Origin of the sequence: Kitasatospora sp. NPDC093806 (assembly GCF_040683335.1) — a bacterium.
Taxonomy (GTDB): Bacteria; Actinomycetota; Actinomycetes; order Streptomycetales; family Streptomycetaceae; genus Kitasatospora.
In genome coordinates, this window is the sequence record NZ_JBFBDO010000002.1 from 1 (window position 1) to 57,671 (window position 57,671).

40 protein-coding genes, 3 tRNA genes, 1 rRNA gene and 2 pseudogenes (1 of these 46 running past the window's edge) are annotated in these 57,671 nt (G+C 75.2%); 26 read left to right on the forward strand and 20 right to left on the reverse strand.

From position 1 onward, the window contains the following. The 5 genes from AB0N76_RS02315 to AB0N76_RS02335 all read right to left on the reverse strand — a co-directional run. Window positions 1–289, reverse strand: a 16S ribosomal RNA gene (locus tag AB0N76_RS02315); the annotation flags it as partial. Between the two features lie 509 nt (window positions 290–798). Continuing rightward, entirely contained in the window at window positions 799–1,533 is a 735-nt protein-coding gene (locus tag AB0N76_RS02320) for a nucleoside/nucleotide kinase family protein (RefSeq protein ID WP_363552248.1), read from the reverse strand. Between the two features lie 36 nt (window positions 1,534–1,569). After that, the gene (locus AB0N76_RS02325; protein WP_363552250.1) at window positions 1,570–2,553 is read right to left on the reverse strand and encodes an LD-carboxypeptidase; all 984 of its coding nucleotides are present in this window, start codon (window positions 2,551–2,553) and stop codon (window positions 1,570–1,572) included. A 77-nt stretch (window positions 2,554–2,630) separates the two neighbouring features. Beyond that, the gene (trpS, locus tag AB0N76_RS02330; protein WP_363552252.1) at window positions 2,631–3,707 is read right to left on the reverse strand and encodes a tryptophan--tRNA ligase; all 1,077 of its coding nucleotides are present in this window, start codon (window positions 3,705–3,707) and stop codon (window positions 2,631–2,633) included. Window positions 3,708–3,928: 221 nt separating this feature from the next. After that, window positions 3,929–5,443, reverse strand: a complete 1,515-nt coding sequence (locus tag AB0N76_RS02335) for an APC family permease (RefSeq protein WP_363552254.1) — start codon at window positions 5,441–5,443, stop codon at window positions 3,929–3,931. Between the two features lie 352 nt (window positions 5,444–5,795). On the opposite strand from AB0N76_RS02335, the gene AB0N76_RS02340 reads away from it, so the two are divergent. Together AB0N76_RS02340 and AB0N76_RS02345 are read left to right on the forward strand one after the other, a co-directional pair. Continuing rightward, a complete protein-coding gene (locus AB0N76_RS02340) occupies window positions 5,796–6,911 on the forward strand; it encodes an iron-siderophore ABC transporter substrate-binding protein (protein WP_363552256.1) in 1,116 nt (371 codons plus the stop codon). A gap of 230 nt (window positions 6,912–7,141) precedes the next feature. Beyond that, window positions 7,142–8,233 carry a hypothetical protein gene (locus tag AB0N76_RS02345; protein ID WP_363552258.1) on the forward strand — a complete coding sequence of 364 codons (1,092 nt, stop codon included), beginning with the start codon at window positions 7,142–7,144 and terminating at the stop codon, window positions 8,231–8,233. Window positions 8,234–8,330: 97 nt separating this feature from the next. Here AB0N76_RS02345 and AB0N76_RS02350 read toward each other — a convergent pair whose 3' ends face one another. Beyond that, the gene (locus tag AB0N76_RS02350; RefSeq protein ID WP_363552260.1) at window positions 8,331–8,867 is read right to left on the reverse strand and encodes an NUDIX domain-containing protein; all 537 of its coding nucleotides are present in this window, start codon (window positions 8,865–8,867) and stop codon (window positions 8,331–8,333) included. Window positions 8,868–9,057: 190 nt separating this feature from the next. Here AB0N76_RS02350 and AB0N76_RS02355 point away from each other — a divergent pair, with 190 nt between their 5' ends. After that, entirely contained in the window at window positions 9,058–10,032 is a 975-nt protein-coding gene (locus AB0N76_RS02355) for an ATP-grasp domain-containing protein (RefSeq protein WP_363552262.1), read from the forward strand. A gap of 119 nt (window positions 10,033–10,151) precedes the next feature. On the opposite strand, the gene AB0N76_RS02360 is transcribed toward AB0N76_RS02355, so the two are convergent. Together AB0N76_RS02360 and AB0N76_RS02365 are read right to left on the reverse strand one after the other, a co-directional pair. Beyond that, window positions 10,152–14,039, reverse strand: a complete 3,888-nt coding sequence (locus AB0N76_RS02360; RefSeq protein WP_363552645.1) for an ABC transporter transmembrane domain-containing protein — start codon at window positions 14,037–14,039, stop codon at window positions 10,152–10,154. Between the two features lie 542 nt (window positions 14,040–14,581). After that, window positions 14,582–15,265, reverse strand: a complete 684-nt coding sequence (locus AB0N76_RS02365; RefSeq protein ID WP_363552264.1) for a TetR/AcrR family transcriptional regulator — start codon at window positions 15,263–15,265, stop codon at window positions 14,582–14,584. Between the two features lie 134 nt (window positions 15,266–15,399). Between AB0N76_RS02365 and AB0N76_RS02370 the strand changes: the two genes are divergently transcribed. From AB0N76_RS02370 to AB0N76_RS02385, 4 genes are all read left to right on the forward strand, one after another. Further along, entirely contained in the window at window positions 15,400–17,121 is a 1,722-nt protein-coding gene (locus AB0N76_RS02370; protein ID WP_363552266.1) for a carboxyl transferase domain-containing protein, read from the forward strand. A 96-nt stretch (window positions 17,122–17,217) separates the two neighbouring features. Next, window positions 17,218–19,554 (forward strand): biotin carboxylase N-terminal domain-containing protein, encoded by a 2,337-nt coding sequence (locus tag AB0N76_RS02375; RefSeq protein ID WP_363552268.1) that lies wholly within the window; start codon window positions 17,218–17,220, stop codon window positions 19,552–19,554. Window positions 19,555–19,607: 53 nt separating this feature from the next. After that, the gene (locus tag AB0N76_RS02380; protein ID WP_363552647.1) at window positions 19,608–20,564 is read left to right on the forward strand and encodes a hydroxymethylglutaryl-CoA lyase; all 957 of its coding nucleotides are present in this window, start codon (window positions 19,608–19,610) and stop codon (window positions 20,562–20,564) included. 196 nt (window positions 20,565–20,760) lie between these two features. Continuing rightward, on the forward strand, window positions 20,761–21,951 hold the full coding sequence (locus AB0N76_RS02385; RefSeq protein WP_363552270.1) for an acyl-CoA dehydrogenase family protein: 1,191 nt from the start codon (window positions 20,761–20,763) through the stop codon (window positions 21,949–21,951). Between the two features lie 109 nt (window positions 21,952–22,060). Here the strand turns inward: AB0N76_RS02385 and AB0N76_RS02390 are convergent, their stop codons facing one another. From AB0N76_RS02390 to AB0N76_RS02400, 3 genes and pseudogenes are all read right to left on the reverse strand, one after another. Further along, complete coding sequence (locus AB0N76_RS02390) at window positions 22,061–22,852, reverse strand: hypothetical protein (RefSeq protein ID WP_363552272.1); 792 nt, start codon at window positions 22,850–22,852, stop codon at window positions 22,061–22,063. A 22-nt stretch (window positions 22,853–22,874) separates the two neighbouring features. Continuing rightward, a complete protein-coding gene (locus tag AB0N76_RS02395) occupies window positions 22,875–24,659 on the reverse strand; it encodes a hypothetical protein (RefSeq protein ID WP_363552274.1) in 1,785 nt (594 codons plus the stop codon). 225 nt (window positions 24,660–24,884) lie between these two features. Beyond that, window positions 24,885–25,310: pseudogene (locus AB0N76_RS02400) on the reverse strand (universal stress protein); the annotation flags it as partial. A gap of 826 nt (window positions 25,311–26,136) precedes the next feature. Here AB0N76_RS02400 and AB0N76_RS02405 point away from each other — a divergent pair. The 6 genes and pseudogenes from AB0N76_RS02405 (at window position 26,137) to AB0N76_RS02430 (ending at window position 33,178) form a co-directional block, all read left to right on the forward strand. Next, the gene (locus AB0N76_RS02405; protein WP_363552276.1) at window positions 26,137–27,036 is read left to right on the forward strand and encodes an HAD family hydrolase; all 900 of its coding nucleotides are present in this window, start codon (window positions 26,137–26,139) and stop codon (window positions 27,034–27,036) included. A gap of 1,726 nt (window positions 27,037–28,762) precedes the next feature. Next, window positions 28,763–29,758 (forward strand): annotated as a pseudogene (locus AB0N76_RS02410) (helix-turn-helix domain-containing protein); the annotation flags it as partial. 821 nt (window positions 29,759–30,579) lie between these two features. Further along, window positions 30,580–31,182 carry an oligoribonuclease gene (gene orn / locus AB0N76_RS02415; protein ID WP_363552278.1) on the forward strand — a complete coding sequence of 201 codons (603 nt, stop codon included), beginning with the start codon at window positions 30,580–30,582 and terminating at the stop codon, window positions 31,180–31,182. Window positions 31,183–31,317: 135 nt separating this feature from the next. Beyond that, window positions 31,318–31,393: transfer RNA gene (locus AB0N76_RS02420), tRNA-His, on the forward strand. A 214-nt stretch (window positions 31,394–31,607) separates the two neighbouring features. Further along, window positions 31,608–32,054 (forward strand): DUF4442 domain-containing protein, encoded by a 447-nt coding sequence (locus AB0N76_RS02425; RefSeq protein WP_363552280.1) that lies wholly within the window; start codon window positions 31,608–31,610, stop codon window positions 32,052–32,054. Window positions 32,055–32,167: 113 nt separating this feature from the next. After that, on the forward strand, window positions 32,168–33,178 hold the full coding sequence (locus tag AB0N76_RS02430) for a hypothetical protein (RefSeq protein WP_363552282.1): 1,011 nt from the start codon (window positions 32,168–32,170) through the stop codon (window positions 33,176–33,178). Between the two features lie 277 nt (window positions 33,179–33,455). On the opposite strand, the gene AB0N76_RS02435 is transcribed toward AB0N76_RS02430, so the two are convergent. From AB0N76_RS02435 to AB0N76_RS02445, 3 genes are all read right to left on the reverse strand, one after another. After that, the gene (locus tag AB0N76_RS02435; RefSeq protein WP_363552284.1) at window positions 33,456–33,947 is read right to left on the reverse strand and encodes a GNAT family N-acetyltransferase; all 492 of its coding nucleotides are present in this window, start codon (window positions 33,945–33,947) and stop codon (window positions 33,456–33,458) included. Window positions 33,948–34,062: 115 nt separating this feature from the next. Beyond that, complete coding sequence (locus AB0N76_RS02440; RefSeq protein ID WP_363552286.1) at window positions 34,063–35,001, reverse strand: fused MFS/spermidine synthase; 939 nt, start codon at window positions 34,999–35,001, stop codon at window positions 34,063–34,065. 71 nt (window positions 35,002–35,072) lie between these two features. Beyond that, window positions 35,073–35,561 carry a hypothetical protein gene (locus AB0N76_RS02445; protein WP_363552288.1) on the reverse strand — a complete coding sequence of 163 codons (489 nt, stop codon included), beginning with the start codon at window positions 35,559–35,561 and terminating at the stop codon, window positions 35,073–35,075. Window positions 35,562–35,933: 372 nt separating this feature from the next. Here AB0N76_RS02445 and AB0N76_RS02450 point away from each other — a divergent pair, with 372 nt between their 5' ends. Next, on the forward strand, window positions 35,934–37,589 hold the full coding sequence (locus AB0N76_RS02450) for a tetratricopeptide repeat protein (RefSeq protein WP_363552290.1): 1,656 nt from the start codon (window positions 35,934–35,936) through the stop codon (window positions 37,587–37,589). Between the two features lie 61 nt (window positions 37,590–37,650). On the opposite strand, the gene AB0N76_RS02455 is transcribed toward AB0N76_RS02450, so the two are convergent. Continuing rightward, the gene (locus tag AB0N76_RS02455) at window positions 37,651–38,301 is read right to left on the reverse strand and encodes a histidine phosphatase family protein (protein WP_363552292.1); all 651 of its coding nucleotides are present in this window, start codon (window positions 38,299–38,301) and stop codon (window positions 37,651–37,653) included. Window positions 38,302–38,480: 179 nt separating this feature from the next. On the opposite strand from AB0N76_RS02455, the gene AB0N76_RS02460 reads away from it, so the two are divergent. The 6 genes from AB0N76_RS02460 to AB0N76_RS02485 all read left to right on the forward strand — a co-directional run bounded on the left by AB0N76_RS02460 (window position 38,481) and on the right by AB0N76_RS02485 (window position 44,360). Then, entirely contained in the window at window positions 38,481–39,785 is a 1,305-nt protein-coding gene (locus tag AB0N76_RS02460) for a hypothetical protein (protein WP_363552294.1), read from the forward strand. Further along, window positions 39,782–41,467 (forward strand): hypothetical protein, encoded by a 1,686-nt coding sequence (locus AB0N76_RS02465; protein ID WP_363552296.1) that lies wholly within the window; start codon window positions 39,782–39,784, stop codon window positions 41,465–41,467. The genes AB0N76_RS02460 and AB0N76_RS02465 overlap by 4 nt, the downstream gene beginning before the upstream one ends. A gap of 8 nt (window positions 41,468–41,475) precedes the next feature. Then, on the forward strand, window positions 41,476–42,864 hold the full coding sequence (locus AB0N76_RS02470; protein WP_363552298.1) for an AAA family ATPase: 1,389 nt from the start codon (window positions 41,476–41,478) through the stop codon (window positions 42,862–42,864). A gap of 209 nt (window positions 42,865–43,073) precedes the next feature. Further along, entirely contained in the window at window positions 43,074–43,481 is a 408-nt protein-coding gene (locus AB0N76_RS02475; RefSeq protein ID WP_363552300.1) for a hypothetical protein, read from the forward strand. Window positions 43,482–43,684: 203 nt separating this feature from the next. Continuing rightward, window positions 43,685–44,218 (forward strand): bifunctional DNA primase/polymerase, encoded by a 534-nt coding sequence (locus AB0N76_RS02480; protein ID WP_363552302.1) that lies wholly within the window; start codon window positions 43,685–43,687, stop codon window positions 44,216–44,218. Window positions 44,219–44,286: 68 nt separating this feature from the next. Beyond that, window positions 44,287–44,360: transfer RNA gene (locus tag AB0N76_RS02485), tRNA-Lys, on the forward strand. Between the two features lie 114 nt (window positions 44,361–44,474). On the opposite strand, the gene pgi is transcribed toward AB0N76_RS02485, so the two are convergent. Both pgi and AB0N76_RS02495 read right to left on the reverse strand, forming a co-directional pair. Continuing rightward, a complete protein-coding gene (gene pgi / locus AB0N76_RS02490; protein WP_363552304.1) occupies window positions 44,475–46,136 on the reverse strand; it encodes a glucose-6-phosphate isomerase in 1,662 nt (553 codons plus the stop codon). Between the two features lie 269 nt (window positions 46,137–46,405). Continuing rightward, entirely contained in the window at window positions 46,406–47,989 is a 1,584-nt protein-coding gene (locus AB0N76_RS02495) for a Na+/H+ antiporter (protein ID WP_363552306.1), read from the reverse strand. Between the two features lie 201 nt (window positions 47,990–48,190). Here AB0N76_RS02495 and AB0N76_RS02500 point away from each other — a divergent pair, with 201 nt between their 5' ends. Together AB0N76_RS02500 and AB0N76_RS02505 are read left to right on the forward strand one after the other, a co-directional pair. Next, the gene (locus tag AB0N76_RS02500) at window positions 48,191–49,099 is read left to right on the forward strand and encodes an NADP-dependent oxidoreductase (protein WP_363552308.1); all 909 of its coding nucleotides are present in this window, start codon (window positions 48,191–48,193) and stop codon (window positions 49,097–49,099) included. Between the two features lie 65 nt (window positions 49,100–49,164). Next, window positions 49,165–49,238, forward strand: a tRNA-Lys gene (locus AB0N76_RS02505). 79 nt (window positions 49,239–49,317) lie between these two features. On the opposite strand, the gene hemC is transcribed toward AB0N76_RS02505, so the two are convergent. Then, complete coding sequence (gene hemC / locus AB0N76_RS02510) at window positions 49,318–50,253, reverse strand: hydroxymethylbilane synthase (RefSeq protein WP_363552310.1); 936 nt, start codon at window positions 50,251–50,253, stop codon at window positions 49,318–49,320. Between the two features lie 17 nt (window positions 50,254–50,270). Next, complete coding sequence (locus AB0N76_RS02515) at window positions 50,271–51,035, reverse strand: DUF2306 domain-containing protein (RefSeq protein ID WP_363552312.1); 765 nt, start codon at window positions 51,033–51,035, stop codon at window positions 50,271–50,273. 283 nt (window positions 51,036–51,318) lie between these two features. On the opposite strand from AB0N76_RS02515, the gene AB0N76_RS02520 reads away from it, so the two are divergent. The 3 genes from AB0N76_RS02520 to AB0N76_RS02530 all read left to right on the forward strand — a co-directional run bounded on the left by AB0N76_RS02520 (window position 51,319) and on the right by AB0N76_RS02530 (window position 53,734). Further along, entirely contained in the window at window positions 51,319–52,548 is a 1,230-nt protein-coding gene (locus AB0N76_RS02520; RefSeq protein WP_363552314.1) for a sensor histidine kinase, read from the forward strand. Next, window positions 52,545–53,273, forward strand: coding sequence for a response regulator transcription factor (locus AB0N76_RS02525; protein ID WP_363552316.1), 729 nt, complete (start codon window positions 52,545–52,547; stop codon window positions 53,271–53,273). The genes AB0N76_RS02520 and AB0N76_RS02525 overlap by 4 nt, the downstream gene beginning before the upstream one ends. Window positions 53,274–53,371: 98 nt before the next feature. After that, window positions 53,372–53,734 (forward strand): MerR family transcriptional regulator, encoded by a 363-nt coding sequence (locus tag AB0N76_RS02530; RefSeq protein WP_363552318.1) that lies wholly within the window; start codon window positions 53,372–53,374, stop codon window positions 53,732–53,734. Window positions 53,735–53,773: 39 nt separating this feature from the next. Here the strand turns inward: AB0N76_RS02530 and AB0N76_RS02535 are convergent, their stop codons facing one another. Continuing rightward, a complete protein-coding gene (locus AB0N76_RS02535) occupies window positions 53,774–55,375 on the reverse strand; it encodes a glycosyl hydrolase family 18 protein (RefSeq protein ID WP_363552649.1) in 1,602 nt (533 codons plus the stop codon). A gap of 305 nt (window positions 55,376–55,680) precedes the next feature. Here AB0N76_RS02535 and AB0N76_RS02540 point away from each other — a divergent pair, with 305 nt between their 5' ends. Further along, window positions 55,681–57,671: the 5' portion of a S41 family peptidase gene (locus AB0N76_RS02540; RefSeq protein ID WP_363552320.1), read on the forward strand. 1,255 nt of this gene lie beyond the right edge of the window; the window shows 1,991 of its 3,246 coding nt (coding positions 1–1,991); it begins with the start codon at window positions 55,681–55,683; its stop codon lies off the right edge, out of view.

Genomic DNA, 57,671 nt, shown 5'->3' on the forward strand with positions numbered 1-57,671 from the left:
CAGGCCGGCTACCCGTCGTCGCCTTGGTAGGCCATTACCCCACCAACAAGCTGATAGGCCGCGGGCTCATCCTGCACCGCCGGAGCTTTACACCCAGGACCATGCGGTCCCAGGTCATATCCGGTATTAGACCCCGTTTCCAGGGCTTGTCCCAGAGTGCAGGGCAGATTGCCCACGTGTTACTCACCCGTTCGCCACTGATCCACCCCGAAGGGCTTCACCGTTCGACTTGCATGTGTTAAGCACGCCGCCAGCGTTCGTCCTGAGCCAGGATCAAACTCTCCGTGAATGTCAACCGGTAATCCGGTCCACACCCGCGTTGAGCGGCACGGCAACCACCGGAATAGGGCGGTCCCGCGCACTGCGTCCTCGCTAGTGTTTATTTCAAAAGGAATCTCCAACCCCGAAACAAGTCCGAGGCCGGGGATGTCAACATATCTGGCGTTGACTTTTGGCACGCTGTTGAGTTCTCAAGGAACGGACGCTTCCTTCAGGCGGCTTTCACACCGGCCCTCCGGGCGCTTCGTTCTTTCGTGTTCCCAGCTTATCAGATGTTTTCCGTGCCGTTCCCGGCGCTTCCTTCATCCAACTCGCTGGTGTCTTCTGCGGCTTGACGCCCCGTCCGACGTTCCAAACTCTAGCCGAACCCCGCTCCGAAAAGCGAATCCGGCCGCAATTCCTGAAATTGGGAATACCAAATAGACCCCGGTCCGGGGCGGAGATGGTGTTTCCAAGAAGAGGATTGGCCGCCCCGGGACCGTCCGCGCAGATGCGTGTCCGGTGCTCCCAGCCGAGCGACTAGAGAACACTACGCCCATTCGGAGGTGAAGGCAAACGCCCGGGTCGGACGATGCGTGTGCAGAGGCCGCGGCCGGCCTTCACGTACTCGCCGTTGGGGTGGTCGTTGCCGGTGACCCAGTGGCGGGCGGTGGCCTCGTCGCGGCCGGCGGCGCGGTGGCGGTCGAGCAGGCGGGTCTCGCGGAGGGTGTCGTCGGCGTCCACGTACCAGAGCTCGCGGAGCAGGCGGCGAGCCTCCGACCAGGGGTGGTCCGGGGCGGCGAGGTAGTTGCCCTCGGTGATGACGAGGCGGGTGCGGGGGTGGACGACGTGGCGGGCCGCCACCGGTTCGTCGAGGTCGCGGTCGAAGTCGGGGACGTAGATGTCGTGGAAGCGCTCGGTCGCGACCCGGCGCAGCAGGGCGACGTAGCCGTGCGCGTCGAAGGTGGCGGGTGCGCCCTTGCGGTGGCCGAGGCCGAGGCGGTCGAGCTGGGCGGCGGAGAGGTGGAAGCCGTCGAGCGGGAGGTAGGCGGCGCTGCCGGGGCCCTCCCGGCGTTCGACCTCGGCGACCAGGTGGCGGGCCAGGGTGGACTTGCCGGCGCCGGGCGGGCCGGCAAGTCCGAGGATGGTGCGGGCGTTGCTGCCCGGGCCGCTCAGCAGGCCGAGAGTAAGGGTGACGAGGGCGTCGCCGTCGTCCTCCCGCTCGTCGTTCCGCTCGTCGGTGGGGTGGTCCCGGGTGGGGCGGTCCGCGTTCATGGCCGCACCCTACTCAGCGCCCGTCGGCGGGTCGCGCTAGGCGGCGGCCGGGACGGCGGGTTCGGGGCGGTCGGCGAGGGCGGGCAGTTCCAGGGTGAGGGTGGCGGCGTCGGCGTCGAGCAGGGCGGGGACGCCGAGCGGGACGGTCAGGCTCGACGGGCCGTGGCCGAAGCCCAGTTCCCAGATGATCGGTATGCCGAGCGGGCCGAGGCGGTCGAGCATGACGTCCTTGACCCGGTCGAGGGGGCCGCAGCTCGCCCAGGAGCCGAGGGCGATGCCGGTGACGCCGTCGAAAGTGCCGGAGCGCAGGAGCTGGGTGAGGATCCGGTCGAGCTGGTAGGGCTGCTCGTTGACGTCCTCCAGGACGAGGATGCCGCCGGCGTAGGAGGGCCGGGCGGCGGGGGTGCCGCGTTCGGCGGCGAGGACGTGGGTGCAGCCGCCGGCGGTGACGCCGTGGGCCCGGCCGGGGACGAGGGTGGCCGCGGTGGGCGAGGTGAGGACGGTCGTGGCGGCGGGGTCGAAGAGGGTGCGGCGCAGGTGTTCGGCGGTGCGGGCGTCCTCGATGAAGGTGGCGGTCGCGCTCATCGGCCCGTAGAGGGTGGCGAGGCCGAGGCGCTGGGCGAAGGCCTCCTGGAGGGAGGAGACGTCGCTGAAGCCGATCAGCACCTTGGGCGGGACGGCGCGCATGGCGTCCCAGTCGAGCAGGTCGACCATGCGGTGGACGCCGTAGCCGCCGCGGGCGCAGATGACGGCGTGGACGGTGGGGTCGAGCCAGGCATCCTGGAGGTCGGCGGCGCGGTCGGCGTCGGTGCCGGCGAGGTGGCCGAGGACGGGGTGGGTGTCGAGGACGTGCGGGGCGAGGGTGACGCGCAGTCCCCAGGAGCGCAGGACGTCCGCTCCGGCGGTGAGCCGCTGCGGGTCGATGGGTCCGCTGGTGGCGACCACGACGACGTGGTCCCCGGGGCGGAGGTGCGGCGGGCGGGTCAGTCCTCGGCCGTGCGTGGTCGGGTTCTGGGCCATGGCCGGCGTCCTTCCGGGGAGGGGGGGTCTCGGGGCCGGTGGTGGACCGGCCCCGAGAGGTTATGCCCGTGACGCGTTCACAGCGATCCCATGACGGAGCGCACTTCGGTGAGGGTGGCGTCGGCGACGGCGTTGGCGCGTTCGGCGCCGGCGCGCAGGACCCGGTGGAGGTGGCCCCGGTCGGCGGCGAGTTCGGCGCGGCGGGCGCGGATCGGGCGGAGGTGCTCGTTGACCGCCTCGGTGACGGTGCGCTTGAGTGCGGCGGCTCCGCCGTCGCCGATCTCCTCGGCGACCTCCTCGGGGGTGCGGTCCTGGCAGAGGGCGGCGAGCAGGACGAGGTTGGAGACCTCGGGCCGGCCGGCCGGGTCGTAGCCGATGCGGCGGTCGGTGTCGGTCCTGGCGCCCTTGATCAGGCGGGCGGTGGTGTCCGGGTCGGCGGAGATCGGGACGGAGTTGCCGCGGCTCTTGCTCATCTTGCCGCCGTCGGTGCCGAGGAGCAGTGGCGCGGCGGAGAGCAGGGCCCGGGGGTGGGGGAAGACGGTGCTGCCGTCGGCGTGCGGGTAGCGCTCGTTGAAGCGGCGGGCGATGGTGCGGGCGACTTCGAGGTGGGGCAGCTGGTCCTTGCCGACGGGGACGAGGTCGGCCTTGCAGAAGAGGATGTCGGCGGCCTGGTGGACGGGGTAGGTGAACATCAGTCCGTTGACGGCGGCCTGGCTGGAGTGGGCGATCTCGTCCTTGACGGTGGGGTTGCGGCTCAGCTCGGCGACGCTGACCAGGCTGAGGAAGGGCAGCAGCAGCTGGTTGAGGGCAGGGACGGAGCTGTGGGTGAAGATCGTGGCGCGGTCGGGGTCGAGGCCGGTGGCGAGGTAGTCGAGGACGAGGTTCTCGGTGTGCTCGGCCAGGCGGTCGGCGATGTCCCGGTCGGTGATGACCTGGTAGTCGGCGATGACGACGAACATCTCGACGCCGAGGCGCTGGAGGTGGACGCGGTTGCGGAGGCTGCCGAAGTAGTGGCCGAGGTGGAGCGGGCCGGTGGGGCGGTCGCCGGTGAGCATGCGGTGGGCGGCCGGGTCGGCGCGGACGCCCTCGTCGAGGTCGAGGTCGTCGGGGGCGAGGTCGCTGTCGAGGCCGGCGGTGGCGGCGGTGTTGGTCACGGGGTTTCTCCTCGGTACGGCGGTGGTGGCGGCCGTCCGGGGCTCGGGGCCCGTCCCGTCGGAGAAACGCAGCAGGGCCGTCCATCCCGGACGGCCCTGGTCAGGCGTGGCTGGTGGCCGTCCTAGGACGGCCACCAGCTGAGACCTGCGAAGCGCTTCATGGGTTCGAGAATAGCCCGGCCCGCCCGGGGCGGGCGGGGGTTTTCCGGGCGGGGGTTTCCTCAGTCCTCGACGACGAGGGCGGGGGTGTCCTTGCGGAGCGTCTCGCCGCGGAAGAACTCGGGGCGGAAGGCGCCGTAGCAGAACATCAGCACCGCGCCGAGCAGCAGGATGCCGACGCCGATGACGAACACCGAGCCGATGCCGAGGACGGCGCCGCTGCCGTACTCCGGGTCCCAGGCGTCGGTGAGGGTCTGCACGAAGACGCCGCTGAGCAGCACGCCGCCGAGCAGCGGGGCGAGGCCCTTGAGCGCCAGGTCGCGCAGGCTGGTGCGGAGCGCGTGGCGGAAGTACCAGACGCAGGCGAAGGCGGTCAGCGCGTAGTAGAAGCAGATCATCAGACCGAGCGCCAGGATGGTGTCCTCGACGACGTTCTCGCTGATCAGGCTCATGCCGACGTAGAAGGCGGCGGTGGCGATGCCGGCGGCGGCGGTGGCGTAGCCGGGGGTGCGGTAGCGCGGGTGGACGGTGCCGAAGCGCGGCGGCACGGCCCGGTAGGCGCTCATCGCGAGCAGGGTGCGGGCGACCGGGATGAAGGTGGTCTGCAGGCTGGCGGCGGCGCTGGCGACGACGGCCAGGAAGAGCAGGATGCTCCACGGCGAGCCGAGCACCGGGCGGGCCAGGGTGGCGAAGACGTTGTCGGCGGTGTCCGGGTTGCCGAGGCCGTTGCCGGTGCTGCCGACGCCGGCGAACATCTGGGCGGCGACGGCGACCAGCAGGTAGGAGCCGACCAGGGTGACCATCGAGATCATCGCGGCCCGGCCGGGGGTCTTGGCGCTGCCGTCGGTCTCCTCGTTCATGGTGAGGCAGGTGTCCCAGCCCCAGTACATGAAGATCGAGAGCGAGAGGCCGGCGGTGAAGGCGCTGAACGAGCTGACCTCGAGCGGGTTGAGCCAGGAGGCGGAGAACCCGATCGAATCGGGCAGGTCGCCGGCGGCCGCCTTGCCGATCGCGATCGCGGAGAAGAGCAGCAGGACGGCGAGTTGGAGGCCGACCAGGCTGTACTGGAACCACTTGGTGGCCGTCATCCCGCGGTAGCTCATCGCGGTGGCGGCGGCGATCAGCAGGACGACGGTGGTCAGGTGGACGGCCTGGTTGTCGTCGAGCGCGGCGACGGCGCTGCTGCCGGTCATCTCGCCCAGCATCAGGTAGAGGAAGTCGGTGGCCACCCCGGCGAGGTTGGAGAGCACGATGATGGTGGCGACCGTGAGGCCCCAGCCCGCCATCCAGCCGATCCGGGGGCCGAAGGCCTTCACCGTCCAGGTGAAGGAGGTCCCGCAGTCCGGGAAGTCCTTGTTCAGCTCCTTGTAGGCGAACGCGACGAGCAGCATCGGCAGGAAGCCGGCCAGGAAGACCGCGGGCATCTGGACGCCGACGGCGGTGGCGGTCGGGCCGAGTGTCGCGGTCAGGCAGTAGACCGGGGCGACCGTGGAGACGCCCAGGACCACGCTGCCCAGCAGGCCGACGGAGTTGCCCCGTAGGCCCTTGTCCCCCGCTGCCCCCGTCGCCCCCGCCACCCCCGGGTCGGGGGCTCCACCACTGGCACCACTGACCGGGGCACCCTGCGGAGCGGCGGGCGCCGTTGCCCGGCCGCTGCTTCCGTGCTCTGAGAGCTGCTGATCAAACACCAGCGCACCCTAGGTGGCATACCGAAGGTTGAGTAGGCCAACCCTTGGTGATCTGAACCACTCCCTTTGATTCACCTGGGTGGGGTGGGCTGTTGGTCGATGATGCATGGGCCGTTAAGGCGTGTACCTTGATTTCCAAGGGTCGTTACCCAATTGATTTGCTCCTTATGTCACGGTTTGAGATGGGATAGGTTTGCCTCACCTAACCCGCCCATCCAAGCTGTTTGCGAAGGAGCGCCGCGTGTCCCCCACCTCCGGCCGCCAGACCGTCCACCGCCCCACCCGCCGGACGCTGCTCACCTCGGCGCTCACCGGCGGAGCCGTCCTCGGCCTCGGCGGACTGCTCACCGCCTGCGGCGGCTCGGGCGGCGCGGACGGCTCCGGGGGCAGCGCGGCGAGCGGTGCGGCGCAGCCCTCCGGCGGCTCCTCGCCGAACCAGAAGTCGGTCAAGCAGGGCGGCGACGACTACGCCACCGTGATCGAGAAGATGAAGGGGTTCGGCACCGACGCCGCCCCCGGCGTCTACCCGCGGACCGTCCGGCACGCGATGGGCGAGACCGTCATCCCCGCCCGGCCGACCCGGGTCGTGGTCCTCGACACCGGCGAGCTCGACAACGTCGTCTCGCTCGGAATCCAGCCGGTCGGCGTGGTCCACACCGACGGCTCCAAGACCATGCCGTCCTACCTCAAGGACAAGGCCGGCAACCCCGCGAACGTCGGCACCATCAACAGCCTCAACCTGGAGGCCATCGCCGCGCTCAAGCCCGACCTGATCCTCGGCAGCCAGCTGCGCGCCCAGGACCAGTACGAGCAGCTCGCGAAGATCGCCCCGACCGTCTTCTCGCTCCGCCCCGGCTACCCGTGGAAGCAGAACTTCCTGCTCAACGCGAGCCCGTTCGGCCTGGAGGCGGAGGCCAAGGCCCAGCTGGACGCCTACCAGGCCGCCGCCGCGGCGATCGGCGCCGGGCTCGGCGACAAGCGGCCCACCATCACGCCGCTGCGCTTCATGCCCGGCAAGACCCGGCTCTACGCGGAGCTCTCCTTCATCGGCACCATCCTCGCCGACGCGCAGCTGCCGCAGCCCAAGATCGAGCAGGTCAAGGAGCTCGCGGTGGAGATCAGCCCCGAGCAGATCGACAAGGCCGACGCCGACTGGGTCTTCTACGGCGTCTACGGCTCGCCCAGCTCCACCAACCAGGACACGGTGCTCGGCGGGGCGCTCTGGAAGACGCTCGGCGCGGTCAAGTCCGGGCAGGCCCGGCCGGTCGCGGACGAGACCTGGTTCCTCGGGCTCGGCGTGGCCGCGGCCAACGTCGTCCTGGCCGACCTCAAGGGCTTCGTCGCGCCCGGCGCCTGACCCGGGCGCGGGGGCGGCCGGCCCGGGTGGGGTGGCCGAAGTGTGACCGACGTCCGGCCGGCGAGTGGAACCGAGGGGACGTCAGGAGCGTAGGACGGGTGGGACCAGTGGGGTCGGCAGGACGGGGGAGACGGAACGGTGTCATCGGGTACGGCGGGCGAAAAGGCGCTTGGAGCAGATCTCCGGGTGCGGCAGGATCGGCGGGACCGCACCCCGAAGGGCCCGTGCCAATGACCACGCTCGATCAGACCGTCACCGACCGGACCCCGACCGTCACCGACCGGCCTCCGACCGGTGCGCCCGCGCGTCCGGCCGGGGTCCGGGGCCTGACCTCGGCAGCGGCCGCTGCGGGCTCTTCCACCTCGGTCGGCTCCGCCGGTCCGGACTCCGCCGTCGTCGGTCCCGGTGCGAGCCGCTGTTCGATCGCGGCGGCGGGAGCCGAGGGGCTCACCGGCGGGACCATCGGTGCGGCGGGTGGCGCGGACGGCGTGGGCGGCCCGGTGGGCGGTGCCCTCCGCGGTGGCTCCGTGCCGCGGCCGCGCAGTGGTGACGCCGACGACGGGCCCGGGGCGGGCGTCGTCCAGGGCATTGTCCAGGGCGTTGTCCAGGGCGGCGGCCGGGGTGGTGGCCGCGGTAGTGGCGAGAGTGACGGTCAGGCCGCCCGTCAGGCCGACGGCTCGGCCGGTGGTCGGGCCGACGGGCGGGTCGGCGGCGAGGGGTTCGTCCGGCTCCAGCAGCCGCTGGTCCCCGAGGACCGGACCGTTCCGGTGCTGCGGGCGAGCCAGGAGGAGCCGCGCACCGTCCTCGCCCGGCGGCCCGCGCCGTCGCGGCGGCTGCGCCGGATGCACCCGCAGGCGGCCCCAGCGGGCGGGCGGTCGAAGACCGTCCGGGCCCAGCCGACGCCGGGGACGGACCCCGCCGCCGTTCCGCACACCGGCCCGAGCACCGGTCCGAACGCCGTCGACGACCCGGCCGGCGCCGCGCCGCCGCTGGGCATCCTGATCAGCGGCAGCCCGACCCCGCCGGAGCCCGCCCCGCACCTCGCGGAGCGGCCCGCCGTCCGGACCGCGGCCGAGCTGATCCGGCCGGGCCGCGGGACCTGCCTGGTGGTGCTGCCCGCCTGGCGTCCCGCGATCGCCGTCTCGGTGCCGACCGAGCAGCTGCTGAGCGCCACCGGCCTCGCGTTCGAGGGGCTGGCCGAGGCGCAGCTCTCCGTGGTGATCAACCCCGACGCCCTGCACGACCGCGAGCTGGAGCTGCGGGACTGGCAGGCCGGACCGGCCGGGCGGCCGGGTCGGCGCGGCGGACGCCGGGCGGGCTGAGGCCGGTCCCCGGGCGACCGGCCGGACGCGTCCGGTGTCCGGTCCGGTCGCCCAAGGGGTGGCCGACCAGACGCTCGGCGGATGGCCGACCGGTCGCTCAGGGCCTGACGGGCCGGGCGTTCGGGATGAAGCCGAGGTCGACCGGCTCGGGTTCGCGCCGGTCGGCGAGCCAGCCGTCCCGGACCGCCGCCAGCAGTTCGGGCAGCCGGGGCGGCCAGAGCGCGTCCGCGTTCTCGTCGGCGAGGTCCGCCGGGGTCCACCAGCGCCAGTCGAGGATCCGGTCGGCGGCGTGCATCGCGCTGACGTCGCCGACCGGGCCGCGGTGCGGGCCGCTGGTCAGGTAGATGTGCTCGTGCTGGCGGACCGGCGTGCCGTGCCAGGTGAAGTCGTGCTCCCAGGTGCAGAGCAGCGGACCGGGTTCGAGGTCGGTCCAGCCGGTCTCCTCCCAGAGTTCGCGGCGGGCCCCGGTCCGGGGGGTCTCCCCCGGTTCGATGCCGCCGCCGGGCATCGTCCAGTGCACGCCGACCTCGCTGTTGTCCGAGCGCAGCAGGAAGACCGAGCCCTGCTCGTCCAGGACGACCGTCCGGGCCGCCCGTCGTGGGGTCCGTCGCGCGTTTCGCCACAGGTTTCGCATCGGATCACTCTCGCAGCGGGCGGCTCCGGACGTCGAGCGGATTCCCCGGCGCCGGGCGACCGGCGGGCCGCGGCGGCGGAGCTCCCGGGCCGACGGGTGACGGGCGACGGTGTCCCGACCGGGTCATCTGGCGCGCCGCGACGGGGTTTTGACCGTCCGACGAACAGTCCGTGGCCGTACCCTGACGCCCATGCCCGCACCCGCGTTCCTCCTCCCCTCCCACCCGCTGGACCCGCGCCGGGTCGACCCGCAGTTCGTCCGGGAGGCCCGGCTGCTGCGGGACCTGGGCGGCGAGCACCACTTCGTCGACCACGACGCGCTGCTCGCCGGTGACGCCCGGGCGGCGGTCGACCGGGTGCCGGCGGGGCTGGGGGCGTTCTGGTACCGGGGGTGGATGCTCCCCTCGGCCCGCTACGCCGGCTTCGCCGCCGCCCTCGCGGAGCGCGGCGGGCAACTGCTGACCAGCCCGCCCGGGTACGCGTCGGCGCATGAACTGCCGGGCTGGTACGGCGTGTTCGAGGGGGCCACGCCGCCCAGCGTCTGGCTGCCGCTGGGCGGGGACGGGGTCGCGGCAGGGGCCGCGGACGACGGTCGCGGGGCGGGGCAGGAGCCGCCCGGTGCGGAGCGACTGGCGGCGGCCGTCGCCCGGCTCGGCGGGCAGGGGCCGGCGATCGTCAAGGACTACGTGAAGTCCCGCAAGCACGAGTGGGACGAGGCCTGCTACATCCCGGAGTTGGCGGACCTGCCGAACGTCGCGCGGGTGGTCGCCCGGTTCGTGGAACTGCAGGGCGAGTACCTGGCCGGCGGGGTGGTGCTGCGGCGGTACGAGGAGTTCGCCCGGGTGGCGTGGGACGCGGGTGACGGCACCTCGGGCGGAGACGGCGACGGTCCGCGGCGGGCGGTGGAGGCCCGGGTGTGGTGGCTGGACGGCGAGCCGGTGCTGGTCGGACCGCACCCGGACATGCCCGGCTCGCCGGCCGTGCCCGACCTGTCCGTGGTCCGGCCCCTGGTGCGGGCGCTCGGCTGCCGGTTCGTCACCACCGACCTCGCCGAACGGGCCGACGGCTCGGGCTGGCGGGTGGTCGAGGTCGGGGACGGGCAGGTGAGCGAGCTGCCCCGGGGGATCGACGCCTCCGCGCTGCTGGTGTCGCTGCTCGCGGCGTGAGCGGGGGGCGAGCGGGACGAGCGGCGTGAGCGGGGCGGCGGGCCCGTGAAGGTGCCCGCCGCCCCGCTCGTCAGCCCGTTCCTCCGGCCAAGCGGCTATCCGGCTATCCGGCTATCCGGCTATCCGATGATCGCGTCGGGCACCGGGGCGGTGCCCCGGCCGTGCCCGGTGTGCGCGTCGGCGACGAACGCCTCCCAGAGCCGGGTGTACACCCCGCCCAGGGCGAGCAGCTCGGCGTGCGTGCCGTCCTCGACCACCCGGCCGTGGTCCAGCACGACGACCCGGTCGGCGCGCTCGGCGGTGGTCAGCCGGTGCGCGATGACCAGCGTGGTGCGGCCGCCGCTGAGCCGGTCCGCGGCGTGGTTGACCGCCGCCTCGGTGGCCAGGTCGAGCGCCGCCGTGGCCTCGTCCAGCAGCAGGACGTCCGGGTCGACCAGTTCGGCCCGGGCCAGCGCGATCAGCTGGCGCTGCCCCGCCGAAAGGTTTCGCCCGCGGCCGCTGACCTCGTGGTCGTAGCCGCCCGACAGCCCCCGGATCATGTCGTGCGCCCCGACCGCGCGGGCCGCCGCCTCGACCTCGGCCGCCGAGGCGCCGGGCCGGCCGTACGCGATCGCCTCGCGCACCGTCCCGGCGAACAGGTAGGCCTCCTGCGGCACCACGCCGAGCCGGTGCCGGTACTGCGCCAGGTCGTAGCGGGTCAGGTCGACGCCGTCGACCCGCACCGTGCCGGCCGTCGCGTCGTAGAACCGGGCGACCAGCTTGACCAGGGTCGACTTGCCGGCCCCCGTCTCGCCGACCAGCGCCACCGTCTGGCCGGCGGGGATCCGCAGGCTGACGCCGGTCAGGACGTCCGGGGCGCCGTCCGCGCCGCCGTTGTAGGCGAAGCTGACGTCGTCGAACTCGATCTCCCCACGCAGCCCCGCCGGGACCGGCACCGGGTCGGCGGCCTCGGCCGTGCTGGTCGGGGTCCGCAGCAGCTCGCGGATCCGGCCCAGGCCCACCGCCGCCTGCTGGTAGCCGTCGAACACCTGGGAGAGCTGGTTGACCGGCGCGAAGAAGAGGTCGATGTAGAGCAGATACGCCACCAGCGCGCCGACGGTGAGCGTCCCGGCGTCCACCCGCGACGCGCCCACGATCAGCACCAGGGCGGCGGCCACGCTGGACAGGAACTGCACGAACGGGAAGTACAGCGAGATGTAGAGCTGCGCCCGGACCCGGGCCTCCCGGTAGGCGACGCCGCGGGCGACGAAGCGGTCCGTGTTGGCCTCCTGCCGGCGGAACGCCTGGACGATCCGCATGCCGGCCACGTTCTCCTGCAGGTCGGCGTTGACCGTGCTGATCAGGTCCCGGGAGATCTCGTACTGGGCCTTGGACTTGCGGCGGAACACCAGGGTCGCCACCACGAGCAGCGGCAGCACGGCGAAGACCGCCAGGGCGAGCCCGGCGTCGATCACCAGCAGGGCGGCGAAGATGCCGAGGAAGGTCAGCAGGCTGACCACGGCCGTGACCACGCCGGTCTGCAGGAACGAGGTGAGCGAGTCCAGGTCGGTGGTCATCCGGGTCATGATCCGGCCGGACAGCTCGCGCTCGTAGTAGTCGAGGCCGAGCCGGTTGAGGTGGGCGAAGATCTTGAGCCGGAGGGTGTAGAGCACCCGCTCGCCGGTGCGGCCGCTGACCCGGTTCTCGGCGCCCTGCACCAGCCAGTCCAGCAGGACCACCACCAGCGCGACCAGCGAGGCGACGGCGACGCCGGACATCAGGGACTTGCTGACGCCGTCGTCGATGCCGTGCCGGATCAGGATCGGCACGACCAGGGCGGCGCCCGCGTCCAGGGCGACCAGCAGCAGGGCGAGCGCGAGCGGCGCGCGGAAGGGGCGCAGCAGGCGGCGGAGGGTGAAGTCGGGGTCGCCGCGTTCGGCCTCGGCCCGGGGGATCGCCGGGGAGTCGGTGGCCGGCGGGAGTGCGGCGACCTCGGCGAGCAGGGCGGGGGCGGCGGTGCGGGCCGCCTTGGCGAGGGCCGGGGTGGGCATCGCGGGGGTGCCGGGGCCGCTCGCGGTCTCGTCCTCGGTCCCGGTCCCGGAGGCGGCGGGGGCTTCGGGGGCCTGCGGTGCTGCGGCGGTGTCGGCCGGGGTCGGGGCTATGGCCGGCGTCGGGGTGCGGCCGGCCTCGGGGTCGGATATCAGGGCCCGGTACCGGGGACATCGGGCGTCGAGTTCCTCGTGCGTGCCGATGTCGAGCAGCCGGCCGTGGTCCAGGACGGCGATCCGGTCGGCGAGCTGGAGGGTGGAGCGGCGGTGCGCGATCAGCAGCGTGGTGCGGCCGGCCATGACCGAGCGGAGCGCGTCGTGGATCTCGGCCTCGATCTGCGGGTCGACCGCCGAGGTGGCGTCGTCGAGCAGCAGGATGCGGGGGTCGGTGAGGATCGCCCGGGCGAGGGCGATGCGCTGGCGCTGGCCGCCGGAGAGGGTGAGGCCCTGTTCGCCGACCTTGGTCTCGTAGCCGTCGGGCAGGTTCCGGACGAACTCGTCCGCCTGCGCGGCGCGGGCGGCGGCCACGACCTGCTCGTCGGTGGCGTCCGGCCGCCCGTACGCGATGTTGGTGCGGACCGTCTCGGAGAACAGGAAGCTCTCCTCGGGCACGATGCCGACGGCCGCCCGGACCGAGTCGAGGGTCAGGTCGCGCAGGTCGTGGCCGTAGAGGCGGACGGCGCCGGCCGCCGGGTCGTAGAACCTCGGCACCAGCTGCGCCACGGTGGACTTGCCGGAGCCGGAGGCGCCGACCAGGGCCAGGGTCTCGCCGGGGGCGAGCCGGAGGTCCAGCCCGTGCAGGACGGGTGCCGGGTGCTCGGGGTCGTAGCGGAACTCGACCCGGTCGAACTCCAGCGCGGCCTCGGTGCTGCGCGGACCGGCCACCTGCGGGCCCGGGGTCGGGGCCTCGGTCGTGGGTGCTCCGGCCGTGGGTGCTCCGGTCGCGGGGGCTCCGGTTGCGGGGGCTCCGGTTGCGGGGGCTCCGGTTGCGGGGGCGGGTTCGGCGTCCATGGTGAGGTCGAGGGTGACCGCGTCCGGGCGCTCCTGGACCAGCGGGCGCTCGTCGACCAACTGGAGCACGCGCTCGATTCCGGCCCGGGCCTGCTGGCCGACCGTGATGATCATGGTCAGCATCCGGACCGGGCCGGTCAGCTGCGCCACGTAGGTGGAGAAGGCGACGAAGGTGCCGAGCGAGACCCGGCCGTCGACCGCCAGCCAGCCGCCGAAGGCCAGCACCGCCACCTGGGCGAGCGCCGGGATCGCCTGCATGGCGGGGTTGTAGCGGCTGTTGAAGCGGATCGAGCGCAGCCGGGCCGCGAAGAGGTGGCGCGAGGCCGCCTCCAGCTTGTCGAGTTCCTGGGCCTCCTGGCCGAAGCCCTTGACCACCCGCACGCCGCCGATCGCCTCGTCGACCACGCCGGCGACGGCCCCGGCCTCCTGCTGGGCGGCCCAGGTCGACGGGAAGAGCCGCTTGCGGCTGAGCACCGAGACCCACCACAGGGCCGGGGCCATCACCAGGGCGACCAGGGTCAGCGGCGGCGACAGCCAGAGCATCACGCCGAGCGACATGACGAACATCAGCAGGTAGCCGGTCATCATCGGCAGCATCGACAGCAGCCCGTTGACCAGCTGGAGGTCGGAGGTGGCGCGGCCGACCACCTGGCCGGTGTCCAGCCGGTCCTGGCGGTGGCCGTCGAGCCTGCCGAGCGAGCGGAACAGGTCGCTGCGCATCTCGTGCTGGACGTCGACGGCCAGCTGTCCGCCGTAATAGCGGCGGACCTGGGTGCAACCGAACACCACGGCGGCGGCCAGCAGCAGGACGGCCGCCCACGGGCCGAGCGAGCGGGTGTGGGCGGTGATGACGTCGTCGATGATCAGCTTGGTGACCAGCGGCACGAGCGCGGTGACGGCCATGCCGAGGAGCGAGGCGCCGAAGGCGAGCAGCACGCTGCGGCGCGACCGCCAGCAGTAGCCGAGCAGCCGCCGGAGCCAGCCCGCGCCATCGGCGTGATCGGCGTGGCCGGTGTGACCAGTGCGGTCGGTGTGACCGGTGCGGTCGGTGGTCGTCGTTCCCGGGGTCGGGTCCGGGTTCGGATTCGTGTCCTGGGCCGCGTCCTGGGCCGGGTCCGGGTTCGGGCCCGGCTTCGGGTTCCGATGCGGCCGAGCGCGCCCGTCCCGGGGCTCGCCCGGGGAAAGCTCCACCGTAGATCCGTGAGTCTCAGGCATATTTAGGGATGCTAACCATTCCGTCGGGTGGCCGCCATGGAGTTTCAGGCCAGGGCGAGCCGGAGGTCCCGGCCCGACGGAGGAGCCAACAGCTCGCAACCTGCGAGGATTCCCGATCGGACCGGTCCGGCGCGTCCCGCTTCCAGGGTCGCCGACGCCACCCGGAACCGCCCACCTCCCACCGGCCCAGGGAGCCGACCTCCCTTGGTCCTAGGCCGACGGGCCGAGGGGCGTCCCCCGAGCACGCCGACGACGCCCGCCCGCCCGGCCGGGCGGCGCGAGCGAGGCGGTGGGGGTCAGGCCGGCGAGCCGGTGCCGGCGGCCGCGCCGGAGGCGACGGCGTCGGCCGCGACCGCGTCGGCGGCCGCCGAGAAGGCGCCGTGCGCGAGGGTGTGCAGCAGCGCGGCCATCGCGTCGCGCTGGAGCCCGGCCCGCTCGTCCCCCTGCGCGGGGTTGGGGCCGTGGCTGTGCGGGGTCGAGTTGATCAGCCCGAAGACGGCGTGCACCGCCGCCCGGGCGACCGGCTCGGCGGCCGGGGCGGCGAGCGGCGGGTAGGCCTGGCGGACCACGTCCACCCAGAGCTCGACGTAGCCGCGCTGGAGCCGGCGGACGGTCCGGCGGTCCTCGTCCCGGAGGTTGAGCAGCTCCCGGTCGTGCAGGGTGATCAGGTCGCGGTCGTCGAGCGCGAAGTCGACGTGGCCGCCGATCAGCGCGTCCAGCGCGGCGGCCGGACCGTCACTGCCGCCGGCCCGGCGGCGCCCCTCCTCCAGGAGCCGCTCGCTGATGCCGACCAGGAGGTCGGCGAGCATCGCGTCCTTGCCGGCGAAGTGCCGGTAGAGGCCGGGACCGCTGATTCCGACGGCCTTGCCGATCTCGTCCACCCCGACGCCCAGGAAGCCCCGGGCCGCGAACAGCCGGGCGGCCTCCTTGCGGATCTGGTCGCGGCGCGGGAGCCCGGAGGCGGGTGGGACGTTCGGCATGCGGTCCATCGTAGACAGTGAGGTTATCGGTGGTTAACCTGGGCGACGGAAGTTAACGTTCATTAACGTGTGGGGGTCGCGGGCTCACCCGCCCTGCCGGCCCACCTGCCGCCGAGGGCAAGGGAGCTCTTGGGATGGTCATCTCCACCGCCGGCGTACCCACCGGCATCAACGGCAGCGCGACGGCCGGCACCCCGGTCCCCGGCGCGGCCGCCGGCTCCGTCGCGCCGGGCGCCGCCGCACCGGCCCCCCGGCTCGGGACCGCCGCCGACCCCGGTTCGGAGTCCTACCGGGCGAACACCGCCGCCCACCGGGCACTGGTCGCCGAACTCCGCGAGAAGCTCGACGAGGCGGCGCTCGGCGGCGGCGCCAAGGCCCGCGACCGGCACACCTCGCGCGGCAAGCTGCTCCCCCGCGACCGGGTGGACACCCTGCTCGACCCCGCCTCCCCCTTCCTCGAACTGGCCCCGCTGGCCGCCGACGGGATGTACGACGGCGCCGCACCGGCCGCCGGGGTGATCGCGGGCATCGGCCGGGTCGCCGGACGCGAGGTCGTCGTGGTCGCCAACGACGCCACCGTCAAGGGCGGCACCTACTACCCGATGACGGTCAAGAAGCACCTGCGCGCCCAGGAGGTCGCGCTGGAGAACCGGCTCCCCTGCGTCTACCTGGTCGACTCCGGCGGCGCCTTCCTGCCGATGCAGGACGAGGTCTTCCCGGACCGCGAGCACTTCGGCCGGATCTTCTACAACCAGGCGCGCCTCTCGGCCGCGGGCATCCCGCAGATCGCCGCCGTGCTCGGCTCCTGCACGGCCGGCGGCGCGTACGTCCCGGCGATGAGCGACCAGGCCGTCATCGTCCGCAACCAGGGCACCATCTTCCTCGGCGGGCCGCCGCTGGTGAAGGCGGCGACCGGCGAGGTGGTGACCGCCGAGGAGCTGGGCGGCGGCGACCTGCACTCCCGGACCTCCGGCGTCACCGACCACCTGGCCGAGGACGACGCCCACGCCCTGTCGATCGTCCGCACCATCGTCGCCGGGCTGGGCCCGCGCGCCGCCCGGCCGTGGCCGCTCGCCCCGGCCGAGCCGCCGGCCGTCGACCCGGCCGGCCTGTACGGGGCCGTCCCGGTCGACCCGCGCACGCCCTACGACGTGCGCGAGGTGATCGCCCGCCTGGTCGACGACAGCCGGTTCGCCGAGTTCAAGGCCGAGTACGGCGCGACCCTGGTGACCGGCTTCGCCCGGATCCACGGCCACCCCGTCGGCATCGTCGCCAACAACGGCGTGCTGTTCGCCGAGTCCGCCCTCAAGGGCGCCCACTTCATCGAGCTGTGCGACCAGCGGGGCATCCCCCTCCTCTTCCTCCAGAACATCACCGGCTTCATGGTCGGCCGGCAGTACGAGGCAGGCGGCATCGCCAAGCACGGCGCCAAGATGGTCAACGCCGTCGCCTGCACCCGCGTCCCGAAGCTGACGGTGGTGATCGGCGGCTCGTACGGAGCCGGCAACTACTCGATGTGCGGCCGGGCCTACTCACCCCGCTTCCTGTGGATGTGGCCGGGCGCCAAGATCTCCGTGATGGGCGGCGAGCAGGCCGCGTCGGTCCTGTCCACCGTCCGCCGCGACCAGCTGGAGGCGCGCGGCGAGCAGTGGCCCGCCGAGGCGGAGGAGGAGTTCAAGCGCCCCGTCCGCGAGCAGTACGAGCGTCAGGGCAACGCCTACTACGCCACCGCCCGGCTCTGGGACGACGGGGTGATCGACCCGCTGGAGACCCGGACCGTCCTCGGTCTGGCCCTCACGGCCTGCGCCAACGCCCCGCTGCCGGACCCCGGCCCGTTCGGCGTGTTCCGCATGTAGCGGTCCTCCCGGCGCGGCGGCCCGCCCGCCGCGCCGGCTCCCCGGTACCCACCACCTCCTTCGTACGGCCCCCCTCGACCCGGAGGATCGCCTCCCATGTTCGACACAGTCCTGGTCGCCAACCGCGGTGAGATCGCCGTCCGGGTGATCCGCACCCTCCGGCGGCTCGGCGTGCGCTCGGTCGCCGTGTTCAGCGACGCCGACGCCGACGCCCCGCACGTCCGCGAGGCCGACGTCGCGGTCCGGCTCGGCCCGGCCGACCGCAGCGACAGCTCCGCCGCCGAGACCTATCTGCGGACCGACCAGATCCTCGCCGCCGCCCGCCGGACCGGCGCCCAGGCCGTCCACCCCGGCTACGGCTTCCTCGCCGAGAACGCCTCCTTCGCCCGCGCCTGCGCCGACGCCGGCCTCGTCTTCATCGGTCCTCCTCCCGCCGCGGTCGAGCTGATGGGTGACAAGATCAACGCCAAGGAGGCCGTGCGGGCCGCCGGCGTTCCGGTGGTGCCCGGCAGCCAGGCCACCGCGCCCACCGACGAGCAGCTCGTCGCGGCCGCCGCCGAGATCGGCTACCCCGTCCTGCTCAAGCCGTCCGCCGGTGGCGGCGGCAAGGGCATGCGGCTGGTCCGCGACCCGGCCGAGCTGCCGACCGAGATCGCCGCCGCCCGGCGGGTCGCGCGCACCGCCTTCGGCGACGACACCCTGCTGCTGGAGCGCTGGATCGACCGGCCGCGCCACATCGAGGTGCAGGTGCTGGCCGACGCCCACGGCACCACCGTCCACCTCGGCGAGCGCGAGTGCAGCCTGCAGCGCCGCCACCAGAAGTTGATCGAAGAGGCTCCCTCCGTTCTGCTCAACGCCGAGACCCGCGCCGCGATGGGCGCCGCGGCCGTCCGCGCGGCCGAGTCCTGCGGCTACACCGGTGCCGGCACCGTGGAGTTCATCGTCCCCGGCGTCGACCCGGACTCCCCCGCCCCCGCCGAAGGGGTACGGGACTTCTTCTTCATGGAGATGAACACCCGTCTCCAGGTGGAGCACCCCGTCACCGAACTCGCCATCGCCGTGCGCCACTCCGGCCCCGGTCCCGACCGCGACCTCGGCGCCGACGGCGGCACCGGCGCCGACCTCGGTCCCGCCGCGGGCCGGCCCCAGCGGCTGGACCTGGTCGAGTGGCAGCTGCGGATCGCCGCCGGCGAGCAACTCACCTTCACCCAGCCCGACATCTCCTTCCTGGGCCACGCCATCGAGGCCCGGATCTGCGCCGAGGACCCGGAGCGGGACTTCCTGCCCACCGGCGGACGCATCCTGGTCCTCGACGAGCCGCGGGGCGAAGGCATCCGGGTGGACTCCGGGGTGGCCCCCGGCACCGTGATCACCAGCTCCTACGACCCCATGCTCGCCAAGGTCATCGCCTACGGGCCCGACCGTCCGACCGCGCTGCGGCGCCTGCGCGCCGCGCTGGCCGACACCCGGATCCTCGGCGTCACCACCAACACCGGCTTCCTGCGGCGGCTGCTCGCCCACCCCGAGGTCGCCGCCGGCCGGCTCGACACCGGCCTGGTCGAGCAGACGGCGCAGCAGCAGCCCGGGCTGCTCGCCTCGCCGTACTCCCCGGCCGCCGCGGCCACCGCCGCGTCGGACACCACCGCACCGGACCCCGAGACCTCCGGGTCCGAGTCCGTCGGCTCCCCGCCGCCGGAGGCCCCGACCTCCGCCCACCTCCTCTACTACGCCGCCGCGCTCGCGCGGCACCTGGACCTCACCCCCAGCGCCGACCCCGGCGGCTGGACCGACCCCTTCTCCCTTCCCTCCGGCTGGCGCCTGGGCGGCGCCTCGGCCTGGACCACCCACCGACTCCGTACCCCCGGCCAGGACCCGGTGTCGGTGCGCATCCGTTCGATCACTGCGGGCAACGTAGCCGAGGCCACTGACATTCCGTCCGGCGCCGGCGTCACCCTTGAGGGGGAAATCCGGCTCGACGACGGCCCGGTCCACCGGGCCCGGGCGGCCCGCTCCGGCGACCGCCTCCACCTCACCGTGGACGGCCTGCAGACCACCTTCGCGCTCACCGCCGACGCCGCCGGGTCCGGCTCCGGCTCCGGCCCGGTGACCTGGCTCGGCATCGACGGCGACGCCTGGCCGGTGCACGGCCACGACGCGGTCGGCGAGGGCGCGGCGGCCGGCGGCGCCCACCACGGCGCCCTGACCGCGCCGATGCCGGGCACCGTCACGGTCGTGAAGACCACGGCCGGCGAGTCGGTCCGCAAGGGCCAGCCCCTGCTCGTCCTGGAGGCCATGAAGATGGAACACGTGATCGCGGCGCCGCACGACGGCACGGTGAGCGAGTTGCGGGCCACCGCCGGCGCCACCGTGGCGATGGAGGAGCTGCTGGTCGTGGTCACCCCCGCCGAGGCCGAAGCGGAGGTGGCGTCGTGACCGCCGCAGACACGCCCGCCACCGACCCCGCCCACGAGCCCGACGCCCTCGACCTGGGCCTGCCCGCCCCGGTGCGCGCCCCGGGCCTGCCCGCGGCGGTCCGGATCCACGAGGTCGGGCCGCGCGACGGGCTGCAGAACGAGAGCGCCCTGGTCCCGGTCGAGGTCAAGGCCGAGTTCATCGGCCGGCTGGCGGCCGCCGGTCTGCGCACCGTCGAGGCCACCAGCTTCGTTCACCCGAAATGGGTACCCCAGCTGGCCGACGCCGAGGACCTGATGCCCCGGATCGCCGGTCTGCCGGAGCGTCACCCCGGTCTGCGCCTGCCGGTGCTGGTGCCCAACGACCGCGGGCTGGACCGCGCGCTGGCCCACCACGCCACCGACGTCGCGGTCTTCGCCAGCGCCACCGAGACCTTCGCCCGCCGCAACCTCAACCGCTCGGCGGACGAGGCGATGGAGATGTTCCGCCCCGTGGTGGAACGGGCCACGGCGGCCGGCGTCCCGGTCCGCGGCTACCTGTCGATGTGCTTCGGCGACCCGTGGGAGGGCCCGGTCCCGGTCTCCCAGGTGGTCGGCTTCGGGGTGCGGCTGCTGGAGCTGGGCTGCGCCGAGCTGAGCCTCGGCGACACCATCGGCGTGGCCACCCCCGGCCAGGTCACCGCCCTGCTCGACGGGTTCGTCGCGGCGGGGGTGCCGCTCGACCGGCTCGCGGTGCACTTCCACGACACCTACGGCCAGGCGCTCAGCAACACGCTGGCGGCGCTGACCGCCGGGGTCACCACCGTGGACGCCTCGGCCGGCGGGCTGGGCGGCTGCCCCTACGCCAAGAGCGCCACCGGCAACCTGGCCACCGAGGACCTGGTGTGGATGCTGCACGGGCTCGGCATCCAGACCGGCGTCGACCTGCGCGCCCTGGTCGCCACCAGCGGCTGGATGGCCCGCCGGCTCGGCCGGCCGAGCCCCTCCCGCGCGGTCCAGGCCCTGCTCGGCGGCGCCGGGCCGGCCGACTGACCGGCGCCCGACCGACCGCCCCGCGCGTCGGCCGGCCGGTGCCCCCGCCCGGCCGACGCCCCCGGACCCGCCGGCTCGACCGCCGTCCGGTCCGCCCCCTACCGCCCACCACACCGCGCGCCCGTCACACCCGCACGGGCGGCGGGTCGTCCCGACCACGCCCGCGCCCACCCGGCGGGGCCTCAGGAGGATCACCATGCTCGACCACCGGCTGAACACCGAGCACGAGGAACTGCGGCGCACCGTGGCCGAATTCGCCCAGGACGTGGTCGCGCCGAAGATCGGCGAGTACTACGAGCAGGGCGAGTTCCCCTACGAGATCGTCCGGGAGATGGGGCGGATGGGCCTGTTCGGCCTGCCGTTCCCGGAGGAGTACGGCGGCATGGGCGGCGACTACTTCGCGCTCTGCCTGGCGCTGGAGGAGCTGGCCCGGGTCGACTCCTCGGTCGCGATCACCCTGGAGGCGGCGGTCTCGCTCGGCGCGATGCCGATCTACCGCTTCGGGACCGAGGAGCAGAAGCGCGAGTGGCTGCCCCGGCTGACCTCGGGCGAGCTGCTCGGCGCGTTCGGCCTGACCGAGCCCGAGGGTGGCTCGGACGCCGGCGCCACCCGCACCACCGCCCGGTACGACGAGGCCACCGACGAGTGGGTGATCAACGGCACCAAGTGCTTCATCACCAACTCCGGGACCGACATCACCGGGCTGGTCACCGTCACCGCCCTCACCGAACCGATCGCTCGTTCGGGTGAAGAAGGCGAATTCTCCTCGCCCCGGCGCGAAATCTCCTCCATCATCGTGCCCACCGGGACCCCCGGGTTCCAGGTGTCGAAGAAGTACTCGAAGGTCGGATGGAACGCATCCGACACCCGCGAACTGTCCTTTACCGACTGCCGCGTCCCCGCGGCCAACCTGCTGGGCGAGCGCGGCCGCGGCTACGCCCAGTTCCTGCGGATCCTCGACGAGGGCCGCATCGCGATCGCCGCCCTGGCCACCGGCCTGGCCCAGGGCTGCGTCGACCAGTCCGTTTCCTACGCCGGTACCCGCCGCGCCTTCGGCCGGCTGATCGGCTCCAACCAGGCCATCCAGTTCAAGCTCGCCGACATGGAGATGCGCGCCCACGTCTCCCGCCTCGCCTGGCGGGACGCCGCGTCCCGGCTGCTGCACTCGGAACCGTTCAAGAAGGAGGCCGCGATCGCCAAGCTGTACTCGTCGGAGGCCGCCGTCGACAACGCCCGCGAGGCGACCCAGATCCACGGCGGGTACGGCTTCATGAACGAATTCCCCGTCGCCCGCTTCTGGCGGGACTGCAAGATCCTGGAGATCGGCGAGGGCACCTCGGAGGTCCAGCGCATGCTCATCGCGCGAGAGCTCGGCGTCACCTCCTGAGGCCATCGCCGGTCGCCGTACCGGGGAAGGACCGGGGCTCCTCCGCTCCCGTGTCCGCCGGCCCTCGCGGGTCGGCGGGCCGGGGCGGGAGGGCCATCGCCCCGGCCGATCACGAGGAGGAAGGGAGCACCACACCGGGGTCACCGGAGTCGATCTGGTCGTACCGGGTCAGCGCCAGTTCGAACGCCGTCGGAGAGATCCGCACGGCGCCGTCGAACGGACCGCTGAGCTGGAACACCAGGCTGACCGCGAACGCCACCGAGGCCCCCACGAACCCCATCAGCACCAGGTTGCGCCCGTTGGCGGTCAGCCCGATCACCGGCGGCGTCGCCAGGACCAGCACCGAACCCACCACCAGACCTCCCAGCGCCAAGGCCGGCACCTGCGCCCGGACATCGGCCAGCCGGGCGTTCCGCCGCGCGTAGACATCCGTCAGACTCCGCAACACATCGACCTTGGCCGCGAGTTCGGACGCGTCCTGACTCCGCACCGCGTCCACCGAGATCCGGACCCGGTCGGCCGCCGCCCAGACCTCGGCGCTGCCGTGCCCACGGCTCATCTGCACCCACTCGTCCGCGATCACCTGCCGGGTGTAGTCGCGCACGCGCTGCCGCACCACCGGGCGGTCCGGCGCGGGCAGCAGCCGGGCCGACCAGTACACCTCGGTCAGCGCCCGGGACTCCTCGTAGGTGTGCTGGCGAGCGGTGTTCAGCTGCTGCCACGCGCCGGCGATGGCGAAGCCGGTGAAGAGGGCGAAGAAGCCGAGCACCGCCGCGCCCGCGAAGCCGATCGCGGACGGGTTCGCCGCCCCGTCCCGGGAGCCACGGGTCCGACCGAGCACCAGACCGATCAGCAGGGCGAGCGCTGCGCCGGCCAGCGCCGCCACGACATTGACCCACATCTACCGACCACTCCCCCTGAGTTCACGCTGCACCGCCACCTCCGGGATCACCGCTCCTGCGTTGCCGCACCGTCAGCGCGGCGGCCAGGATGACGAGGACCGGGAGCATGATCGCCAGCAGCAGCATCAGCACCTCGCCGGTACCCCAGTCGTCGTCCCAGTCGAAGGGGGCGTCGTCCGGACGCTGAGCGGACGAGGCCGCATTCCCGGCCGGGTTGCCCGCCACGTTCCCCGCTGGGTTGCCCGCCTGGTTGCCTGCCGGGTTGCCCGGCTGGCTTCCGGAGGCGCCGGCTTGGCCCGAGCCGGTGGTGGAGGAGCCGGCGGCGGCACCGCCCGGTGCCGCTCCCCCGGCGGCTCCCTGCGCCGTCGTGCCGGCTGCGCCCGCCGCTGCCGCTCCGGGTGCTGCGGGTGCTGCAGCGGCTCCGGCGGTGCCGGCGGCGGCTGCCGCGCCGGCGGCCGGGACGGCCTGGAACGGGCTCGCGGGCAGCCCGAAGAGGCTGGTGCCCGGGCGGAAGGGCACCGCCGAACCTGCGGCGGCGGCTGCGGCAGCAGCGGCTTGCCCTGCGGTGGCTGCGGCGGCGGCGTTGGCGGCGGCAGCCGGGTTGGCGGCGGCTGGGTTGGCGGCGTCAGCTGCTGCGGCTGCCCCACCGGCCGCAGGGTTGGGTGCGGCATTGGCTGCGGCATTGGCCGGGGCGTTGGGGCCGGCGGCCGAACCGGCGGGCGCGGCAGCGGGGTTGGGCGCGGCCGGGTTCAGCGGTGGGGCGTTGGGCGGTGGAGCGTTGGCGCCGGTGTTGGCGGGTCCTCCGGGGGCGGTGCCCGGAGGGGCGGCCGCACCGTTGGCAGCGGTACCTGCGGCCGGTGGGCGTCCGCCCGTCGCGGGGGCCGGGCCGGTGGCCCCGCCGGGCTGGGCCGGGGCAGGGCCCTGGCCCTCGTAGTCGCCCGCGGCCTCGGCGGCGACCGGCCGGGGTGGCAGCGGGCGGCCGTCCTGGCCGACCGCGCCGTCCGCCGCGAGGCCCTCGGCCCTCGCCACGGCGGTGTGCCGACCGGGCACGGCCTCACCGGCGGCGGTGCAGTCCAGCGGACTGCCCGGCACCAGGAGTCCGCCGGCGGACTGGCCGCTGCAGCCGACCGGTCCGACCCCCGGGAGGTGGTCCACCACGCTGACCGCGCTGATCGGCGAGTCCCCGACCGCGTCCACCCGGTACCTCAGCCGGATGTCGCCGCCGACCACGGCCGGCAAAGCCCGCTGCCCGGCCCCCTCGACCGGATCATTGAAAGGAGTTGCCAGGACAGGTGATTGATCGACCGCCAGGGCTCGGCGCGGGGTGCGGCCGGCCCGGGTCAGCACGCCCGAGCCCGTCGGGGCGCCGACCCGGGTGAGCGTCAGTCCGGCGACCAGCCCCCGGTAGCCGGCTGCCGCGGTCGCCACGGCCTTCGGCAGTCCCTTGCCCTTGGGCGGGTCGGCTTCGGCCCGGACCTCGGTCCGCTGCGGTCCGGGCCGGGCGGGGAGGGTGGCCGAGCACTCGGCGGTGCCCAGCGGAGGGAGGGTGAAGGGCTGCTGACTGCCACAGACCACGGCGGCTCCGGAGACCTGGGCGTCCTTCAGGACCGAGACGGTCAGCGGGTACTCGGCCTGGTTGGTCAACCGGTAGACGCGGAGGAGCTGTTCGTCCGAGCGGACCCGGACCTCGGTGCCGGTGGCGCCGTTGGTGCGAACCTCCAGCCGTACTGCCCCGCGGGCTTCGCCGCCCGCGGGGCGGAGCGCCGACGCGCGCGGGGCGTTGGCCAGGACGAGCACGGACGGCATGGGCAGGGCGAGGAGGACGAGAAGGGTGACGGTACGACGGATGGGACGAAGGAGGGGACGGTGAGAGGGACGACAGGGGGGACGACCCGGCGGCGAAACAGTCCCATTGATCACCTTGTCATTCTTCGCCGCAGGTCCACGCCGGGCCGGGGCAACGCGGCGCGCCGTCGGCGTGGCTGACACGTTCGGCCCACACGCGGACCCCGACACGCACGGGACGGGGCGTCAGGGGATCACGATCACCGGGCGGTTGGCGCGGCGGGCGAGACGGCCGGAGACCGAGCCGAAGATCTTGCCCAGCAGGCCGTGCGTGGTGCCGACCACGATGGCGTCGGCGGCGAACTCGCGGCCGACCTCCTCGATCTCGTGGCAGATGTCGCCGCCCCGCTCGACCAGGATCCAGGGCACGCCGGCGAGGAAGTCCGCGCAGGCGAGCTCCAGGCCGAGCACCTCCGTCCGGTGGTCGGGGAGGTCGACGAAAACCGGCGGTTCGCACCCCGCCCAGACGGTGGCGGGCAGGCGGTTGGCCACGTGCACGATCACCAGGCCGCACTGGGAGCGCCGGGCCATGCCCACCGCGTAGGCGAGGGCGCGCTCGCTCGACAGCGAGCCGTCGAAGCCCACCACCACACCGTGCTGGAACACCGGGTCACGGGAACCGGCGAGTGCCTCGCGGAGCGCCGGTTCGCCGGTCGCGCCGGGCAGGCCGGAGGTGCTCGGGCGCTCGGCGCCGGGCCCCGGTCGGGCGGTCATCGGGGGCTCCGCGCGGTCGGCGCGATGACCGTCCCGCCGCTGACGGGAGCCTGATCCGAGGCGGCCGCGGCGCACCAGATTCCGGAGGGGGCGGCCGAAGCCACCACCCCGGGCGTCCGCGCCCGGCTCCACCGGTCGGGAGGGCTCAGAACCAGCCATGGCACAAGGCTCTTCGAAGGGGATGGGCCGACAGGAGAGGACAACGCTGCCCGGGCAGCAGGCCCGCCCACGGGACGACGTCGGTCTGCGCCGAACACCACCGTTTGTGACCTGTTCCTTTCAGAGTACGACGGGGCCGGAGACGCAGCCCAGCCATGACGACTCGGGGCGGCACTCTTCCCGCGAACGAGGGATGCGCGCGCCGCCTGCGGCACGCCCCCCGCCCGAGCGCGAAAGCGCCCCCTCCGGCGAAGGAGGTTCCCTGGAGCTTGACTGAGCGGACCGGGCGGCGCAACAGGGCCCAGGGACACCGTGACCGGACTGTCATGGATCGACGACGATCCGTTGCGGCCCGGTCACCGGGCAGTGAGCCGGACCGGGGCGCCGCACGGAACGGAGCGCCGGCAGGGCACCGGCGGAGCGCGGTCGGAGCCGGAACCGGCGCGGGGCGGTCGAGGCGGTGCGGGAGGGTGTCCGGCACCCGTTTCGGCCAATGCGTACGGGTTCGCGACGCCGTTTGGCATTTGCCAGATGCATAGGCGCGTCCGCTGGCACCATGCTCGGCATGCCGCTGCTCCTGCTCGACCTCGACAACACGCTGCTCCCCAGGGACGCCGCATTCCGGGCCTGGGCTCAGGAATTCCTGACCGAACGGGCGCTGCCGCCCGGCGACGTCGACTGGCTGGTCACCCTCGACGGCGGCGGCTACGTGCCGCGCAGCACCGTACTGTCCGCCGCCCGGCGCCGCTACGGACTCGACGAAACGCTCGCCGGCCTGCTCGCCCACTACCGGCGCGGCATCAACTCCCACATCCACCTCCCCGCCCGCAACGTCGAGGCGTTGCGGGCGGCGCGCGCCGCCGGCTGGACGCTCGGCATCGTCAGCAACGGCGGCACCCGCCCCCAGCTGGAGAAGATCCGGCGGACCGGGCTCGGCCCGCTGGTCGACGGCTGGGTGATCTCCGAGGAGGCCGACTGCCTCAAGCCGGACCCCCTGATCTTCGAGATCGCGGCGCAGCGGTGCGGTGTCCCGCCGACCGGGGACTGGGCCGCGCACACCTGGATGGTCGGCGACCACGCCCCCGCCGACATCGCCGGCGCCGAGCTGACCGGGCTGCGCAGCGTCTGGCTGCACCACGGCCGCCCGTGGGCCGAGCCCGGGTACCGGCCGACGCTCAAGGCGGCCGGGCTGCCGGAGGCCGTCGGTCAGGTGCTGGCCGCCCGCAATGCCCCGGCGCCCCGGCCGGGGATCCGGGCCGGGGGCGTCGGCGCGCGGCGCCGGGTGGCCGGTGTCGCGGGCGCTCCGCACGCCCAGGCGCAGCCGCGCGAGCGCGAACGCGGGCTCGCCGGTGTCCGGACGCCGGCCGCCGCGGTCGGCACGGTCACGGCGGTGGCGACGGTGGCCGCGGTCTCGTCCGCGGCGACCCGGACGACGGCCGGACCGGCCGGGGTGGGCGCGGCGTAGGGCGGGCCGGTCGCACGGCCGGGTGCGGCGGCGCGGAGCGGCGCGCGATCCGGCGTACGGCTCCGGCCGGCCGCCCCGGACGGCCGGCATGCGCCTTCTGCCGCGCACGCCGCAGGCGGCGCGTCGCCGGGTCCCGGGCCCGGATCCGCTGTCCGAAACCGGTCCGGCGGGTTTGCCGAGGTGCCGCCGCCGGCCCGCCCGCACGCCCGCCGTCCGCCCCTCCTGTGCGCCCGGCACCGCGATGACCTGCCCGGGGAGCCCCGGCGGAAACCCGGCGGCCCGCGCGGGTCGGTGGCGCTCGGACGGCGCACTCCCGCCGGTCTCGGTGCTCCTGCCGAAGGGGAGGCCTCTGCTCGCCTCAAGGGCGCGAGCGGTCATCCCACCGACCGTCAGTTCACGAGCGGTCGTCAGTTCGTCCGCGGCCACCGGAAAACCGGCGGTCCGCACCCTTCCGGGCCGACCCAAGCCCGCCCGAACCGGGCCGAACCGGGCTAGCGGGCCACCCGAGTACGGGCCCGGGCCCCCATCGCCCCGCCGCGGCCTTCGGTTCCGTCAGTTCCGCTGCCGGCGCAACCGATTCGCGGCCGGCACACGACCGGGGCGCGGCCGGAGCGCCGTTGGCCTGTTCGAGCCGGCCGAGGATCTTAGGGGCAACGGGGTGCCGGCGGGCGGCCGACCCGCGTTCTCCGGCTTCGGCACTGGCCGGATGAAGCCTGGGAGGCGCACGCCGCCGAGTCGTGCGCCCTCGCGTGCACCGCCTATTTTCGGTCAATCTCGTGCGGCTCCCCTGACCTTCGACAAATCCGCAGCCCAGGAGCACCGACCGGGCACGCCGAAGCCGGACGTCCCAGGACCCGTCCCGCGACAACCAGCCACCGTTGCACCGACCCTCTTCCCAGAGGGGTCGACGGGTGCCACGCTTCGTGATCGAATGCATCACGCCAAATTGCCATGTCGACATAGCGTCGGATGGTGAACTTGTCACAACGGCAACGGTCCACCCGATAGATTCGATCTTGGCTAGCAGTGCCGCACCACCACACCACACCACCGAGGGGGCTTGAGCGCCTTGAGCAGGGTGAGCAGGAGCGACGCGGGTCCTGACAGCGGCCAGGCGGTGGCCGGCATCGCGGGTCGTTCCGCGAGAGTCACCGGCACCCAGGGACCCGTCGGCAACACCCGCCACTCCGGCACCGCCTCCTACCCCTCCTATTCCCCTGCGGCCTCGCCCGCCCCGGGCGTCCCGTCCGCACCGGGCGGCGCCGCCGGCCCCGGTGCCTCCGCGACCCAGGGCGCCGCGTCCTTCCCGGCCGCCCCGGAGCACGGCGGACGCCCCGTCAGCCGATCCGCCGTCAGCCACGCGGGCGGGTACGGGATCGGTCCGGACGGCCGGACCGGGGCGTCGGTTCCCGGCCATTCCGCCGGTCATCCGGGCAGCGGCCACCAGAGCGGCCACGCCGGAGCGGAGAGCGGCTTCGCCGCCTTCGCCGCCGGACCGGCCGCGCCCTTCTCCGGCCCGGGGACGCCCGGCACCGGCATCGGCCCGGCCGTCCCGGGCATGTCCGTCCCCGGCCTGGCGGGCCCCGGCGGCGTCAACGGACTCCCCGCCGGACCGCTCGGCCTCGGCGTGCCCGGGCACGGCCTCACCGGCCACGGCCCGGCGGGTCACGGCCCCGGCGGGCACGGCGGATCCGCCGCCGGCCTCAACGGCGCCTCGACGCCGGTGATGGCCGCCGCGCCCCGCAAGCTCTCCGGCCGTCGCCGCCGCGAGACCGTCGCCGTCCTGATCTTCGGCGGCGCACCGATCTTCGAGAGCTCGATCCCGCTCTCGGTCTTCGGCGTCGACCGCCAGGACGCCGGGGTGCCGCGCTACCGCCTCCTGGTCTGCGCCGGCGAGGACGGACCGCTGGCCACCACCGGCGGTCTGACCCTCTCCGCGCCGTACGGGCTGGAGGCGCTCGCCCGGGCCGGCACGATCGTCGTACCGGCCTGGCGCTCGATCTCCCAGCCGCCGCCCGTCGAGGCGATCACGGCGCTCCGCAAGGCGCACCACGAGGGCGCGCGGATCATCGGCCTCTGCACCGGCGCGTTCGTCCTCGCCGCCGCCGGACTGCTGGACGGCCGCCCCGCGACCACCCACTGGATGTACGCGCCGACCCTGGCCAAGCGCTACCCGCGGGTGCACGTCGACCCGCGCGAGCTGTTCGTCGACGACGGCGACGTGCTGACCTCGGCCGGCACCGCCGCCGGGATCGACCTCTGCCTGCACGTGGTCCGTAGCGACCACGGCGCCGAGGCGGCCAACGCGCTCGCCCGCCGCCTGGTGGTGCCGAGCCGGCGCAGCGGCGGTGGACAGGCCCAGTACATCGATCAGTCTTTACCTGAGGAGATCGGCAACGACCCGCTCGCCGAGGTGGTCACCTGGGCGCTGGAGAACCTCAACCAGCAGTTCGACGTCGAGGTGCTGGCGGCCCGTGCCTACATGAGCCGCCGGACCTTCGACCGCCGGTTCCGCACGCTCACCGGCAGCGCCCCGCTGCAGTGGCTGATCACCCAGCGGGTGCTCCAGGCGCAGCGGCTGCTGGAGACCTCGGAGCTGTCGGTGGACGATGTCGCGCGCCGCTGCGGCTTCCGGTCGCCGGTGGCGCTGCGCGGGCACTTCCGGCGTCAGCTCGGGGTCTCGCCGGCCGCGTACCGGACCGGTTACCGGGCCCGGCGGCCCGGCGCGGCCGCGCCGCTGTCGGCCTCCGCGCCGGGCGGTGACCTCCGGCCGGCCGGGGTGGCGCCGACGCCTGCCGCGGCGGGCGTGGCGGGCGGCGTCCCGGGTCAGCACGGTCCGCACGGCGGCCACGGTGGCCACACCGCACTCGGTGTGCTCGGCGCGCACGGGTCGGCCTCGGCGCCGGGCTTCCCCGGCGGGGCGGGCGGCGCGCACCCGGGCCAGCACGGGCAGCCGTCCGGTCAGGGCGTGCACGCGCGGGCCGGGCAGCCGTACCCGCACCAGGCGGCCGGGCACCAGTCGCACCCCGGGCAGCCGGGGAGCGGACGCGGTCCGGTGCGCCCGCCGATGGTCCCGGCGCAGCCCGGCCCCGGCGCGGGCCGGCCGCCCCGGACGGCGGAGCACGCCGCGGCCGAGGACGGGCTCCCGCAGCCGGGCGCCCGCGGCCAGGGCCAGGGGCACCGGAGCGCGGCCGACCGGTCGTCGGACGAGGCGGTCCCGGGCGGGTCCGCCGGGCGGGTCCACGGCGCGGCCGGTGGCCGGCTGCCGGCGGTCGCGCCGGGTCCGAGCGCGGAGGCCCGGGCCCGCCAGGCCCGGGCGGCCGGCCAGGTCCGTCCGCCGGCGGCGCGGACCGCCGCCCCGGACGCCCGGGAGTCCCGCGAGGCCCGGCCCGGACGGGACGTCCGTCCGGCCCACCCCGCCGCCCACCCGGGCCGGGACGGCCGGGAACCGGACGGTCACGACCAGGACGAGCACGGCGCCGAGGCACCCCGCCCGGCTCCATCGGTGCCCGTGGGACGTGATCGCGCCGTAGGGTGAGTGGCGTGAATGACCGTTTGGTATGGATCGACTGTGAAATGACAGGCCTCGACCTCGACCGGGACGCCCTGGTCGAGGTCGCGGCGCTGGTGACGGACTCCGAGCTGAACATCCTCGGCGAGGGCGTGGACGTCATCATCCGCCCGCCGGCCGAGGCGCTGGCGAACATGCCCGAGGTGGTGCGGGCGATGCACACCTCGTCCGGGCTGCTCGACGAGCTGGAGCAGGGCGTCACCCTGGCCGAGGCGGAGGCGCTGGTGCTCGCGTACATCCGCGAGCACGTGCCGGAGGCCGGGCGCACGCCGCTGTGCGGGAACTCGGTGGCCACCGACCGCGGCTTCCTGAGCCGGGACATGCCCGCCCTGGAGAGCCACCTGCACTACCGGATCGTGGACGTGTCCTCGATCAAGGAGCTGGCCCGCCGCTGGTACCCGAAGGCGTACTACAACAGCCCGCAGAAGGGCGGGAACCACCGGGCGCTCGCCGACATCCGCGAGAGCATCGACGAACTGCGCTACTACCGCGAGGCGGTGTTCGTCCCGCAGCCCGGCCCGGACACCGACACCGCGCGCGCGATCGCCGAGAAGTACCAGCCGTCGGCCGGCTGAGCCGAGGTCCCGACGGTCCGGGAGGGTGCCCGCGCGAGCGGAACGGGAACCCTGGCGCGAGCACCCTCTCGGATCCTGTAGAGTTCTTCTTGTCGGAGCGGGAACGCCGAAAGGCGGGAACGAACCGGACAGATGGTGGGTGTAGCTCAGTTGGTAGAGCACCTGGTTGTGGTCCAGGTGGCCGCGGGTTCGAGTCCCGTCACTCACCCCATCGCCCCGAGGGGCCGATCTCGTCAAGAGATCGGCCCCTCGGGCTTTTTCGCGTTCCCTCACCTGCGGGCGCCTGCGGGGCGGTCGGCGGCGGCGGTGCGGACGGGCGGTGTGGTGCGCGTCTCACCACGGGACTGCCATCGTGGCCCGCGTCTCACCCTTTTCCCCGGCGACGGATCTGCCGCCGGAAGCTACCGGCTAGTAACCTTGCCGCCATGACCACACCTTCGATCGGCCAGCTGCTCGACTCCACCGTGCCGATGGCACGGACCCTCAAGCTGGAGTACCTGGAGACCACCCCGGAGCGCGCCGTCCTCCGGCTGCCCGACCAGCCCGAGTACCACAACCACGTGGGCGGCCCGCACGCCGGCGCGATGTTCACCCTCGCCGAGTCGGCCAGCGGCTGCATCGTGCTGGCGGCCTTCGGCGACCAGCTCTCGCGCGCCGTGCCGCTCGCGGTGAGCGCCGAGATCTCCTACAAGAAGCTCGCCATGGGTGTCGTCACGGCCACCGCCGTGCTCGGCCGCCCGGCCGCCGACATCGTCGCCGAGCTCGACAAGGGCGAGCGCCCCGAGTTCCCGGTGACCGTCGAGATCACCCGCGCCGACGGCGCCGTGACCGGCGTCATGACGGTGATCTGGACGCTGCGCCCCAACTCCTGAGCCACCGGCGGGGCGCCGTCGGGCGGTGACGGGGCCCCGCCGCCCCGGGTCGGCGATGACTGTCCGTGACGGGGGCCGTGTCCTCCCGGTCCGCCCGCTCGTTCTCGATTCACGTGCGAGCCAAACACGCGACCAACGGCCCGGAGCCCGCCCGACGAACCGTCGGCGGCACCCGGCGCACGGCCGGACGGTGGCTGCCCCGGCCGCGGGCCGTCGCGGCCGGCGGGGCACTCCTCGCGCAGCTCTGGGGGTTCGGCGCACCCGGCGCCTTCGCGGCCGGCGCCGAGCCGCTCCCGGAACCGGTCAGCCGGACCGTCGGGCGGGCCCTCACCGGAGCCCCGGCCGGTACCGGGACGGGCAGCGCGCCCGATGGTCCGTCAAGCGGTCCCTCGGGCGGGCCGGGGGCGAGCGCCGGTGCGGCGGACCGGCCGCACGCCCCGCAGGCCGGCCCGGAGCAGGAGGGCGGCCGGGGCGCCGCCGATCCGACCCCCTCCCCCGGACTGCTCGGCAGCCTCACCGGCGCCACCCCGGGACTCGGGGCCGTGCCGGGACCGGATGCCGCGACCGCCTCGGTCGGCGGCGTGCTCCAGGACCGGATCCGGGCCGGCGGCCTCCCGCTGCCGGGGCAGCGGGCCGCCGTACCGGACGCCTTCGCGATCGCCTCCGGACTGCTGGACGCCGTGCCCGCCCAGTCCCGGGCCGCCGAGTCGCGCACGTCCGGCGGCGCGGTGACCGACGGGCCGTCGGCGGCACCCGGCCGGACCGGCGGCACCGTTCCCCGCTCCGGCCGCGCGGGCGGCGAACCGCACGGGCCCGCCGCCCCGCCACCGGCTCCGGGGGTCCCGGAGCAGCCGCAGCACGCCGCCGCCGACCACCCCGGCCTCACCGGCGGCGAGGGCGCGGACGGTCGGCCCCCCGGCCGGGAACGGGCCTCCGCCGTACCGGGCACCCCGACGACCGGCGCGGCCGCTCCGGACTTCGAGACCGTACGGACGACGGCCGCCGCGACCGTCGCGAACGACGTCTCCGGCCGCGCGACCGCCGTCCTCGCACCCATCGCGGCCGGGCTGGTGTTGACCGGCGCCGCGATGTACAAGCACCGGGGGCTGCCGAAGGGCCACTGAACGCCCCCGGAGCGGCGAGGGCACCGAGGGGATCGGCCGAGAGGGCGGACCGGTCGATCGCCGGTGGGGTGTCAGACCCGAGTGGCCGCCGGGTCCGGGGTGGACGGCCGGGCGAAGTCCGGCACTGCCATGTGCGAGGACTGCGGGCTGCCGAAGGTCCACTGAGCGCCCCCCGGAGTGCGAGGGCGCCGATGGGGTCGGCGGGGCTCGGGGGCCGGCGGATCCGGGGCCGAACGACCCCCACCCCGGAGTCGGCGGACGGAACGCGGGCGGGGCTTCAGGCCTTGGTGGTGGCCGCCGGGTGCGGGGCTTCGGCTGGGGCGAAGTCCAGGGCCATCAGCGGGAGTTCGCGGCCGGGGATCGATCCGGACGGGATGGTGCCGATCCGCACGGCGCCCATCGCCAGGTAGAACGGTTCGGCGTGCGGGTCGGCCGCGATGGTGAGGCGGCGGAAGCCGAGCGCGGGGGCCTGGGCGCGCAGGTGCTCCATCAGCTGTCGGCCGATGCCGCGGCCGATCGCCTCGGGCTCGACGAAGAGCATGTCCAACTCGCCCTCCGGGGGCGCCCCGGTGAGGGTGATGAAGCCGAGCACCCGGCCGTCGGCCTCGACGACCGTCGCCCGGCCGGCCGCCAACACGTCCGGGTCCAGGGTGAGTTCGACGCGGCAGGCCTCGATGAACTCGGCGTCGTAGCCCCAGTGGGCCTTGGAGCGCAGGGCGAGGGCGCCGAGTTCGGCCGCCTCGCTCGGCCGGGCCGGTCGGATCACCATGGTGCGCACCCTCCTGGTCGGGCCCGTCCGGATTCCGGACGGGTGCGCCCATTGTCGGCCGGAAGGGGCCGGTGGCCAAGGGGATTTCGAGGCGGTGGACGGGAGGCGGGAGCGGCTACCGGAAGACGCCCGGCGGCGGCGCCGGGGACGGGGCCGCCGTGGCGTCGGTGGCCGGGGCCGCCCCGGCGGCGAAGTCGGCCAGGGCGCGGCCGTGTTCGACCCGGCCGAGGGCCGCGTCCGAGGCCACCTTGCGGGTCAGTTCGGCCAGCGGGAGCGGGGTGTGGGCGGCGGCGAGGATCAGGTTGCCGAAGCGCTTGCCGCGCAGCACCGCCGGGTCGGCGACCAGGCAGAGCTCGGGGAACACCGCGCCGAGCGTGGCCACCTGGGAGCGGGCGAACGGGAGCGCCGAGCCGTCGGCGATGTTGACGGCGTACCAGCCGCCGGGGGCCAGGGCGCGGGCCGCCAGCGCGGTGAACTCGACGGTGGTGCAGTGCGCGGGCACCCGGGCGCCGGAGAAGACGTCGGCGATCACCAGGTCGACGCTGCCCTCGGGGGTGCGTTCCAGCACGCTGCGGGCGTCCGCGCCGCGCACCTTGACCTGCCAGCCGCGCTCCAGCGGGAGTTCGGCGCGGACCAGTTCGGTGAGCGCGGTGTCGATCTCCGCGACCTGCTGGCGCGAGCGGGGCCGGGTGGCGGCGACGTAACGGGCCAGGGTGAGGGCGCCGCCGCCGAGGTGCAGCACGGTGAGCGGGCGGCCGGCCGGGGCGACCAGGTCGATGAGGTGGCCGAGCCGGCGCTGGTACTCGAAGCCCAGGTGGGTGGGGTCGGCGAGGTCGACCAGGGACTGCGGCGCGCCGTCGATCAGCAGCGACCAGGCGGCGGGGCGGTCGCGGTCGGGGTGGAGTTCGGCGAGGCCGGAGTCGACGGGGCGGCTGAGCGGGCCCTGGGCGTGCGTGCGGCCGCCGGCGCCGGTGGCGACCGGGTCGTTCTCCGGCGCGGTGCGGCTCCGGTCGGTGCCGCGGCCGGCTCGGTTGCTTCGTCCCATACCGGCCATTATCGCCGCCACCCGCGCGGGCGCCGCAGCTCAGTGGGGGTGCGGGCGGGACCGGGGGCGGGGCGGGCGGTTCAGAACGGGCCGAGGCCGCCGGCGGTGAGGGTGCAGGCCGCCTCGCAGAGGGCGGCGCGCAGGACCCAGGCGTCGGTGGGGCGGGCGGTGCAGTCGGCGCCGGCCGGGGGCATCACCCAGCGCGGGTCGGTGGGGGGCAGCAGCTGGGCGCCGGCCGTACAGGAGCTGCCGGGGAGGTGCCAGGTCGCCGAGGTGCCGGCCGGGACGAGGAAGGAGACGGTGGCGCCGTTGCGGCTCTGCACCACCGCGCCGCAGGCCCGCCGCAGGCGCAGGATGTCGACCGCCTCCAGCCCGTGCCGCAGGGTGACCGTCACGGTGTCGAAGCCGATCGCGGGCACGCCGTCCCGGTCGACCCCGGGACGGTCGACCCCCGGGCGGTCCGCGCCCGGGCGGTGGGACGGGCTCGCCCCGGGCAGCAGGGCGGGGGCGGGGGCGAGCACCCCTCCGGCGACCGGGCGGTGGTACTTCGGTACTCCGGCGGCCGTCATGGGGCCCTCCTGTCACCTCGTCGGGACGGAAGCCGCGCCGCCCGGGGGTGGGGGTGCCGCTGGGGGACGGCGGGGGGGCGGCGGCCTGGGCTTCCACGTATCAGGACAACGCCGAGGATGCCCCCGAGGCCACGGGGCGCCTTACAGCAAGGCATGGCATTTCATGGCAGATCCCGGCAACAGCGCCCGCTTTGCCCTGAATTGACAGCACATCATCCACAAACGCGCTGTGGCCGGTCGGTGACTCCCGGTACTGTCTCTGCCAACCCGGCCGCCCGTCGGGCCCCATCGGACCCACTCGTGGCCGGGCGCCCCGCCGCCCCGTCGCCACCCGACCCCCGCACCACCACCCCGCACGACCACGGAGCGCCCATGGCAGCCACCCCACCGGCCGAGCCGAACCGCCCGTCACCCAACACCGTGATGCGCGCCCTGCGCGGCGACCGCTCGCCGGGCGAGTTCGCCATGGCCGTACGCCGGGCGGCCCGCGAGATCGGCGAGCACGTCTCCTGCGACGCCCGCTACGTCGGACGGGTCGAGTCCGGCGAGATCCGCTGCCCCAACTACGCCTACGAGCGGGTGTTCCGGCACATGTGGCCGGACCGCTCGCTCGCCCAGCTCGGCTTCGCCCCCCGGGCCGCCGTCCGCCGCCGCTCAGCGGACGGCGCCCCGGGCGGCCCCGGCGGCGGCTCCGCCGGCGGGTACGCCGGCCGGTCCGGGGAGGTCGGCGGAGGCGGGTACGCTGCCTGGCCGTACGCGGAACCGCCCCCACCCGACGGGGCTCCGGTGCCGAGGTTCGCGACGGCGCCCCGGGGGCCCGACGCACCGCACCATTCCGACGAGGAGAACGACGACGTGCACCGCCGTACGTTCCTGGCCGGCGGCCCCGCCGCGCTGGCCACCGTGATCGGCATCGACCGGCCCGCCGCGGCCGCCGCCATCGCCGCCCCCGCCCCCACCCCCGCGCCCGGCCGGCCCGCCCCGGGCGCGCCCGTTCCGGGAGCGCCCGCCCAGGACCCGCTCCCCCGCGGCCCGTTCGCCCCGGGGCCGTTCCCCGAGCCCGCGCCGGGGGCCGTCCTGGTGCCCGGCCGCCCCGGCCTCGTCCCGCCGCCCCGCAAGGTCGGCGCGGCCGAGGTGCTCGGCGTCGAGCAGGCCGTCCGGGACATCCGGCTGGCCGACGACGTCCACGGCGGCGACGCCCTGTTCGAGCAGGCCGGCCGCTCGCTGCGGACGGCGTACGTGCTGCTCGACGCGTGCGAGTACTCCACCGAGACCGAGCGCAGGCTCCAGGCCGGCGCCGGTGAACTGGCCATCTCGGTGGGCTGGTTGGCGCACGACTCGAACCGGCTGGCGGACGCCCGCTCGTACTACGCGGAGGCCCTCGCCACCGCGCGGATGGCCGGGGACCCGGCGCTGGAGGCCCACGTCTTCTGCAACAGCGCCTTCCTCGCCCGGGACGCCGGCCGCCCCCGGGAGGCCCTGCGCGCCGCCCAGGCCGGTCAGTCCGCCGCCCGGCGGCTGGACTCCGACCGGCTGCTCGCCCTGCTCGCGATGCGCGAGGCGGGCGGCTGGGCCCTGATGCGGGACCGCGGCGCCTGCGAGCGGGCGATCGCCCGGGCCCACGTGCTGTTCGACCGGGGGCCCTCGGAGGCCGATCCGGAGTGGATGTCCTTCTTCGGCGAGGCCGAGCTCGCCGGGCTGCAGGCCCAGTGCTGGTCCGCCCTCGGGGAGTGGGACCGGGCCAGCGAGCAGGCCGGGCTGGCGATAGCGCTCCAGCGGCCGCGCTTCGTCCGCAACCGGGTGCTCTACACCGCCGAGCTCGCCCACGACCGGCTCGGCCGGGGCGACCTGGCCGGCGCGGCCGAGCACGGGTCGGCCGCCGTCGCGCTGTTCGGCGAGGTCCGCTCGGCCCGGATCCGCTCCATGCTGGCGGACACCGCGCAGCGGCTCGGCCGGCACCGACGGGTGCCGGAGGTGGGGCGGTTCCTGGCCGAGTACGGCGAGGCGACGGCGGCCGAGGCGGCCTGACCGGGTGCTGCCTGACCGGGTGCTGCCCGACCGCATGGTGCCCGACCGGGTGCCGCCGGGGTCAGTGCTCCAGGCGCTCCAGGTGGCCCTGGTCGTTCCACAGCTCGACCGCCGGTGCGCCGTACTCCCAGGAGAGGACGCAGAGCGCGGCGGTGCCGAGCTTGAACCGCTGGGCGTACTCGGGCGGCAGGCCGAGCCAGCGGGCGGTCAGGATGCGCAGCAGGTGGCCGTGGGCGAAGAGCACCACGTCGCGGTCGGCGCAGTGCATGACCGTGGTGTCCGCGTCCGGTACGCCGTGCTCGGCGTTGAGGTCGGCGAGGAGGGCGTCGACCCGGGCGGCGACCTCGGACAGCTTCTCGCCGCCGGGCACGCCGTCGCGCCAGATCAGCCAGCCGGGGTGGTCGGTGGCGCGGATGTCGGCGCCGGTCCGGCCCTCGTACCGGCCGTAGTCCCACTCCAGCAGTTCGGGGCGGTCCACGGCCCGGTCGCCGAGGCCGGCCAGGACGCAGGTCTCCTTGGCGCGGTCCAGCGGGCTGGTGTAGACGAGGGCGTCGGGGAGGCCGTTCCACGGGGCCTCGGCCAGCCGCGCGCCGAGCGCCCGGGCCATCGCCCGGCCCTCCTCGGTCAGCGGGATGTCGGTGCGGCCGGTGTGCTGGCCGGTGACCGACCAGGCGGTCTCACCGTGGCGGACCAGCAGGATTCGGGCGGGCATGGCAGGCTCCTCGCGATCAGGGGCGGTGTCGACGGTCGGCCTCGCCATTGAGCACCGACCTCCATGATCCCCCACTCGCGCGCGGCCCACGATCCCGGCCGCCGCCCGCCCCCAACGGCCGGTTCGGGGTGGATTGTCGGGACGGATTGTCGGAGCCGGATGCGACACTGGGCCGCACCATGAACGTCTCGACGAACGCCCCGTCCCGCGGGCCCGCGGAGCCGCTCGCCCAGCGGCTCGCCGAGCTGCGCGGACCGGCGCCGCAGCGCAGTCTGAACGCCCGTGCCCTCGCCGCCCTGGCCGCCAATCCGGGGTGCCACCGCCGCGCCGTGCTGGACGCGGCCGGGGTGGACAAGTCCGCGTTGGCCGCCCGGCTCGGCCGCCCCGCCCCGTTCGGCCAGTCGCCGTTCGCCCTGGCGCGCGGCGTCGTGTTCGAAGCCCGGCTGAAGCGGGACGACTACGCGGCGCTGCTGGAGCCGCTCCGCCGTTCGCTGGGCCTGGCGGGGGACGGCGGCCCGCTGGTCGTGCCGGACCTGCTGGCCTCCTCCGGTCCGGCGGTCCGGGCCGACCGGACGGCGGCGGTGCTGGCGGAGGCCGCCGCCGACCCCGAGGCCTGGACGCTGCTGGACCACCCGTTGCTGCGGCTGACCGTGGCCGGGTCCACCGCGTACCTGGAGCCGGACGCGGTGGTGGTGCACGGCGGCCGGTGCACGGTCGTCGAGATCAAGTCCTTCCCGGTGCTGGACGGCGCCGCCGACCCGGCCAAGGTGGGCGCCGCCGCCCGGCAGGCCGCCGTCTACGTGCTCGCGCTCCAGGAGACCGCCGCCGCGTTGGCCGGGCGGGAGGTGGACCCGGACCCGTACGCCGAGCAGCGGCTGCCGGGCGCGCCCCGGACGAGCGTGCTGCTGGTCTGCCCCAAGGACTTCGGCGACCGGCCGACCGCGGTCCCGGTGGACGTCCGCCGCGAGCTGGCCACCACCCGCCGCCAGTTGAGCCGGATGACCGGCATCGAGCGGCTGCTCGCGGTGCTGCCGCCGGGGGCGGACTTCGACCTCTCGCCGGACGCGGCCGGCGCCCCCGTCCGGTCGGTCGAGGAGCTGGCCGGTTCGGTGGAGGCGGTGCCCGCGGCGTACAGCCCGGACTGCCTCTCCACCTGTGAGCTCGGCTTCCACTGCCGGGCCCGGGCCCGCTGCGACGACCGGGTCGAGCAGCTCGGCCGGAGCGTCCGGGGCGAGCTGGGCAGCATCCGGACGGTGACCGAGGCGCTGGCCGTCGCCGGCACCGGCCCGTCCGTCGGCGCGGACGCGACCGAGGGCGCGATCGGGCACACGGCCGGGGACACGGCGGACGGCGACGGGGCGGACGAGGCCGCCGCCCGGCTGGCCTACGCCGCCGCGCTGCGCGCCGAGGCGCTCGGCCGCCCGGTGCCCCCGCCGACCCGGGCCACCGCCACCGCCGGCACCGCCGCCGGGGGCGCCCGATGAGCCTGCTCGCCACCCTGGCCCGGCTGGAGGCCGTCCGCAGTGGCCGGGCCGAGCCGCTGGCGACCGTCCGTCACCGGCACCTCTCCGACCGCCCGATGGTGCTGGTCCCGCTCGCGGCGGCCGGCGAGGACGGCGCGCCGCTGGCCGTGCTGCTCGGCACCGACCGGGACGCGCCGCGCCTGTACGTCGTCCCGCAGCCGCTCAACCGCACCCTGCGCTCGGACTTCCTGGCCGAGCTGGCCGCCGACCTGCTGCCCTACCTGGAGTCCTTCGGCGACGAGGTGGAGCAGATCGAGGGCTCCGAGAAGGACCCGGAGACCGGCGAGAAGACCCAGGTGTTCCGGGAGTTGTGCGCGGACGCGCCGCAGCTGATCGTGCCGAACGCGGGCGGCGTCCGCTACCTGGCGCTGCTCGGCCGGTCGACCCGGTTCCGCCGCACCGCCGAGGACGAGGACCCGGGCCCGTTCCCGGCGCCCGCCCGGGTGCCGCTGCTCGGCCGCTGGCTGACCCACTTCGGGGACCGCGCGATGGTGCCCGGCTCCAGCCTGCTGCTGCCGATGACCGGCCTGCTCGCCCGGCACTGGGCCACCGGCCAGAGCCACCTGGAGGACCAGCACCTGGCCGCCCGGCTGGCCTGGCACGCGCCGCCGGAGGGGCCGGCCGGCGCGGCGGCGGCCGAGCGGGCCGAGAGCGCCCGCGACGACGAGGGCCGGCTGGTCCACCCGCCGGCCGGTCCGACCACCGACCCGGTGTTCGACGCGAAGGTGCTGGCCCCGGCGATCGCCCGGTACGACGCCGCCGCGGCCGCCCTGCGCGAGGCGGCGGGCGGGACCGAGGGCGGGGCCGAGGGCGCGGCCGACGCCGGGCCCGGCGACCCGGTCGCCGCCGAGCGGGCCCGGGAGGCCGTCCGGGTCGCCGTCGAACGGCTGCGCGCCGTCCTCCACCGGGAGCTGCTGCCGACCTGGCACGACGTCTGGCACGGCCTGGACCTGCTGCGCGCCCTGCCCCCGGCCGACCACCTGGCGGAGCGCTGGACCGGCGACCGCTGGTCCTACACCGGCCACCGGGACCGGGTGGCGGCCGGCGAGCCGCCGCAGCCCCGGGTGGACGACGCGGTGACGGCCGCCCGCAAGCTCGCCCAGCGCGAGCGCGAGCAGACCCGGCTGGACGTCCAGGAGGCGCTGGACGATCCGCTGGCGATGGCGGAGCACCGGCTGGCCGGGGAGGCGTTCAGCGGCGTGGTGACCGAGGTGGTGGCGGACTACGACACCACCGGCCGCTCCCCCAAGCCGCGCCCGCTGGTGACGGTCCGCACCGACGACCGCCCGCACGCCGATCTGGGCCGGGAGGCGCACCGGGTGCACGCGCCGACGGCACAGAAGGCGGTGATCGCGGACGTCGACCAGGAGGCGGGCACGATCACCGTGCGGGTGCTCTCCGGCATGGGGCGGAAGAAGGAGCCCGAGCCCGGGAGCCTGCCCGAGCCGGGCGAGCGGGTCACCTTCACGCTGTTCGAGCTGACGGTCCGACAGGCGGCGCCGCTGCCCGAGCCGGACGACACCCCGTGGACGCACGGCGGCCCGCCCGGCGCCGCCGTCACCGTGTTCCCGGCGGCGAGCACCACCGCACCCGCCCTACCCGCCGTACCCGCGGCCACCACCGGCACCGAGGACTGGGAGTGACCCGGCCGATGAGCACCGACCGACGGCCCGACGGGCCGCCGCCCGTCGACGAGAGCCCCGGCGCGGCCGCCGACGCCGCGGTGGCGCGGATCCTGGCGGCGACCGTCCGCCCGGCGGTCGGCGCGCCGCGCGGCGTGGTGGTGGACTCGCCGCCCGGCGCCGGCAAGTCGACCCTGGTGGTGCGCGCCGCCCAGGAGCTGGTCGCGGCCGGGGAGCGGCTGATGATCGTCGCCCAGACCAACGGCCAGGTGGACGACCTGGTCGACCGGCTGGCCGGGAAGGCCCCGGACCTGACGATCGGCCGGCTGCACGCGGCCGACGCCCGGCCGGGGCCCGACGTGCTGCGGCACGCCAACGTCACGCCCTCCGACAAGGTCGCCGAGCTCGCCGAGCTGGACGTGGTGATCTCCACCTCGGCCAAGTGGCAGTGGGTGCGGGCCGAGCAGCCCTGGCGGCACGCGATCGTCGACGAGGCGTACCAGATGCGCTCGGACGCGCTGCTCGCGGTGGCCCGGCTGTTCGAACGGGCGCTGTTCGTCGGCGACCCGGGCCAGCTGGACCCGTTCACGGTGGTCGGCACCGAGCAGTGGGCGGGCCTGTCGTACGACCCGTCGAGCAGCGCGGTGGTCACCCTGCTCGCGCACAACCCGCAGATCGAGCCGCACCGGCTGCCGGTGTCCTGGCGGCTGCCGGCCAGCGCGGCGCCGCTGATCTCGGGCGCGTTCTACCCCTTCACGCCGTTCCGGTCGGGCACCGGGCCGGCGGACCGCCGGCTGACCGCGACGGTGCGGCCGGACGGTTCGGCGGTGGACGCGGCGATCGACCGGGCCGCCGAGCACGGCTGGGCGCTGCTGGAGCTGCCGGCCCGGCACACCGTGCGGACGGATCCGCAGGCGGTCGCCGCCGTCGCGGCCACCGTGCGGCGGCTGCTGGAGCGGGGGCTGACCGCCGACTCCGAGCAGGGGTCGGCCCCGCTCACGGCGGACCGGGTGGCGGTCGGCACCGCCCACCGGGACCAGGCGGCGGCGGTCCGGGCGGCGCTGGTGAAGGCGGGGGTGCCGGTGGACCCGCTGGCCGGTCCGGCGGTCACGGTGGACACCGCGAACCGGCTGCAGGGGCGCGAGTACGACGTCACGGTGGTGCTGCACCCGCTGTCGGGGCGGCCGGACGCGACCGCGTTCCACCTGGAGACCGGCCGGCTCTGCGTGCTGGCCTCCCGGCACCGGCACGCCTGCATCGTGGTGGCCCGGGCCGGGATCGCGGAGCTGCTGGACGAGCATCCGGCCACCGAGCCGGTGCAGTTGGGCGTTCCGGTGGCCTTCCCGGACGGCTGGGAGGCCAATCACCGGGTGCTGCACCACCTGTCCGGGCACCGGGTGCGGCTGGGCCGGCTCTGAGGGTGCCCTTGGGGCAGCGGGCCCCGGCCCGGCACCGGCGCGCCCCGGCCGGTGCACGCCCCCGGCGCGCCGGGCGGGAATAGCGCCCGGACGCGCACCGTTCCGTTACCGGCCGCCGCCGCGAGACAATGGACGACGGCCACGACCGGGCGACGCCCGACCCGAGCAGCCGTCGCCCGCCCCCATCGAGCACCCGGAGGTGTCCGTCCATGCCCGACTCCCACGCGCAGGCGTCCGACCCGAGCGGCCCGCTCGCGGCGGCCGGTCCCGGTGCGGGCGCCGGTGCGGCGCCCGGCCGGCGGCAGCGCCCGGTGCAGCTGCTGTTCGAGCCGCAGAGCGCCGAACCGGAGCCGGAGCGCTTCTTCGACCTGGAGTCGATCGACGACCCGGCCGAGCTGCTGCGCCGTTCGACCGAGCTGGCGCTGGCCTTCCGGGCGGCGGCCGAGCGGGCCACCGACTTCCAGGCGGTCGCGGCCGCGCAGCTGGCGGACCCGCGCCGGTTCGACGCGCTGTCCGAGGGCGAGATCGCGGTCCGCGCGGACTGGACGCCGGACTACGCGGCCAAGATGATCGAGTACGGCCGCGGCCTGCTCCAGCCCCGTCGGCACGAGGACTGAGACCGGGACCGGCCGCCTCGCGCGCGGCCGCCCCGGGACCGTCCGCAGCCACCACGGCCGCCGTCCGCGACCGCCTCGGCCGCATCCCGGCGCCAGTGGCATATGCCCGGGGGAAGCGGAAGGGTACGCCCGTACCCGCCCCGCTGTCCGGCGAACCGTGCTTTCCCTCCCGGCCGCGCCCCGGACACCCCACGCTGCTGTGCGTGGACATCTGGACGAATCAGTCGGTGGAGTACGTGACCGCGGCCGGCGAGGCCTGGCTCGCCTCCGCCAGCGAGTACCCGCGCAGCATGCGCGCCCTCTGGGACTCCCGCCCGTGGGCGCCCTCGGTGCTGCCCTGCGGCCGCGCCTTCGACGTGATCAGCATGCCGTCGCTGTTCGGCCGCCGGGTGCTGGACGAGCTGTGGGCCTCCGGGCCGGGCTGCGGGCCGGTGGCGGTCTACCGGGGGCGGACGCTGCTGTTCGTGCAGCCGGGGGCGGCGGCGCGGCTGCGCCGGCTGCTGGCCTGGGAGGAGTGGGCCCGGGACGTGCCGCCGCTGCTCTGCCACGGGCGGGGCGACACGGTGACCGTGCCGCCGGTGCAGCGGATGGTGAACAGCCCGGACTCGCCGGGGCTGGGCGCCGGGCGGTGGATCGTGGCCCCGGAGAGCCGGGAGCCGTGGCTGCCGGGCGCCTCGGTGGTCCTGTGGGCCTGCGTCCGGGCGACCCGTGAACGCGAGCCGGCCATCGCGCCCTGAGGAGCCCGGGGAAGGTATTCGATTTTGGCCGCGCCGCACCCCGCTGCTAGAGTCTTCTCTGTCAGCAGGCGCCGCTAGCTCAGTTGGTTAGAGCAGCTGACTCTTAATCAGCGGGTCCGGGGTTCGAGTCCCTGGCGGCGCACAGACAGCCGGAAGGCCCTTCGCGAGAGCGAGGGGCCTTCTGGCGTTTCCGCGTCCCCCCGAAGCGGACGGGTCCGGCCGGCCCGGCGGGGCGGACCGGCCGGACCCGGTGGGCTCAGCGGCCGCGCAGCGCGCGGTAGCGGGCCACCAGCTCGGCGGTGGAGCTGTCCAGCCGCTCCGCGCCCTCACCGGTCAGCAGCACCGGCTCGATCCGCTTGGCGAGCACCTTGCCCAGCTCGACGCCCCACTGGTCGAAGGAGTCGATGTTCCAGATCGCGCCCTGGACGAACACCTTGTGCTCGTAGAGGGCGACCAGCTGGCCGAGCACCGACGGGGTCAGCTCGCCGGCCAGGATGGTGGTGGTCGGGTGGTTGCCCCGGAAGGTCTTGTGCGGGACCAGCTCGGCCGGCACGCCCTCGGCGGCGACCTCCTCCGGCGTCTTGCCGAAGGCCAGCGCCTGGGTCTGGGCGAAGAAGTTGGCGAGCAGCAGGTCGTGCTGGGCGACCAGGCCGGGCAGCAGGTCGGCGACCGGCTGGGCGAAGCCGATGAAGTCGGCCGGGATCACCTTGGTGCCCTGGTGCAGCAGCTGGTAGTAGGCGTGCTGGCCGTTGGTGCCGGGGGTGCCCCAGACCACCGGGCCGGTCTGCCAGCTCACCGGGTTGCCGTCGCGGTCCACCGACTTGCCGTTGGACTCCATGTCCAGCTGCTGGAGGTAGGCGGTGAACTTGGACAGGTAGTGCGAGTACGGCAGCACGGCGTGCGCCTGGGCGTCGAAGAAGGCGCCGTACCAGACCCCGAGCAGGCCGAGCAGCAGCGGGACGTTCTCCTCGGCGGGGGCGGTCCGGAAGTGCTCGTCGACCAGGTGGAAGCCGTCGAGCATCTCGCGGAAGGCGTCCGGGCCGATGGCGATCATCAGCGAGAGGCCGATCGCCGAGTCGTAGGAGTAGCGGCCGCCGACCCAGTCCCAGAACTCGAACATGTTGGCGGTGTCGATGCCGAAGTCGGCGACGCCCTCGGCGTTGGTGGACAGCGCGACGAAGTGCTTGGCGACCGCGTCGGTGCCCGCCCCCAGTCCGGTGAGCAGCCAGTCCCGGGCCGAGACCGCGTTGGTGATGGTCTCGATGGTGGTGAAGGTCTTGGACGCGACGATGAAGAGGGTCTCGGCCGGGTCGAGGTCGCGGACGGCCTCGTGCAGGTCGGCGCCGTCCACGTTGGAGACGAAGCGGACGTCGAGGTCGCGCTGCGCGTAGGAGCGCAGCACCTCGTAGGCCATGGCGGGGCCGAGGTCGGAGCCGCCGATGCCGATGTTGACGACGGCGCGGATCCGCTTGCCGGTGTGGCCGAGCCACTGCCCGCCGCGGACCTGCTCGGCGAACGCGGCCATCTTGTCGAGCACGGCGTGCACGGCGGGGACGACGTTCTCGCCGTCGACCTCGACGACGGCGCCGCGCGGGGCGCGCAGCGCGGTGTGCAGCACGGCGCGGTGCTCGGTGGTGTTGATCTTCTCGCCACGGAACATGGCGTCCCGCAGGGCGGCGACGCCGGTGGCCTCGGCCAGTTCGCGCAGCAGCGCCAGGGTCTCGTCGGTGACGAGCTGCTTGGCGTAGTCGACGTGCAGGTCGCCGACCTGGAGGGTGTAGCGGCGGCCGCGCTCCGGGTCGGCGGCGAACAGCTCGCGCAGGTGCGTCTCGCCGAACTCCTCCCGGTGCTTGCCGAGGGCGGCCCACTGCGGGGTGCGGTCCAGCGGGGTACGGGCGCCGGCGCGGGTCTCCGACATCGGTTGCTCCTCGATTCATCTGGGTGCAGATACCGGCAGCGCCAGGCGGGAGGGTTTCGCGAGGTCGTGCGGGTACTGGGGGTGCGCCGACTCCGTTGACGGCGCTGCCCGGGGGCCAGCCTATGCAACGCCGCGACCCCCGGCGCACATTCCGTTCGTCGGCGTCCGGTCGGGTGGCGCGCCGTTCGGCCGCACGTCGCGGGCCGTTCGGCCGGGCGTCGCGGTCCCGACGCCGGACGGGGCCTCGGGCGCGGCGCCCGGACGGCCCGTCACTTCCGTTCGGAGCGCAGGTCCAGGCCGCGCAGCACCTGGTCGACGAGTTCCGGGTCGGCGCCGGCCTCGGCGCGGGCGATCAGCATCTCGCGCCGGGACGCGGCGATCATCTCCTGTTCGACGCTGTGCGCGGCGCGCCACTGGGAGAGCCGCTGCTTGGCCTCGGCGGCCTCCTCCTCGGCGTAGTTCTCGGGGCAGAGCCGGGCCAGCCGGTCGTGCTGACGGTCCCGCAGCCGGTCGGCGACCTCGGCGGGCAGCTTGTCCTGCTCCTCCAGTTCGCCGAGCCGCCGCAGGCCGGCCTTGGCGGCCCGCCACCAGAGCAGCCGGACCTGCTGCTCGTGCCGGTCGTGGTCGAGGTCGAGGTGCAGCCGCTTGGCCAGCCAGGGCAGGGTGAGGCCCTGGACCAGCAGGGTGAAGAGCACCACGCTGAAGGCGATGAAGACCAGTCGGCCGCGTTCCGGGAAGTCCGCGCCGGAGTCGAGGGTGAGCGGGATGGCGAGGGCGAGGGCGACGGTGGCGACCCCGCGCATGCCGGACCACCAGAGCACCACGCTCTCCCGCCAGCTGATCGGGGTGTCCTCCTCGGCGCCGGAGCGCAGCCGCTGGGAGAGCCAGCCGGCCGGGAGCAGCCAGAGCAGCCGGACCAGCACGACGACGGCGATCACCACGGCGGCGTCGCCGAGCATGCCGGTCCAGCCGGAGCCGGCCTCCTTGAGGACGGTGGCCAGTTCGAGGCCGATCAGGCCGAAGGCGACGCCGGTGATGAGGATCTCGACGATCTCCCAGAAGGCGTTGCCGACCAGCCGGTAGGAGACGGCGTCCGCGTCGGCGGCCCGTTCGGCGAGGTAGAGCCCGCAGACCACGACGGCCAGGACGCCGGAGCCGTGGATCTCCTCGGCCAGGGTGTAGGCGGCGAAGGGGACCAGCAGGTTGAGCGCGACCTGCTGGGTGGGGTCCTCCAGGTAGGAGGCGAGCTTGCTGTTGAGCCAGCCGAGGACGACGCCGATGACGACCGCGAGGACCGCCGAGAGGACGAAGCGCAGCACCGCGCCGCCGGCCGAGAAGTCGCCGCCGACCACCGCGTCGATGGCCAGCGAGTAGACGACGATCGCGGTGACGTCGTTGAACAGGCCCTCGCTCTCCAGGATCGCGACCAGCCGGCGGGGCAGGCCGACGCTGCCGGCCACCGCGACGGCGGCGACCGGGTCGGGCGGCGAGACCAGGGCGCCGACCGCGATGGCGGCGGCGATCGGGAGGCCGGGCAGCAGCCAGTGCACGGTGCCGGCCACGGCGATGGTGGTGACCACGACCAGAGCGACGGCGAGCAGCAGGATGGAGCGGATGTTGGCCTTGAAGTAGCGGACCGAGGCGCGCCGGGCGACGGCGAAGATCAGCGGTGGCAGGACCAGCGGCAGGATCAGCTCGGGCTCGATGGCGATGTCGGGGATCTGCGGGATCAGGGCCATGGCGATGCCGAGCAGGGTCATCAGCACCGGTTGCGGGACGCCGGTCCGGCGGGCCAGCGGCATGGTCACCACGGAGGCGAGCAGCACCAGGAAGAACAGGGGCAGCTGGCCCACGGGGGAGGTCCTCTCGGTGGCGTGTCGGCGGTGTGCGGGGTCGAACGGGGTCGGGCGGGGGCCGGGCATGGCCCGGGCCGCCGTCGAGGATAAATCCGACAATGGGCTCAACTGTGGCGGCGCGCCGGGGAGGGGTTGACTTCAAGTGCGCTTCAGCTCCGAGGATCGGTACCCGGCGATCGATCCAGACAGGAGCTCTCCATGAAGGCAGTGACCGTCCCCCGGTTCGGCGGCCCCGAGGTGCTGCGGGTGGCCGCGGTGCCGGACCCCTCCCCCGGCCTGGGCGAGGTGCGGGTCCGGGTGTACGCCGCCGGGGTGCAGCCGGTGGACCTCGCGATCCGCGAGGGCTGGGCCCCGCCCGGCGCCGAGGTCGCCCCCGGGCTGATCCCCGGCAACGAGTTCGCCGGGGTGGTCGACCGGCTCGGACCGGACAGTGGCGGCTGGGCGGTCGGGGACGAGGTCCTGGGCTTCCGGCTGCTCGGCTGCGCCGCCGAGCTGGTCACCGTCGACGCGACCCGGCTGGTGCGCAAGCCGGCCGGGATGCCCTGGGAGCAGGCCGGGGCGCTGTCCGCGTCCGGGCAGACCGCGCACCTCGCGCTCGGCGCGCTGAAGGTCGGCGAGGGCGACACCGTGCTGGTCCACGGCGCCGCCGGCGGGGTCGGCACGGTGGCCGTCCAGCTGGCCCGGGCCTGGGGCGCCACGGTGATCGGCACCGCGAGCGAGCGCAACCACGACTACCTGCGGGAGCTCGGCGCGATCCCGGTCGCGTACGGCGAGGGGCTGGTCGAGCGGGTGCGGGCGGTGGCGCCGCAGGGCGTGGACGCGGCCTTCGACGCGGCCGGGCGGGGCGCCCTGGAGGCCTCCGTCGAACTGGTCGCCGACCGCGGCCGGATCGGCACCGTGGTGGACTACCCGGGGGCGGAGCGGCTCGGCGCCGTGGGGATCCGCGGCGAGCGGACGGCGGCCCGGCTGGCCGGACTGGTCGGCCACTGGGAGGCGGGCCGGCTGCGGCTGGAGATCGCCGAGACCTTCCCGCTGGAGCGGGCGGCCGACGCCCACCGGCTGGTCGGCACCGGGCACGTCCGGGGGAAGGTCGTCCTGGTGCCCTGACCGGGCCCGCCCGGCCCGATTCGGTGTTTCGGCCCCTGACCAGGTAATGTCTTCCTCGTCAGCAGGCGCCGCTAGCTCAGTTGGTTAGAGCAGCTGACTCTTAATCAGCGGGTCCGGGGTTCGAGTCCCTGGCGGCGCACAGACAGCCGGAAGGCCCTTCGCGAGAGCGAGGGGCCTTCCGGCGTTTCCGGGGTGCCGGGCCGACCGGGCCGCCCCGGTCAGTGCGGGATGGCGGCGATCAGCTCGGAGGCGCCCTGCCGCTTGAGGGCGAGGGCGGTCGCGGTGCCGAGGTCCTCCGGGGTCAGCGAGCCGGCCCACTCGTGGGCGTCCAGGATCCGCTTGCCGTCCGGGGTGAAGACCCGGCCGCGCAGCGAGAGGCGGCCGTCCGGCTCGGCCTTGGCGTAGCCGGCGATCGGCGAGTTGCAGTGGCCCTGGAGCACGTGCAGGAACATCCGCTCGGCGCTCGCCTCGCGCCAGGTCGGGTGGTCGCCCAGGCCGGTGACCGCGTCGATGGTGGCGGTGTCCTCGTCGCGGCACTGGAGGGCGAGGATGCCGGCGCCGATCGGCGGGCACATCGCCTCGACCGGCAGGACCTCGCTGATCCGGGCGGTCTCGCCGATCCGCTCCAGCCCGGAGACCGCGAGCAGCAGCGCGTCCGCCTCCCCGGCCGCCAGCTTGGCCAGCCGGCTGTTGGCGTTGCCGCGCATCGGCACGCACTCCAGGTGCGGGTGGGAGGCGGCGAGCTGGGCCCGGCGGCGGACCGAGGAGGTGCCGATCCGGGTGCCGGGCGCCAGCTCGTCCAGGGTCAGGCCGCCGGGGTGGACGAGCGCGTCGCGGATGTCGTCGCGGCGCAGGTAGGCGGCGAACACCGTGCCGGCCGGCAGCGGGCGGTCGGCGGGCACGTCCTTGAGGCAGTGGACCGCGAGGTCCGCCTCGCCGGCGAGCAGGGCCTCGTCCACCTCCTTGGTGAACGCGCCCTTGCCGCCGAGCCGGGCGAGGTCGCCCATCCAGCGGTCGCCCGAGGTGGTCACCGGCACCACCTCGGTCCGCACCCCCGGATGCAGGACGGCGAGCTCGGCCCGGACCCGCTCGACCTGGGCGAGCGCCATGGGCGAGGAGCGGGAGACGATGCGGATCAACTCTGCGGTGGTCATTGCTGGATGATAGGTGGTCAGGTCGCGGTCCCGGCGGCGTGGTCACCCGCTCGGCGGGCGGGGCGGCGGGTCGGCGGCGGTCCGGGGATCCGGGCGAGCAGGTGTTCGGCCACCACCAGGTTGATCAGCCAGCAGGTCCAGGCCGCGGTGGCGTAGGCCTGTTCGAACGGGACGCCCGCGGCGGCCATCGAGGGCAGCCAGATCCGCAGCGTCGCGGCGGCCATGATCAGCGCGAACGAGCGGGTCGCCCAGGCCCGGTGCCGGACGTGGTCGCCGCGCCGTGCGGTCGTCCAGGCCAGCGTCGAGGAGAGCAGCAGCAGGACGGCGAGCGTCCCGAAACCGATCGGCGCGACCGGGCCGACCAGGCCCTTGGGCGCCAGCAGCAGGCCGCCGACGCCGGTGACGAACACGGCGGCGAGGTAGATCCGGCCGGTCACCCGGTGCAGGGCGGGGCGGCGGGAGCGCAGCCGGGGCAGGAACTGCCAGGGGCCGAGCAGGATCGCCAGCACGCCGCCGCCGACGTGCAGCACCAGCGGGATCCGGTTGGCCAGGTAGACGGCGCGCTGCTCGTCGAGGAAGACCTCCGGGTCGAGGGTGAGGTAGCGGCCGGTGAGCAGGGCGGTGAGGACGGCCAGCACGGTGACCGTCAGCCAGCCGGCCCGGCGGGCCCGGCCGCGGCGCGGGGACCGGTCGGCGGCGGGCGGTGCGGGCGGCGGCGTGGGCGGGATCGGAGGGGCGGTGGCGGTGGCGCCGGTCGGGGCGCGGGGGTCCGGAGCGTTCATGGCCCGGACGCTACGGACCGGACCCGCCCGGCCGCGTCCGCCCGCCGGGGTGCCCGGTGCTGCCCCGGACGGACCGCCGGGCACCCCGGTGGGCGGGCGCGGCCGGGGCGCGGTCCGCCGGACGGGCGGGGCCGGAATACCCCACCAGGGCGATGCGCCGCCCGGACGGCCGTCGCTACCGTACGGCCCGTACGCCCGCACCGCCGCGCGGCGGTCGCCGCCCGGTCGCCCCGGCCGCGCCCGGTCGCCCCCGCCGTCCGCCGCCTCCCGAACCGGAGCCGCCATGAGTCCGCCGCCCGCCACCCGCCCGCTCCCGGCCCACCCGCTTCCGGCCCACCCGCTCGCGGTCCGCCTGCCCGGTCCGCGGCTGCCCGGCCTGCGGCTGCCCGGGCTCCGCACGCCCGCGGCCCGGTCCGGCCGCTGGGACCTCGCGCTGGCGGGCGCGTTCCTGGCCCTGGCGACCGTCGAGCGGATCGGCGCCGCCGACACCCTGCGCGCGCCGCTGCCGCTCGCCCTGGCGCTCGGCGCGGCCGTCGCCGTCCCGCTGGCCGTCCGGCGGACCCACCCGCTGGCCGGCTACCTGATCGGCTCGGCCGCGCTCTCCGCGGAGGCGCTGTTCGTGCTGCCCAGCCCCGTCTCGCCGTACGCCAACCTGATCGGCCTCTACTCGATCGGTTTGTACGCGACCCGGCGCCGGGCCTGGTTCGGGCCGTTCGCCGCCCTGCTCGGCATGGCCGCCTACTTCGCCGACCTCGGCCACGCCTACCCCGTCATCCCCACCGGCGTCCTCTTCCTGTGGCTGCTCGGCTGGGCGGTCGGCTACGGGACGGCGCGGCGGGCGGAGGAGCGGGAGGCCGCCCGGCTGCGGCTGCGCCAGCAGGTGGTGGCGGAGGAGCGCGCCCGGCTGGCCCGCGAACTGCACGACTCCGTCGGCCACACCCTGAACGTGATGCTGGTCCAGGCCGGCGCCGCCCGGCGACTGCTCGACCGCGGGCCGGAGCGCACCCGCGAACTGCTCACCGGGATGGAGCACACCGGGCGGGAGGCGCTGGACGACCTGGACCGCGTGCTCGGCCTGCTGCGGCGCGGCGCCGAGGACGCGGCCGGGCCGGATCCGCGGCCGGCGCAGCCCTTCCAACCCGGCCTGGCCGACCTGGGCCGGCTCACCGACCGGCTCGGGCAGGCCGGCCTGCGGGTGAGCGTGCTGGTCGACCCGGCCGCCCACCGGGTGCCGCGCAGCCTCGACGTGTCGGCGTACCGGATCGTCCAGGAGGCGCTCACCAACACCGTCAAGCACGCCCGGGCCGGGTCGGTCACGGTCACCGTCCGCTGCGCCGGGGGCTCGCTGGACGTCGAGGTGCGCGACGACGGGCGGGGCGCGCCCGCCGGGTACGCGCCCGGCCGGGGGCTGCTGGGCGTCGCCGAGCGGGTGTCGGTGCTCGGCGGCCGGGTGGAGCACGGGCCGGGCGAGCCGGGCGGTTTCCGGCTGCGCGCCGTGCTCCCGATCCCGTGACCGGCCCGGGCGGCGTCACCGGCGGTTCCGGACCGGGCCGCCAGGCGGTCCGGGTGGTGGTCGCCGACGACGACGCGCTGCTGCGCGCCGGGGTGTCCCTGGTGCTGGAGACCGACGACCGGATCGAGGTGGTCGGCCAGGCCGCGGACGGGCTGCGGGCGGTCGCGCTCTGCCGCGAACTGCTGCCGGACGTGGTGCTGATGGACGTCCGGATGCCCGGCGTCGACGGGGTGGAGGCGACCCGGCGGATCACCGCCGACGGGCTGCCCACCCGGGTGCTGATGCTGACCACCTTCCACCACGACGACTACGTGTGGGGCGCGCTGCGCGCCGGGGCGGCCGGCTTCCTGCTCAAGCGGGCCTCCGCGGAGCGGCTGATCGACGCGGTGCACACGCTGGCCGCGGGCGAGTCGGTGCTGGACCCGGCGGTCACCCGGGACCTGGTCGCCCAGGTGGCCGGCCGGAGCCCGGCGGGGCCGCCGCCGGAGCCGGCGGACGCCCGGCTCGCCCAGCTGACGGCGCGCGAGCGGGAGGTGCTGCGGCTGGCGGCGGAGGGGCGCTCGAACCGGGAGATCGCCGCGCTGCTCGTCCTCGCCGAGTCGACCGTGAAGACGCACATGAAGCGGATCCTGACCAAGATCGACGCCCGCGACCGGGCCCAGGCGGTGGCCTTCTCCTACCGGGGCGGGCTGATGGCGGCGCGCGATCCGCTCGGGGATTGCTGACCCGCCGTCAGGGGCGGGCGGCTATCCTCGAAACCGGCCCCCGCACCGTCGTTCGGGGGCGACGCGACGGGGGTCGACGCGACTGAGGTGGGGAGCCCATGCGGATCGGCGAGCTGTCCGAACGGACCGGGGCGTCCCGGCGGCTGCTGCGCTACTACGAGGAACAGGGGCTGATCGCGGCCGAGCGCTGCGCCAACGGCTACCGCGCGTACTCCGAGCCGATCGTGGACCGGGTGCTGCAGATCCGCGGACTGCTCGACGCGGGGCTGCCGACCAGGATCATCAAGCAGATCCTGCCCTGCCTCAACACCCCCAGGGCCATCCACTTCGAGCACGCCACCCCGGAGATGATCGCCACCCTGGAGCAGGAGCTGGCCGGGATGAGCGCGCGGATCGACTGCCTGACCCGCAACCGGGACGCGATCGCGGAGTACCTGGCGACGGTCCGGGTGGACCACTGAGCGGCGGACCGCTCGGCACCGGCCCACCCGGACCTCCGCTCAGCGGCGGAAGTAGGAGTCGAAGTTCTTCGAGAACTCCCGGCCGCCGAACTGGTCCCAGTTGATCGACCAGGTCATCAGGCCGCGCAGGCCGGGCTGGGCGCCCGCCTTCGGGACGTAGCTCCCGCAGTTGGCGAGCTTGGTGAGGCAGTCCAGCGCCTTGTTGACCTCGGCCGGGGCGACGTAGCCGTTGCCCGCGTTGGTGGTGGCCGGCATGCCGATGGCGACCTTGCCGGCGGGCAGCGGCGGGAAGACGTTGTTGGCGTTGCCCGCCACCGGGAAGCCCTTGAGCAGCATGTCGGTCATCGCGACGTGGAAGTCGGCGCCGCCCATCGAGTGGTACTGGTTGTCCAGGCCCATGATGGAGCCGGAGTTGTAGTCCTGGACGTGCAGCAGGGTCAGGTCCTCGCGCAGCGCGTGGATCACCGGCAGGTAGGCGCCGGCCCGCGGGTCCTGGCCGCCCCAGGGGCCGGAGCCGTAGTACTGGTAGCCGAGCTGGACGAAGAAGGTCTCCGGGGCCATGGTCAGCACGAAGCCCGCGCCGTACTTGGCCTTGAGCGTCTTGACCGCCGAGATCAGGTTGACCACGACCGGGCTGGTCGGGTTCTTGAAGTCGGTGTCGCCGGTCTGCAGGGACAGCGAGTGGCCCTCGAAGTCGATGTCCAGGCCGTCCAGGCCCCACTTGTCGATGATCGCCGAGACCGAGCCGACGAAGGCGTCCCGGGCGGCCACGGTGGTGAGCTGGACCTGGCCGTTCTGGCCGCCGATCGAGATCAGCACCTTCTTGCCCTTGGCGCGCTTGGCGGCGATGGCGGCCTTGAAGTCGGCGTCGGACTCGGCGGTCGGGCACTCGGCGACCGGGCAGCGGTTGAACCGGATGTCGCCGGAGGTGACGGAGGTCGGCTCGCCGAAGGAGAGGTTGATGAAGTCCCAGGAGTCGGGGACGTCGGCCACCCGGGTGTAGCCGGCGCCGTTGGCGAAGCTGGCGTGCAGGTAGCCGACCAGGGCCTTGCCGCCGGGCGGCGGCGTGGTGGGGGTGACGGTGGGCGTGACCGTCGGGGTCACGGTGGGCGTCACCGTGGGCGTGACCGTCGGCGTCACGGTGGGGGTCACCGTGGGCGTCACGGTCGGGGTGACGGTGGGCGTCGCGGTCGGGCTGGGGGCGCCCGGGCCGTCCAGCGAGACGTCGTCCGCGTAGTAGGTGCCCTGGCCGTACCAGCCGTGGGTGTAGACGGTGGCGCTGGTCTGGTTGGCGCCGGTGGTGAAGGAGACGCTCAGCTTCTGGTACGCGCCGCCGGTGCCGGGCGTCCAGGTGGAGGTGCCGCCGTCCACGCCGAGGTAGACGTACGAGCCCTTGAGGTGGGCGCTGAGCGTGTAGGTGGTGTTGGGGGCGACCGTGACGGTCTGCGCGCAGCGGGCGCTGTCGCTCGCCGAGGCGGCCCCGGCGAGGGCGTAACTCCCGCTGTGGGACTGGCCGGTGACGACGCTGCCGGTGCCGCCGGCGCAGCTCCACGGGCCGAGGGCGCCGCTCTCGAAGCCGCCGTTGACCAGGAACTCGCCGGCCGAGGCGGTGGGCGCCAGGCCCAGGGTGAGACCGATCATGGTGGCGGCGGCGACGGCCGAGGCGGTGCCGGCCGCGAGCGCGGCGCGGCCCCGGCGGGCGGGCGACGGCACAGTGTTTCTCGTGCGCATGTGGGGACTCCTTGCGGAGGGCGCGGGTGTGGGGGACGTCCGGGGCAGGCCTGGGCGCGCGCCGGTGGTGGGGGAACGGCGCGGCCGAGTCTGCAAGTTGGACTAGACCACTGAAGTGGATCCGGCCGTGCGGTGTCAATGGTCCAGACCGGTTCCGGAGCCCGGTCCGGCTCCTTCCGGTTGCCGGGCGTGACACCCCGTCGAAGCATGGAAGGGTGACGTCGCCCGGCTACCTCCGCTACCCCCACCTGCGCGGGGGCCTGCTGGCGTTCACCGCCGAGGACGACGTCTGGCTCGCCCCGCTGGCGGCGGCGGGTGACGACGGCGGCACCGGCCGGGCCTGGCGGGTCAGCTGCGACCGCACCCGGGTCAGCCACCCCCGGCTCTCCCCCGACGGCCGCGTCCTCGCCTGGACCAGCTGGCAGAGCCTCTCCCCCGAGATCTGGACCGCCCCGGTGGACGGCGGCGAGGCCGTCCGGCTCAGCCACTGGGGCAGCCAGGACACCCGGCTGCGCGGCTGGCTCCCGGACGGCGAGCTGCTCGCCGTCACCTCCTTCCACGAGCCCTTCGGCCACTACACCTGGGCGCACGCCCTGCCCCCCGACGGCAGCCCCGGCCGCCGGATGCCCTGGGGGCCGGTCGGCGACGCCCAGGTCGGCCCGGCCCACACCGTGCTGCTCACCGGCGCCGCCCCGCACGAGCCCGCCGCCTGGAAGCGCTACCGCGGCGGCGCCACCGGCCGGCTCTGGGTGGACGGCCTGCGGATCCTGCCCGACCTCCCCGGGCACCTCGCCTCGCCGATGCCGGTGGCCGGCCCCGACGGCGACCGGATCGCCTTCCTCTCCGACCACGAGGGCATCGGCAACCTCTACTCCTGCCGCCCCGACGGCACCGGCCTGCGCCGGCACACCGACCACGCCTCCTACTACGCCCGCGAGGCGGCCACCGACGGCACCCGGATCGTCTACCAGCACGCCGGCGACCTCTGGCTGCTGGAGAGCCTGGCCGCGCCCGCCCCGCGCCGGCTGCGGGTCCCGCTCGGCGGCGCCCGGGCCGGCCGGCGCCCGTACCAGGTGAGCGCGTCCACGCAGGTCAAGGACCTCGCCTGCGACCAGACCGGCCGGGCCGGGGTGATCACCGTGCGCGGCAGCCAGTACTGGCTCACCCACCGGGACGGCCCGGCCCGGGCGCTCGCCGACACCCCCGGCGTCCGCACCCGGCTGCCGGTCGTGCTCGGCCGCACCGGCGAGGCCGGCTGGATCACCGACGCCGAGGGCGAGGACGCCGTCGAACTCGTCCCGCTGCCCGGCCACGAACACGCCCCCGGACCGCACGGCCGCCGGCTGCTCGCCGCCGGCCGGCTCGGCCGCGTCCTGGAGCTCACCGCCGCCCCCGACGGCGCCCACCTCGCGGCCACCGCCTCCGACGGCCGGCTGCTGCTGGTCGCCACCGCCGACGGCGCCGTCCGCGAACTCGCCGCCTCCGGCCACGGCCCCGTCTCCAGCGCCCGCTTCTCCCCCGACTCGCGGTGGATCGCCTGGTCCCAGCCCGCCGCCGGACGGTCACTGCGCCGGATCCGGCTCACCCCCGTCGACGCGCCCGGCCCGGTCACCGACGTCACCGACGGCCGGTTCGAGGACGAGCAGCCGGTGTTCACCCGGGACGGCCGCTACCTCGCCTTCCTCTCCTGGCGCGGCTTCGACCCCGTCCACGACGTGCACACCGGCGACCTCTCGTTCCCGCTCGGCTGCCGCCCCTACCTCGTCCCGCTCGCCGCCGACACGCCGTCCCCGTTCGCCGCCCCCGCCGAGGACGGCGCCCCGCAGGGCGACGGCGGCGGCGACGGCACCGTCCACCTCGACCCCGCGGGCATCGGCGAGCGGCTGATCCAGTTCCCGGTGCTGGCCGGCAAGTACTCGGCCACCGACGCCGTCCGGGGCGGGCTGGTCTGGCTGCGCTGGCCGATCTCCGGCACCCTCGGGCAGACCTTCACCAACCCCGACGACACCTCCGGCCGCCCCTCCCTGGAGTACTTCGACCTGGCCCGCGCCAGCCGCTCCACGCTCGCCGACAAGCTCGACGGCTACGCCGTCTCCGGGGACGGCGGCTCGGTCGCCGTCTACGCGTCCGGCACCCTGCGGATCGTCCCGGTCACCGCCCCGTCCGCCGCCACCACCGTCGACCTGCGCCGGATCACCCACACCGT

Bases quoted from the DNA above. Each gene is read 5' to 3' on its own strand.
- AB0N76_RS02320 (WP_363552248.1), bottom strand. From the start codon at position 1,533: ATGAACGCGGACCGCCCCACCCGGGACCACCCCACCGACGAGCGGAAC.
- AB0N76_RS02325 (WP_363552250.1), bottom strand. From the start codon at position 2,553: ATGGCCCAGAACCCGACCACGCACGGCCGAGGACTGACCCGCCCGCCG.
- AB0N76_RS02345 (WP_363552258.1), top strand. From the start codon at position 7,142: ATGACCACGCTCGATCAGACCGTCACCGACCGGACCCCGACCGTCACC.
- AB0N76_RS02350 (WP_363552260.1), bottom strand. From the start codon at position 8,867: ATGCGAAACCTGTGGCGAAACGCGCGACGGACCCCACGACGGGCGGCC.
- AB0N76_RS02355 (WP_363552262.1), top strand. From the start codon at position 9,058: ATGCCCGCACCCGCGTTCCTCCTCCCCTCCCACCCGCTGGACCCGCGC.
- AB0N76_RS02365 (WP_363552264.1), bottom strand. From the start codon at position 15,265: ATGCCGAACGTCCCACCCGCCTCCGGGCTCCCGCGCCGCGACCAGATC.
- AB0N76_RS02370 (WP_363552266.1), top strand. From the start codon at position 15,400: ATGGTCATCTCCACCGCCGGCGTACCCACCGGCATCAACGGCAGCGCG.
- AB0N76_RS02375 (WP_363552268.1), top strand. From the start codon at position 17,218: ATGTTCGACACAGTCCTGGTCGCCAACCGCGGTGAGATCGCCGTCCGG.
- AB0N76_RS02385 (WP_363552270.1), top strand. From the start codon at position 20,761: ATGCTCGACCACCGGCTGAACACCGAGCACGAGGAACTGCGGCGCACC.
- AB0N76_RS02390 (WP_363552272.1), bottom strand. From the start codon at position 22,852: ATGTGGGTCAATGTCGTGGCGGCGCTGGCCGGCGCAGCGCTCGCCCTG.
- AB0N76_RS02395 (WP_363552274.1), bottom strand. From the start codon at position 24,659: ATGCCGTCCGTGCTCGTCCTGGCCAACGCCCCGCGCGCGTCGGCGCTC.
- AB0N76_RS02405 (WP_363552276.1), top strand. From the start codon at position 26,137: ATGCCGCTGCTCCTGCTCGACCTCGACAACACGCTGCTCCCCAGGGAC.
- AB0N76_RS02425 (WP_363552280.1), top strand. From the start codon at position 31,608: ATGACCACACCTTCGATCGGCCAGCTGCTCGACTCCACCGTGCCGATG.
- AB0N76_RS02435 (WP_363552284.1), bottom strand. From the start codon at position 33,947: ATGGTGATCCGACCGGCCCGGCCGAGCGAGGCGGCCGAACTCGGCGCC.
- AB0N76_RS02440 (WP_363552286.1), bottom strand. From the start codon at position 35,001: ATGGCCGGTATGGGACGAAGCAACCGAGCCGGCCGCGGCACCGACCGG.
- AB0N76_RS02445 (WP_363552288.1), bottom strand. From the start codon at position 35,561: ATGACGGCCGCCGGAGTACCGAAGTACCACCGCCCGGTCGCCGGAGGG.
- AB0N76_RS02450 (WP_363552290.1), top strand. From the start codon at position 35,934: ATGGCAGCCACCCCACCGGCCGAGCCGAACCGCCCGTCACCCAACACC.
- AB0N76_RS02455 (WP_363552292.1), bottom strand. From the start codon at position 38,301: ATGCCCGCCCGAATCCTGCTGGTCCGCCACGGTGAGACCGCCTGGTCG.
- AB0N76_RS02460 (WP_363552294.1), top strand. From the start codon at position 38,481: ATGAACGTCTCGACGAACGCCCCGTCCCGCGGGCCCGCGGAGCCGCTC.
- AB0N76_RS02465 (WP_363552296.1), top strand. From the start codon at position 39,782: ATGAGCCTGCTCGCCACCCTGGCCCGGCTGGAGGCCGTCCGCAGTGGC.
- AB0N76_RS02470 (WP_363552298.1), top strand. From the start codon at position 41,476: ATGAGCACCGACCGACGGCCCGACGGGCCGCCGCCCGTCGACGAGAGC.
- AB0N76_RS02475 (WP_363552300.1), top strand. From the start codon at position 43,074: ATGCCCGACTCCCACGCGCAGGCGTCCGACCCGAGCGGCCCGCTCGCG.
- pgi (WP_363552304.1), bottom strand. From the start codon at position 46,136: ATGTCGGAGACCCGCGCCGGCGCCCGTACCCCGCTGGACCGCACCCCG.
- AB0N76_RS02500 (WP_363552308.1), top strand. From the start codon at position 48,191: ATGAAGGCAGTGACCGTCCCCCGGTTCGGCGGCCCCGAGGTGCTGCGG.
- hemC (WP_363552310.1), bottom strand. From the start codon at position 50,253: ATGACCACCGCAGAGTTGATCCGCATCGTCTCCCGCTCCTCGCCCATG.
- AB0N76_RS02515 (WP_363552312.1), bottom strand. From the start codon at position 51,035: ATGAACGCTCCGGACCCCCGCGCCCCGACCGGCGCCACCGCCACCGCC.
- AB0N76_RS02520 (WP_363552314.1), top strand. From the start codon at position 51,319: ATGAGTCCGCCGCCCGCCACCCGCCCGCTCCCGGCCCACCCGCTTCCG.
- AB0N76_RS02530 (WP_363552318.1), top strand. From the start codon at position 53,372: ATGCGGATCGGCGAGCTGTCCGAACGGACCGGGGCGTCCCGGCGGCTG.
- AB0N76_RS02535 (WP_363552649.1), bottom strand. From the start codon at position 55,375: ATGATCGGTCTCACCCTGGGCCTGGCGCCCACCGCCTCGGCCGGCGAG.